This is a genomic window from Thalassospira marina (assembly GCF_002844375.1).
GTDB classification, from domain to species: Bacteria; Pseudomonadota; Alphaproteobacteria; order Rhodospirillales; family Thalassospiraceae; genus Thalassospira; species Thalassospira marina.
Genome location: NZ_CP024199.1, coordinates 2,751,027 through 2,808,697 on the forward strand (window position 1 = coordinate 2,751,027; position 57,671 = coordinate 2,808,697).

51 protein-coding genes (2 of these 51 cut by a window edge) are annotated in these 57,671 nt (G+C 54.1%); 20 read left to right on the top strand and 31 right to left on the bottom strand.

What is annotated here, in order from left to right:
• Positions 1-639, bottom strand: the start of a protein-coding gene (locus CSC3H3_RS12540) for an OpgD/OpgG family glucan biosynthesis protein (protein ID WP_101285029.1). Its footprint begins 990 nt before the window's first position; 639 of the gene's 1,629 nt are visible here — the first part of the coding sequence; it begins with the start codon at positions 637-639; its stop codon lies beyond the left edge, outside the window.
• 355 nt (positions 640-994) lie between these two features.
• Here CSC3H3_RS12540 and CSC3H3_RS12545 point away from each other — a divergent pair, with 355 nt between their 5' ends.
• Positions 995-1,822: an HAD-IIB family hydrolase gene (locus CSC3H3_RS12545; RefSeq protein ID WP_245881107.1), complete on the top strand. Its 828-nt coding sequence runs from the start codon at positions 995-997 to the stop codon at positions 1,820-1,822.
• A gap of 2 nt (positions 1,823-1,824) precedes the next feature.
• Entirely contained in the window at positions 1,825-3,060 is a 1,236-nt protein-coding gene (locus CSC3H3_RS12550) for a glycosyltransferase family protein (protein WP_101264694.1), read from the top strand.
• A gap of 104 nt (positions 3,061-3,164) precedes the next feature.
• Here CSC3H3_RS12550 and CSC3H3_RS12555 read toward each other — a convergent pair whose 3' ends face one another.
• The gene (locus tag CSC3H3_RS12555; protein WP_101285030.1) at positions 3,165-4,001 is read right to left on the bottom strand and encodes an SDR family oxidoreductase; all 837 of its coding nucleotides are present in this window, start codon (positions 3,999-4,001) and stop codon (positions 3,165-3,167) included.
• 107 nt (positions 4,002-4,108) lie between these two features.
• Between CSC3H3_RS12555 and CSC3H3_RS12560 the strand changes: the two genes are divergently transcribed.
• Entirely contained in the window at positions 4,109-5,053 is a 945-nt protein-coding gene (locus CSC3H3_RS12560) for a LysR family transcriptional regulator (protein WP_101285031.1), read from the top strand.
• On the opposite strand, the gene CSC3H3_RS12565 is transcribed toward CSC3H3_RS12560, so the two are convergent.
• Both CSC3H3_RS12565 and CSC3H3_RS12570 read right to left on the bottom strand, forming a co-directional pair.
• The gene (locus tag CSC3H3_RS12565) at positions 5,029-6,843 is read right to left on the bottom strand and encodes an alpha-amylase family glycosyl hydrolase (protein WP_101285032.1); all 1,815 of its coding nucleotides are present in this window, start codon (positions 6,841-6,843) and stop codon (positions 5,029-5,031) included. The genes CSC3H3_RS12560 and CSC3H3_RS12565 overlap by 25 nt on opposite strands.
• Before the next feature lie 279 nt (positions 6,844-7,122).
• Positions 7,123-8,838: a thiamine pyrophosphate-requiring protein gene (locus CSC3H3_RS12570; RefSeq protein WP_101285033.1), complete on the bottom strand. Its 1,716-nt coding sequence runs from the start codon at positions 8,836-8,838 to the stop codon at positions 7,123-7,125.
• Positions 8,839-9,122: 284 nt separating this feature from the next.
• On the opposite strand from CSC3H3_RS12570, the gene CSC3H3_RS12575 reads away from it, so the two are divergent.
• The 4 genes from CSC3H3_RS12575 (at position 9,123) to CSC3H3_RS12590 (ending at position 12,730) form a co-directional block, all read left to right on the top strand.
• Positions 9,123-9,896: an IclR family transcriptional regulator gene (locus CSC3H3_RS12575; protein ID WP_101285034.1), complete on the top strand. Its 774-nt coding sequence runs from the start codon at positions 9,123-9,125 to the stop codon at positions 9,894-9,896.
• Positions 9,897-10,285: 389 nt separating this feature from the next.
• Positions 10,286-11,242, top strand: a complete 957-nt coding sequence (gene coaA / locus CSC3H3_RS12580) for a type I pantothenate kinase (protein ID WP_101285035.1) — start codon at positions 10,286-10,288, stop codon at positions 11,240-11,242.
• A 214-nt stretch (positions 11,243-11,456) separates the two neighbouring features.
• Complete coding sequence (locus tag CSC3H3_RS12585) at positions 11,457-11,918, top strand: MarR family winged helix-turn-helix transcriptional regulator (protein ID WP_101285036.1); 462 nt, start codon at positions 11,457-11,459, stop codon at positions 11,916-11,918.
• Positions 11,915-12,730: an NAD-dependent epimerase/dehydratase family protein gene (locus tag CSC3H3_RS12590; protein WP_101285037.1), complete on the top strand. Its 816-nt coding sequence runs from the start codon at positions 11,915-11,917 to the stop codon at positions 12,728-12,730. Before CSC3H3_RS12585 ends, CSC3H3_RS12590 begins: the two co-directional genes overlap by 4 nt.
• Positions 12,731-12,813: 83 nt before the next feature.
• On the opposite strand, the gene CSC3H3_RS12595 is transcribed toward CSC3H3_RS12590, so the two are convergent.
• The gene (locus tag CSC3H3_RS12595; RefSeq protein ID WP_101285038.1) at positions 12,814-13,791 is read right to left on the bottom strand and encodes an AraC family transcriptional regulator; all 978 of its coding nucleotides are present in this window, start codon (positions 13,789-13,791) and stop codon (positions 12,814-12,816) included.
• 88 nt (positions 13,792-13,879) lie between these two features.
• On the opposite strand from CSC3H3_RS12595, the gene CSC3H3_RS12600 reads away from it, so the two are divergent.
• Positions 13,880-15,088, top strand: a complete 1,209-nt coding sequence (locus CSC3H3_RS12600) for an MFS transporter (protein ID WP_101285039.1) — start codon at positions 13,880-13,882, stop codon at positions 15,086-15,088.
• Between the two features lie 161 nt (positions 15,089-15,249).
• Here the strand turns inward: CSC3H3_RS12600 and araD1 are convergent, their stop codons facing one another.
• Entirely contained in the window at positions 15,250-16,239 is a 990-nt protein-coding gene (gene araD1, locus CSC3H3_RS12605; protein ID WP_101285040.1) for an AraD1 family protein, read from the bottom strand.
• Positions 16,240-16,354: 115 nt separating this feature from the next.
• Entirely contained in the window at positions 16,355-17,128 is a 774-nt protein-coding gene (locus CSC3H3_RS12610) for an SDR family NAD(P)-dependent oxidoreductase (RefSeq protein ID WP_101264626.1), read from the bottom strand.
• 620 nt (positions 17,129-17,748) lie between these two features.
• On the opposite strand from CSC3H3_RS12610, the gene CSC3H3_RS12615 reads away from it, so the two are divergent.
• The gene (locus tag CSC3H3_RS12615) at positions 17,749-18,495 is read left to right on the top strand and encodes a FadR/GntR family transcriptional regulator (protein WP_101264628.1); all 747 of its coding nucleotides are present in this window, start codon (positions 17,749-17,751) and stop codon (positions 18,493-18,495) included.
• A gap of 102 nt (positions 18,496-18,597) precedes the next feature.
• Here CSC3H3_RS12615 and yjfF read toward each other — a convergent pair whose 3' ends face one another.
• From yjfF to CSC3H3_RS12635, 4 genes are all read right to left on the bottom strand, one after another.
• A complete protein-coding gene (gene yjfF / locus CSC3H3_RS12620) occupies positions 18,598-19,572 on the bottom strand; it encodes a galactofuranose ABC transporter, permease protein YjfF (RefSeq protein WP_101285041.1) in 975 nt (324 codons plus the stop codon).
• Complete coding sequence (locus CSC3H3_RS12625) at positions 19,562-20,638, bottom strand: ABC transporter permease (RefSeq protein WP_101285042.1); 1,077 nt, start codon at positions 20,636-20,638, stop codon at positions 19,562-19,564. Before CSC3H3_RS12625 ends, yjfF begins: the two co-directional genes overlap by 11 nt.
• Positions 20,635-22,140: a sugar ABC transporter ATP-binding protein gene (locus tag CSC3H3_RS12630; RefSeq protein ID WP_101285043.1), complete on the bottom strand. Its 1,506-nt coding sequence runs from the start codon at positions 22,138-22,140 to the stop codon at positions 20,635-20,637. The genes CSC3H3_RS12625 and CSC3H3_RS12630 overlap by 4 nt, the downstream gene beginning before the upstream one ends.
• Before the next feature lie 111 nt (positions 22,141-22,251).
• On the bottom strand, positions 22,252-23,205 hold the full coding sequence (locus CSC3H3_RS12635; RefSeq protein ID WP_101285044.1) for an ABC transporter substrate-binding protein: 954 nt from the start codon (positions 23,203-23,205) through the stop codon (positions 22,252-22,254).
• A 149-nt stretch (positions 23,206-23,354) separates the two neighbouring features.
• Between CSC3H3_RS12635 and CSC3H3_RS12640 the strand changes: the two genes are divergently transcribed.
• The gene (locus CSC3H3_RS12640) at positions 23,355-24,362 is read left to right on the top strand and encodes an aldose epimerase family protein (RefSeq protein ID WP_101285045.1); all 1,008 of its coding nucleotides are present in this window, start codon (positions 23,355-23,357) and stop codon (positions 24,360-24,362) included.
• Here CSC3H3_RS12640 and CSC3H3_RS12645 read toward each other — a convergent pair.
• From CSC3H3_RS12645 to CSC3H3_RS12660, 4 genes are all read right to left on the bottom strand, one after another.
• Positions 24,337-24,909 (bottom strand): DoxX family protein, encoded by a 573-nt coding sequence (locus CSC3H3_RS12645; RefSeq protein ID WP_101285046.1) that lies wholly within the window; start codon positions 24,907-24,909, stop codon positions 24,337-24,339. The two genes, CSC3H3_RS12640 and CSC3H3_RS12645, sit on opposite strands and share 26 nt — an antisense overlap.
• Positions 24,910-24,911: 2 nt before the next feature.
• A complete protein-coding gene (locus tag CSC3H3_RS12650) occupies positions 24,912-25,760 on the bottom strand; it encodes an HvfC/BufC N-terminal domain-containing protein (RefSeq protein ID WP_101285047.1) in 849 nt (282 codons plus the stop codon).
• Positions 25,757-26,704: an MNIO family bufferin maturase gene (bufB, locus tag CSC3H3_RS12655; protein ID WP_101285048.1), complete on the bottom strand. Its 948-nt coding sequence runs from the start codon at positions 26,702-26,704 to the stop codon at positions 25,757-25,759. Before bufB ends, CSC3H3_RS12650 begins: the two co-directional genes overlap by 4 nt.
• Positions 26,705-26,775: 71 nt before the next feature.
• Entirely contained in the window at positions 26,776-27,072 is a 297-nt protein-coding gene (locus tag CSC3H3_RS12660; RefSeq protein ID WP_101264637.1) for a BufA1 family periplasmic bufferin-type metallophore, read from the bottom strand.
• 555 nt (positions 27,073-27,627) lie between these two features.
• Between CSC3H3_RS12660 and CSC3H3_RS12665 the strand changes: the two genes are divergently transcribed.
• The 5 genes from CSC3H3_RS12665 to CSC3H3_RS12685 all read left to right on the top strand — a co-directional run bounded on the left by CSC3H3_RS12665 (position 27,628) and on the right by CSC3H3_RS12685 (position 33,571).
• Positions 27,628-28,674: an aldo/keto reductase gene (locus tag CSC3H3_RS12665; RefSeq protein ID WP_101285049.1), complete on the top strand. Its 1,047-nt coding sequence runs from the start codon at positions 27,628-27,630 to the stop codon at positions 28,672-28,674.
• A 59-nt stretch (positions 28,675-28,733) separates the two neighbouring features.
• The gene (locus CSC3H3_RS12670; RefSeq protein ID WP_101285050.1) at positions 28,734-30,041 is read left to right on the top strand and encodes an MFS transporter; all 1,308 of its coding nucleotides are present in this window, start codon (positions 28,734-28,736) and stop codon (positions 30,039-30,041) included.
• 235 nt (positions 30,042-30,276) lie between these two features.
• Positions 30,277-30,882, top strand: coding sequence for a hypothetical protein (locus CSC3H3_RS12675; protein ID WP_215907498.1), 606 nt, complete (start codon positions 30,277-30,279; stop codon positions 30,880-30,882).
• Between the two features lie 44 nt (positions 30,883-30,926).
• The gene (locus CSC3H3_RS12680; RefSeq protein ID WP_172963423.1) at positions 30,927-31,412 is read left to right on the top strand and encodes a (2Fe-2S)-binding protein; all 486 of its coding nucleotides are present in this window, start codon (positions 30,927-30,929) and stop codon (positions 31,410-31,412) included.
• Positions 31,409-33,571 (top strand): xanthine dehydrogenase family protein molybdopterin-binding subunit, encoded by a 2,163-nt coding sequence (locus CSC3H3_RS12685; protein ID WP_101285051.1) that lies wholly within the window; start codon positions 31,409-31,411, stop codon positions 33,569-33,571. The genes CSC3H3_RS12680 and CSC3H3_RS12685 overlap by 4 nt, the downstream gene beginning before the upstream one ends.
• Before the next feature lie 23 nt (positions 33,572-33,594).
• Here the strand turns inward: CSC3H3_RS12685 and CSC3H3_RS12690 are convergent, their stop codons facing one another.
• From CSC3H3_RS12690 to CSC3H3_RS12720, 7 genes are all read right to left on the bottom strand, one after another.
• The gene (locus tag CSC3H3_RS12690) at positions 33,595-34,497 is read right to left on the bottom strand and encodes a LysR family transcriptional regulator (RefSeq protein WP_101285052.1); all 903 of its coding nucleotides are present in this window, start codon (positions 34,495-34,497) and stop codon (positions 33,595-33,597) included.
• A gap of 47 nt (positions 34,498-34,544) precedes the next feature.
• Positions 34,545-35,216: a class I SAM-dependent methyltransferase gene (locus CSC3H3_RS12695; protein WP_101285053.1), complete on the bottom strand. Its 672-nt coding sequence runs from the start codon at positions 35,214-35,216 to the stop codon at positions 34,545-34,547.
• Positions 35,217-35,302: 86 nt separating this feature from the next.
• Positions 35,303-36,142, bottom strand: coding sequence for an ABC transporter permease (locus tag CSC3H3_RS12700; RefSeq protein WP_101285054.1), 840 nt, complete (start codon positions 36,140-36,142; stop codon positions 35,303-35,305).
• 47 nt (positions 36,143-36,189) lie between these two features.
• Positions 36,190-37,260: an extracellular solute-binding protein gene (locus CSC3H3_RS12705; protein ID WP_101285055.1), complete on the bottom strand. Its 1,071-nt coding sequence runs from the start codon at positions 37,258-37,260 to the stop codon at positions 36,190-36,192.
• Between the two features lie 40 nt (positions 37,261-37,300).
• Entirely contained in the window at positions 37,301-38,362 is a 1,062-nt protein-coding gene (locus CSC3H3_RS12710) for an ABC transporter ATP-binding protein (RefSeq protein WP_101285056.1), read from the bottom strand.
• The gene (locus CSC3H3_RS12715; RefSeq protein ID WP_101285057.1) at positions 38,359-39,144 is read right to left on the bottom strand and encodes an ABC transporter permease; all 786 of its coding nucleotides are present in this window, start codon (positions 39,142-39,144) and stop codon (positions 38,359-38,361) included. The genes CSC3H3_RS12710 and CSC3H3_RS12715 overlap by 4 nt, the downstream gene beginning before the upstream one ends.
• A gap of 149 nt (positions 39,145-39,293) precedes the next feature.
• Positions 39,294-39,947, bottom strand: a complete 654-nt coding sequence (locus CSC3H3_RS12720; RefSeq protein WP_101285058.1) for a TIGR00725 family protein — start codon at positions 39,945-39,947, stop codon at positions 39,294-39,296.
• Positions 39,948-40,037: 90 nt separating this feature from the next.
• On the opposite strand from CSC3H3_RS12720, the gene CSC3H3_RS12725 reads away from it, so the two are divergent.
• On the top strand, positions 40,038-40,832 hold the full coding sequence (locus tag CSC3H3_RS12725) for a DeoR/GlpR family DNA-binding transcription regulator (RefSeq protein ID WP_101285059.1): 795 nt from the start codon (positions 40,038-40,040) through the stop codon (positions 40,830-40,832).
• A gap of 113 nt (positions 40,833-40,945) precedes the next feature.
• On the opposite strand, the gene CSC3H3_RS25165 is transcribed toward CSC3H3_RS12725, so the two are convergent.
• Positions 40,946-41,158 (bottom strand): transposase, encoded by a 213-nt coding sequence (locus CSC3H3_RS25165; RefSeq protein WP_425444963.1) that lies wholly within the window; start codon positions 41,156-41,158, stop codon positions 40,946-40,948.
• On the bottom strand, positions 41,095-41,514 hold the full coding sequence (locus tag CSC3H3_RS24840; RefSeq protein WP_215907500.1) for a hypothetical protein: 420 nt from the start codon (positions 41,512-41,514) through the stop codon (positions 41,095-41,097). The genes CSC3H3_RS25165 and CSC3H3_RS24840 overlap by 64 nt, the downstream gene beginning before the upstream one ends.
• Positions 41,515-42,047: 533 nt before the next feature.
• Here CSC3H3_RS24840 and CSC3H3_RS12740 point away from each other — a divergent pair.
• From CSC3H3_RS12740 to CSC3H3_RS12755, 4 genes are all read left to right on the top strand, one after another.
• Positions 42,048-44,723 (top strand): zincin-like metallopeptidase domain-containing protein, encoded by a 2,676-nt coding sequence (locus CSC3H3_RS12740; protein WP_101285061.1) that lies wholly within the window; start codon positions 42,048-42,050, stop codon positions 44,721-44,723.
• A gap of 79 nt (positions 44,724-44,802) precedes the next feature.
• Complete coding sequence (locus CSC3H3_RS12745; protein ID WP_101285062.1) at positions 44,803-45,162, top strand: plasmid mobilization protein; 360 nt, start codon at positions 44,803-44,805, stop codon at positions 45,160-45,162.
• A complete protein-coding gene (traI, locus tag CSC3H3_RS12750) occupies positions 45,159-47,258 on the top strand; it encodes a TraI/MobA(P) family conjugative relaxase (protein ID WP_101285063.1) in 2,100 nt (699 codons plus the stop codon). Before CSC3H3_RS12745 ends, traI begins: the two co-directional genes overlap by 4 nt.
• Positions 47,144-48,178, top strand: a complete 1,035-nt coding sequence (locus tag CSC3H3_RS12755) for a primase/helicase family protein (protein ID WP_157831889.1) — start codon at positions 47,144-47,146, stop codon at positions 48,176-48,178. The genes traI and CSC3H3_RS12755 overlap by 115 nt, the downstream gene beginning before the upstream one ends.
• Before the next feature lie 24 nt (positions 48,179-48,202).
• Here CSC3H3_RS12755 and CSC3H3_RS12760 read toward each other — a convergent pair whose 3' ends face one another.
• The 7 genes from CSC3H3_RS12760 to CSC3H3_RS12790 form a co-directional block, all read right to left on the bottom strand.
• Positions 48,203-49,810: a hypothetical protein gene (locus tag CSC3H3_RS12760; RefSeq protein WP_101285065.1), complete on the bottom strand. Its 1,608-nt coding sequence runs from the start codon at positions 49,808-49,810 to the stop codon at positions 48,203-48,205.
• A complete protein-coding gene (locus tag CSC3H3_RS12765) occupies positions 49,807-50,160 on the bottom strand; it encodes a hypothetical protein (protein ID WP_101285066.1) in 354 nt (117 codons plus the stop codon). The genes CSC3H3_RS12760 and CSC3H3_RS12765 overlap by 4 nt, the downstream gene beginning before the upstream one ends.
• Positions 50,161-50,318: 158 nt before the next feature.
• Complete coding sequence (locus CSC3H3_RS12770; protein ID WP_101285067.1) at positions 50,319-50,939, bottom strand: hypothetical protein; 621 nt, start codon at positions 50,937-50,939, stop codon at positions 50,319-50,321.
• 8 nt (positions 50,940-50,947) lie between these two features.
• Complete coding sequence (locus CSC3H3_RS12775) at positions 50,948-51,664, bottom strand: PDDEXK-like family protein (protein ID WP_101285068.1); 717 nt, start codon at positions 51,662-51,664, stop codon at positions 50,948-50,950.
• 40 nt (positions 51,665-51,704) lie between these two features.
• Complete coding sequence (locus tag CSC3H3_RS12780) at positions 51,705-54,680, bottom strand: type I restriction endonuclease subunit R (RefSeq protein ID WP_101285069.1); 2,976 nt, start codon at positions 54,678-54,680, stop codon at positions 51,705-51,707.
• On the bottom strand, positions 54,667-56,085 hold the full coding sequence (locus CSC3H3_RS12785) for a restriction endonuclease subunit S (RefSeq protein ID WP_101285070.1): 1,419 nt from the start codon (positions 56,083-56,085) through the stop codon (positions 54,667-54,669). Before CSC3H3_RS12785 ends, CSC3H3_RS12780 begins: the two co-directional genes overlap by 14 nt.
• Position 56,086: 1 nt before the next feature.
• Positions 56,087-57,671, bottom strand: partial view of a tetratricopeptide repeat protein gene (locus CSC3H3_RS12790; protein WP_101285071.1) — the 3' portion only. The gene runs 1,217 nt beyond the window's last position; only the last 1,585 of its 2,802 coding nucleotides appear in the window; its start codon lies off the right edge, out of view — the gene reads right to left on this strand; its stop codon occupies positions 56,087-56,089.

Sequence of the window (57,671 nt, forward strand, 5' to 3'; positions counted from 1 at the left end):
AAGGGCGGTATTAACCGCTACCGCGCGCGCCGAAAGGCCATACTGGTCCAGCGGCCCGGCCGACCGGAAATAGGACGCCCCCATAAAAGCCAGCCAGTCGCGCGAATGATCCTTGTCATAAAGGGCGCGAAAACCGCCCCAACCGGCATCGCCCGGAATATCCCCTGCCTGGATATCTCCCTTATAGGTAAAGGCGGATGGGTCATATTCCACTTCCTGCGCCTGCCCGTCTTCGACGGTATAAATGCGCACCTTTTCCTGTGTGCCCCGGTTCTGGTGGAAAGGTGCTATGGGCGGCACACCATCCTGGTTCCACCATAGGGACTTTTCCGTATCAAAACGGATCTGCTGATAGGCATCATAATCAACGCGCGACAGCACATTTTTCAGGGCATCGGAAACAACAGGCGGCTGATAGGGCTGTTTGGCCTGTTCGCGTGCCCAGCCAATAACGCCTTCAAATGAAAACGGCTTTTTTTCACCGCGCGGCAGGCTTTTGTCCCCGGCAGCAAAGGCGCGCGGCACCCCACCGGGGATCAAACCGGCAACCACCGCCGCACTGACATAACCCATAAATTTGCGCCGTCCCATATTCACGCCCATCAAGCGACCTTCACCTGCAAAATTCCGTTTCGTCATTCACTTATCATCAGGCAGGGCCAAATAACCCGGCCCGACCCGCCATTAATGCCCGCCCAATCCGGCAGCGCACCGGCATATGCCCCTAAAAAATGGCAATGACAGGGCCGGTTTTGGCACCGCAGCCCTGTTTTGCAAACGCGGTCCTGCGGCATCTGGTTCCGTAGCGTATCGTCTGGCTGTTAACCGGTTCACGCTGCGCCATGCACATATGCCAATTTAACAACCAGTTTTAACCTTAAACAAAAATGTGCATAAAATTTAATCTTTGCCCTGTCGCCCAATTGCGCCCGGTGTGTTAAGCTTTGCTTCTGGCGTCAACAACATACTGTTTTCACAACCTTTTGCGAGATATATGCAACATCTGACCGGACTTGTCGTTTTTACCGACCTGGATGGCACCCTTCTGGATCATGACGATTATTCCTGGGAGGCCGCCCGCCCCGCACTTGTGCGGCTGCATGAAAACGACATTCCCGTATTGGCAATATCCTCCAAAACCCTGGCCGAATTGCGCGCCATAAATAACCGGCACCATCTGTTTGCTGGGTTAATTGGTGAAAATGGCGGCGCCATTGAAATTGGCAGCGACCTGCGCCAGCCCGGCCCCGCCACCCAAACCATCGATGATGCGCGCGCAGCCATTGCCAGGGCTGTTTCCATCCCGGTTGCCAGTTTTCGCACCAGCAACGCCGATGCCATTGCAACCGCCACCGGCCTGGCAAAAACCGACGCAGCCCTTGCCGGTGATCGTAATTGTTCGGACCCGTTAATATGGCAGCCAAGCAGCGATGACATTGCCATTGCCGAAAAAATCGCCCGTGATTTTGGCTTGAAACTGGTGAAAGGCGGCCGGTTTTACACACTGTGCGGCGAAACCGACAAAGGCCGCGCCATGCAAACCGCCATTTCCATGTTGCAGGAACAGCAAAAACTGCCTGCCAAGCGTTCAGAAATTACCAGCATCGCCCTTGGCGATTCCCCCAACGATGCCGGAATGCTGGCCCATGCCGACATTGCGGTTCAAATCCCGGTCAAACACGGACCAGTTCCCCAACTTGACCTGGGCGGAAAAACAGCCCGCCTGGCCCCGGCACCGGGACCACAAGGCTGGAACCAGTCACTTCACGCGATACTCGACGAATTGTCGCAAACGCCAACAGCAATAACAAAAGCGAGGTAAAAATGGCCGATTTTCATCAGGGTGGCCCGATTACAACCCTTCATTCCATCATTGATCGTGACCCGGAAGAACTCGCTTATGAAATGACGGCATTTGCCCGATCCCGCCGTCAGACCCTTATTTTGCCGTGCCTGTATTCCGAACTGGAAACACCGGCCATGACCACCATTCTCGAAGGGTTGAAAAAGGCCACATATCTTGACCAGATCGTGGTGGGCCTGGACCGGGCCAATGAAACCCAATACGCCTATGCCCGTGAATTTTTCAAAGACCTGCCGCAACGCACCCGCATCCTCTGGAATGATGGCCCGCGCCTGCGCGCCGTTCATGACCGGCTGGCAAATTACGACCTTGCCCGTTACGAACCCGGCAAGGGCCGCAATGTATGGTATTGCATGGGTTATACACTGGCAACCGGGCGCAGTTCGGTTATTGGTATTCATGATTGCGATATTGCCACCTATACGCCCGACCTGCCGGCACGCCTGATGTACCCTATCGCCAACCCGGCCTTTAATTTCGCCTTTGCCAAGGGTTATTATGCCCGTGTGGCGGGCGGCACGCTGAAGGGCCGTGTTTGCCGCCTGTTTGTCACCCCGCTTATTCGCGCGTTAAAGCAGGTGGTCGGCAAAACCGACTTTTTGAATTATCTGGATTGTTTCCGCTATTCGTTATCGGGCGAAATTGCCATTCGCACCGATGTTGCCTATGGCCTGCGTGTGGCGTCCGACTGGGGGCTGGAAGTTTCGATGCTCTCGGAAATGTATCGTAACCACACCGTCCACCGGCTGGCCCAGGTCGATATCGCCGATATTTACGACCATAAACACCGCGAATTTGACCCTGCCGAAAAGGATGATGGCCTGTCACGCATGGCAAGCGACATTGCCAAATCGCTGTTTCGCAAGCTTGCCACCCAGGGCACGGTTTTCTCGCACGAAACTTTCCGCACGCTAAAAGCCACCTATTACCGCACCGCACTTGACCTGATCGAACAATACCGCGCCGATGCCCTGTTTAACGGCCTTAAAATCAACCGCGACGAAGAAGAAAAATGTGTCGAGGTTCTGGCCGAGGTCATCATCAGTGCCGGACAGCATTACCTGGATAACCCGCTTGAAAGCCCGTTCATCCCAAGCTGGCAGCGCGTCGAAAGTGCGATGGATGACATTTTCGAGCAGCTTTCCGCCGCCGTCGAAGATGACCTGAATGACAGCGACATTGGCAAATCTGCCTGATTGCCAACGACACCAAACTGCCAAAACAACAAGGCCGGGCAAATCACTGCCCGGCCTTTATCATTCGCAACAAGCAGCATAAAACCACGCGATCTTGATGCCGGTTAGCTTTGCGGCACAAAGAAGCTGCGCATATGCGCCATATAGGCCGCTTCGCCCTTATGAAGGCGGGCATCAACAAAACCGCGCGCATCATCGCCAACGTAATATCGCAGCTGGCTGGAACCATCTGTTGCGGCCTGCGCGATAAAACCAGCAACATAATCCGCATCCATCAGACGGCCACCGCCCATTTTGCCAAACAGGGCGGTCATTTGCTGCTGAAAATCGTGATAATCATCCAAGCCTGCACCTTGCGCAAATTCCTGGGCGGACCGGTCATGGAACGATGTTTCCGCAACCCCACCATGGGGAATAACCAGTTTCACGCCAATGCCCTGCGATGCCAGCTCATAGGAAACGGCTTCGCTAAATCCTTCCAGGGCAAATTTGCTGGCGCAATAGGCCGAAATCATCGGCAGGCCAAAAACACCCGCCCCCGAACTGACATTGATCACCAAGCCGCTTTTACGCGCACGAAAATTCGGCAACGCTGCGCGCATCACATCCATCACACCAAACAGATTTACCTGAAACTGTGTTTCGATCTGGTCCGTGCTTAATCCTTCAAACAGGCCATATTGGCCAAAACCTGCATTATTCACCAGCACGTCAAGCTGGCCGAATTTGGCGATACCGGCCTCAATGGCGGCGTCAATACTGGCCTTATCCTGCACATCCAGCCTTGTTACCAGCACATTGGCAAGGTTGCCCAGTTCGCTTTCCTTTTCGGGGTTGCGCATGGTGGCAACCACATTCCAGCCCAGTGCGGCAAAACGTTTCACACTGGCCCGGCCAATGCCCGACGACGTTCCGGTAATCAGAATGGTTTTCTGGCTCATTTTCAGGCTCCAACCCGTTATGCATTTAACAGGCCCTGAAAATAGGAAGGTTTTATTATCCCAATAAGCGCGATATTCTTGCACAAAGTAATGCAGGAAATCGAACAATGAACAAAGGTGGCCTACTGGAACTGCACGGGGTTGTTGCCGTTGCCGCGCACCGCAATTTTCGCGCGGCGGCGGCCGAACTTGGCCTGTCGCCATCAGCACTTAGCCACGCGATTTCCAGCCTGGAACAACGCCTTGGCGTGCGCCTGTTTAACCGCACCACGCGCAGTGTTTCCCTTACCGAAGCAGGCAGCGAATTTGTCGAACGTATCAGCCCTGCACTGGGCGATATTTCCGATGCGATGGAAATTGCCAATAAATTTCGCCAAAAACCACGCGGCACCTTACGCCTGAATACATCCGAAGGCTCCGCCCGCCTGTTTTTAATGCCGGTGGTTGCGCGCTACATTACCCAATATCCCGATATGCATGTTGATATCGTTACCGACGGCAAACTGGTTGATATTGTTGCCGGTGGTTTTGATGCCGGTATTCGCCTGCTTGAAACCGTCCCGCAGGATATGATTGCCATTCCCTGTGGCCCACCCGAACAGTTCGTGATTGTGGCTTCACCCGGCTATTTGCAAAATTGCGGCAAACCGGTCCCGCAAAACCCGGCGGATCTTGCTGCCCATGCCTGCCTGCGGCTGCGCCTGCCCAGCGGTAAAATCTATCGCTGGGAATTTGAAAAACGCGATCAGCAAATTGAAATCGATGTTTCCGGCCCCATCACGCTTGATAGTTCAAACATGATCGTCGAGGCGGCCATTGCGGGTTGCGGCATTGCCTATGTCACCCGCCATCAGGCCAGCCCGCATCTTAAAACCGGCGAACTGGTTCAACTTATGCCGGACTGGACACCACCCTTTCCCGGCCTGCACCTGTATTATCCCGGCCATCGCCACGTTCCGGCAGGTTTACGGGCCTTTATTGATGTTTTAAAAGCCAGCATCACCACCAAACCCGACAGCCCAGCACCTTATACCGGCATTGCGTCACGGTAACGCTGCAACAACCGGCTTTCCGTACGGTGACGACCATCTAGGTTGGAAATCCAGACAATCTGATAGGGTGCCAGCGTCATGATGCCATCATAATCAGGTATCACTTTACCCGAAATCAGGTCCTGCCAGCCTTCATTCATGATCAGGTTGATGCGCGACAGGTCAAGGTCCTGCGCTTCGCCCGTCAGGTTGAACACGCAAAAAATGCTTTGATCGTTCAAATGGCTTTGCCGCCAAACACCCAGCAGTTCCGACCCCAAATTAAGGGTATATTGGGTGGCATTGGGGTGAAAGGCCGGCTGCCCCTGACGAATGGACATCAGCGCGCGCAACTGCCCGAATGCCTGCTGCGGTAGGCCGGGCGTTTCAAGCACGGCCTCGGCCTCGTCCAATTGCCAGATTTTGCGGTTCAGGCGGCGCGGAATGCCGGTTTGCTGATAACCGTTCTGGTCATTTTCCGAGGCAAAAATGGACTGCACATAAATCGCCGGAATCCCTTCGAGCGACATGGCAATGGCCTGCGACATGACAAAACGTTCCAGCCCGAACATGCGTTCACCGGCAAAACTTTCGGCCAGCATGCTAAACAGCGTCACATTCAGCTCGTAAGGGCGCTGGCCACCGCCTGCCACCGAACGATAGCTGACTTCGCCACCCATTTTGCGGGCATGTTCGGTCATTTGCAGGATATCATCATCAGGCACAATATTTTCGGCCGGGCGCAACCCAATGCCGTCATGGCTGGCGGTAAAGTTGAAAAAGGTGCACCCGGCCGGGGCTGGCGGCATCGCCATAATGCATTTGCGGATATAATCCGACCGACCGCTTAGCAACGCATGCAAAATCACCGGTGGCAGCGAGAAATTATAAATCAGGTGGCCTTCATCCTGCTGGCCGAAATAGGACAGGTTTTCAACCATCGGCAGGTTGGTTTCGGTGATAAATACCAGATCAGGCGCCACCGCATTGGCCGCTAGGCGCAACGCCTTGATAATCTTGTGTGTCTGATCAGCATTGATCGACGGGGTTCCGGCCTCTTTCCAGATAAAGCCAATCGCATCAAGGCGAATAACGGTGACGCCGTGGCTGACATAATCCAGCACGATTTTCAGAATTTCGAAAAACACATCCGGGTTGCCATAATCCAGATCGACCTGGTCATAACTGAATGTGCACCAGACATTTTTGGGGCCAAGGGCCGTTTCAACCTTATTTAACAACGGATGGCTGCGCGGCCGCACCACCTGCGAAATATCGTCGCCGTCATTGGCGGTTTTAATATAGCCAACACCGGGTTCCTGCCCGGCCAAAAACTGCGCAAACCATTCATGCGATGCCGAAATATGGTTTGCCACCAGATCGGCCATCACCTTGGCATGTTTGGAAAGGTCTTCGACATCGTCCCAGGTGCCCAGTTCCGGGCGCAGCGTGGTGAAATCGGAAACGGAAAAACCATCATCGGACGTAAACGGGTGAAACGGCAAAATATGAATGCCCGGCAGCCAGTCCTTCAGCCATTTCTGGTGAAAATCGCGCAGGGATTTCAAACCCTGATAGCCATTGCGCGAAATGCTGTCGCCATAGGTGATCAAAAAGGCATCGCGCTGGTCCCATTTGCGCAAGGTTTCCTCGGCTGGTTCGGGGCCGTCGCCTTCAAGTGGCAGGTCCAGTTCCTCGAACACACGGCGCACCAGCAATGCCGGATCATGCTGTGGATACACATCGGCCAGCAAATTTCGCATTGCACTTGCAAAAGCGATCCGTCCAGACGTGCCAACAACCCGGTCCATTCGACCTCCTCAAAACAGGCGATACAATCAATTGAAACCAATCAAATAATTTTTCTGCCTATGATGCAAGCAGGGATTTGGCGCTGCCCGGCAAACAGGCACGGCAAGCCTTCTCCTTTGCCTGCATCATAGCGCCGGCAGGATCATCAACCGCAAACCGCATCCAATGCGACCTGCCATTTCATTCCTGCCGGAACGCTATTTATAACGCACAATCAGGCACATCGGGTTCATGAAGCCGACTTTTTTGTGGCGCGTGCCCCGGCCCCGACAAGGCCGTTACGGGGCAATTGTAATTTCCACCAGGGCATGGGTGCCGGTTTGCGTGATATGGGCAATGGCGCGGGTTAATGTTGCGGCCAGATCACCGGGTGCCTCAACCTTTGCTACCCAGGCCCGGCTGGCTTGCGCAACACAGGTGAAATCCGGGCTGGGCGTTAACGATGTCAACGGCATGCGATTGGCCTTTGCCGCATAGCCATCGGGATACATCCCCGTGACCGATTGGCGCACGGCCCCCCATTCATTGTTGTTCAACACCAAAATCAACACTGGCAGCGCCATGGCCTCGGCAATCTGGTGGCAGGCCGTGGGATTGGCAAACATATAGGACCCATCCCCCATGGTGGCGATCACCAGCTTTTTGCGGTCCGCCAGCGCAAAGCCCATCGCCGCAGGGAATGACCACCCCAAACCGCCTGAATGCGGTTCCTGATACCATGCCTGGTAATGATCCAGTTCCATGGGTTCCAGCGGGCAGCCCAGTTCGGAAAATACCGTTGCGCCCTTGCCCGCAATCACCGACGACAGACACTTTGCCACAAAGGCCTTGGTCATTGGTGTTTTCGCCCCATCATCGGCCAGTTTTTGGGCGGCCTTGCGGATGGGTCTGTTTTGCGCCACCACCCTTTTGCGCCGTTCTTCGCAGGCATCACGATGGTCGGTAAACCGGGGCGCCATCGCATCAGCCAATGCCAAAATAACATCGGCCGTTTCGCCCGCCAGCGAGATATCGGCGGGAAAATGCCGTGCAGGAAACCGTGAATAAAGCGGGTTCTGCCCTATCTGGATCACCTTGCAATCGGCGGGCAGCGCATGGATATCGGGCCACCAGGGGGCCAGACAATCCAGCACCAGCACAAGGTCGGCATCCTTCATGTAAACGGCGGGGTCCATACCGCCAAACATCGGGTCATTCGTCGCCATGGCTAGCTGAATGGCCCAATATTGCACCACAGGAATGCCCCACTGATTTGCCATTTGCGACAGGGTGCTAAAGCCTTCCGCACTGCCTGCCCCGCGCTGGGCAATAATCAGCGGGCGTTTTGCCTGTGCCAGCATGTCGGCGGCCTGTTCCAGCTGGTCGCGTGGCGGGGCAATGCGCACGGGCTGCACCCGTGATGGCGCATCAATGCCCGTATCATCACAGGTTTCACACAGCACTTCGCGCGGCAGGCTCATATAAACCGGGCCTTTGGGCACCGAACAGGCAATGGCATAGGCACGATCGACCATTTCGGGCACCTGTTCGGGAAATTTCAGTTCGTAATCCCATTTCACCGCTTCACGCACCAGCGCGGTTTGATCGCGCATTTCCTGGCCCCAGCCAATGGGAACGGTGCGCGCACCCAGCCTGCCCTGCTCCATGACCGGAGTCCGACCGGAAAATAGCAGCATCGGCACATGTTCGGTCGCGGCATTAATCGCACCAATCGCACAATTGGCCAGCCCGACATTGGTATGCGCCATCACCGCCTGCGCCCGGCCCGTTGCCAGATAATACCCGTATGCCATGCCCATGGCCGCATTTTCGTGCGGCATGATCAGGGCTTCAGGCAGGGGAATATCCTTTGCCGCGGCTTCGGCCAGCCCCTCAATGATCGGCGGGAAATCGGTGCCGGAATTGGCAAAAATGTAATCCACCCCCACCGCTTTTATCCGCGCCAACACAGCCCCGCCCGCCGTTAAACCTGCGCCTGCCTTCTGATCCGACATTTCACCGCCCCTTTTCATATTTCTATATTTGAAATTTAATTTACAATATAGTATATTACGTGAAATTTTCGGCCGTCAAGCAGCGGCACGGCCCCTATCTGCGTGCGCATTTTGCAAATCGGTGAAAATGGAGACGCATTCGGCGGTGGTGCAGACCAACTATTGTGGCCTTTAATGATTTGCGAGGATGGCGCTGGCACGATTGGCAGCTTGGGCCACACATACCAAAACCGCATTTTTCCAATGCATCCGCGCAGGCAACGACCCCAAAAGAAAGGCACGTCATGACTTCCCAATTGAATGGTTCGGTCCTTAAGGCCTTTCGTATTCTGGAGCTTTTTGCCGCCGGGCGCAGCGAAATGACGGCAGGAGAAGTCGCCAGGGAACTGAAAATCAACCTGATCACCGCGCACCGGTTTCTACACACCCTTGAACAGGCAGGTGCGTTGCGCATGACGGCTCGGGGTGTTTTCAGACTGGGTTATATCTTTGCCGATCTGGGAGAACGCGTTAGCCGCGAAGGCGGGCCTGCCCCGGCATTACAGCCCGTTCTGGATGACCTTGCACGCAAAACGCACGAAGCCTGCATGGCAACCCGATTTGACCATGACAAGGCCGTTTGCATAGCCAAGGCCCTGCCGGAACGCGCCCTTTATGTTGATATCCGCATTGGCAGCCAGCTTGATGCCTATTGCACCGCGCATGGCAAATTATGGCTGGCCTTTATGGAGGATGAAAAGCGCCAGGCCTATCTGGATGCCGCACGCCTTTCATCGCTGACCGCCACGACAATTACCGGTAAATCGGCCTTGATGCAGGAACTGGCGCGCATCCGCGAGGATGGCTTTGCCCTGAATGACGGCGAACGCGAAAGCGACATTTTCGCCCTCGCCGTGCCGGTCTTTAACCGCAACGGCACCATGGTCAGCGCCCTTTCAACATTTGGCAGCAACAATGCCATCGTTACACAGCGCCGGTCCGGCCTGCTGGACCAATTACGCAATGCCGCCAATGACGCGCAAACCGCCCTTTATGGCACTGGCGCCAACGCCGTTTAACCGACGCGGGCAACAAGCCGCGCACCTGCGAATTGACGAACCAGGCAGGCAGCATAAATAGGCAATCCAGTATCGCCGGGCAGGATATGGCAGCCAACCCGGCGAAAACCCAGCAATAAAACCACGTCGTTACCAGGCAGCGACACCCACAACACACACCATATCGCTGTTGCCTGGCAACACCCGTAACATCATCAACCGCTCCCAATTACCCCCCCAGCCCCATACCCGACCTTCCCGGCAAGCCGCCCTTTGACGCCGATTTTGTAAAATTCCGCCTGCCTGCCGTAACTTATTCGCCAAATCATCGCCGTTAACATTGCATCGCCTTGATCTTGGCGGCATAAAGCGAGACGAACATTTTCTGACCTGCAACACAGAAGGCCGCAATGACCCTTTCCCCGGCAGCCCTTTATCCTGATCGCTACGCCCTGTTTGACCGGGATAAATGGCAGACATTGGGGGAAGACACCGCCTTTCACCTCAGCACCGAGGATCTTGACGGCCTGCGTGGTCTGAACGACACCACCGATACCACCGACCTTGCCGAGATTTTCGCCCCCCTTGTGCATTTGATCCGCACCCATCGCGACCATTTGACCAGCCTTAAAACCGGTATGGGCAACCTTTTGGGCACGGCCCCGCGCAAGGCCCCCTATATTATCGGCGTGGCAGGCAGTGTGGCCGTAGGCAAAAGCACCTTTTGCCGTGTGTTGCGCCAGATGCTGGCACAGTCATTTGGCACGGATGGCCGGGTGGACCTGATGTGTACGGACGGGTTTTTATGGCCGCTGGCCGACCTTGAAGAACGCGGCCTTTTATCGCGCAAGGGATTTCCCGAAAGTTACGACCGCCGCACCCTGCTTGAAACGCTTGAGCGCATCAAGGACGGGGCGGAACGTGTCGAAATCCCCGTTTATTCACACGTCACCTATGATATCGACCCGGACCGCAAACAGATCATCAACAGTCCCGATATCCTGATTGTCGAAGGCTTGAACGTGCTTGAAATCAGCACTACGGGCAACCCGGCCGCATCGACCCATGCTGGCGATTATTTTGATTTCACGCTGTATCTTGATGCCGATGAAACCGATATTCGCACCTGGTATATCCACCGTTTTCTGACGCTTAAAAACAGCGTATTCCAAACGCCGGAATCCTATTTCCACCGCTATGCGCATTTAAATGATGACGAAGCCCGCACCCTGGCAGGTGAAATCTGGGCCAACATCAATGCCAAAGTGCTGGAAGAACACGTGGCCCCATCGCGTTTCCGCGCCGATGCCATCTTGCGCAAAGGAAAAGGCCACCGCGTGGAAACCGTTGCCGTGCGCAAACCCTGATCATTACAACGGGCTTAACTGGCAGCCTGCCAAGCGCCCTTAATCAGTAACATGCTACAATGTTAACGCGGGCTTTGGGGGAACCGTGGGTACATTTGCGCGAGCATTTTGCAAAGCCAAAGTAAGCCACGCACAGGAACCCGCAGGCAGGCTGGCCGTTGCGGGTTGGGATATCACGCTTGACAATTTGCTAGGCGCCTAACATATTAGCTAAATGACTAGCAAAAATGATTCACCCCCGCATGATACGCTTGGCGCATGGACCAAGCGCTGTTATTTCGCAGGCCGCGCCGCGATGGAGGCCATGCTGCGCCCCTTCGATCTGGGCTCGACCCAGTGGTATATCCTGCACCAGCTTGCCCATCACGGCCCCACCATCCAGCGCGACCTTGGGCAGCTTCTTCAGATTGAACGTTCAACACTGACCGTTATTGTCGGGGCACTTGTGCGCAAAGGACTGGTAGAGCAAGTACCAGACGAGGCCGACCAGCGGCGCAAGCTGCTGCGCCTTACACCAAGCGGTAACGCATTGTGGGACGAACTGCCTGACCTTTCCATCATCGCCACAACGGCCTTCGGCAACATCAATGACGCTGAAAAAGATGCCGCCGTACGGGTGCTTCGGCATGCGACAGAGCAGCTTAACGCCTTCATTGCCAAAGGATGCAAACCATGACGATACTTCTGACAGGGGTGACAGGCCTTGTCGGCGCACGATTGCTGCCTCGCCTGCTGGCAGCGGGCCACAATTGCCGTGCACTTGTTCGTCGCGGCAAGACCATCACGCCAGGGGCAGATACGGCGGAAGGTGACCTGTTCGATCCCGCGTCACTCGCCCCGGCGCTGGCGTCGGTTACGGCGGTTATTCACCTTGCGGCAGTGTTTCGCACACAGGACGAAGCTCTGATCTGGAAAAGCAACCTGGATGGCACCCAAAATCTGATCAAGGCCGTCGAGGCCCATGCACCCCAGGCACGTTTCATCTTTGCCAGTACCAGCAATATCTATGACAAGGACCAACCGCAGCCTGCCCGCGAGACAGACGCCGTCGCGCCAAATGCAGCGTACCCTGCCAGCAAAATTGCCGCCGAACAGGTGCTAAGGGAAAGCAGGCTGAATTGGTCGATACTGCGTTTCCCCTTCGTTTATGGTGACGGTGACGGGCATTTGGAAATGATACCGGTTCATGCCCCTACGGCCAAATGGCATCCGGCAATGCGGATGAGCACCATTCATCACCGCGACATTGCAACAGCGATGGCAATGGCGCTTGACGGGACGTTCGATGGCCAAATCATCAATATCGCCGATGACCTGCCAGCATCGATGCTTGAGCTCGCCCTGCTTGGTGGCGGACATCTTGATGGATTGGCAGAACCCTTAACCTGCCCATGGCAGTTACAGGTCGACACCACCCTCGCCCGCAGCCTTGGCTTCCGCCCCACGGTGCGAACGGTTTATCAGGCAGAACAGGAAGGGCTTCTTTGACACAGCAGGTTGCAGCGGGCTTCATGAATGGGGTGCCACGCCAATGAACGTCGATGAAAATGGCAGCGCCTGACAATCACGACCTAGGCGCGGCGCACCACACCGGGCGATGTGCCAGTGACACGCTTGAATGCCCGGCTGAATGCAGCAGCAGAGCCATAGCCCAACCGCGATGCCACCATATCAACCGACATGCGATCCCTGCTGATCCATTGGGTTGCCAGGCGCATGCGCAGATCGGTAACATAACGCAGCGGCGTTACGCCGGTAACAGCCAGAAAACGTTCCGCAAATACCGACCGCGACGCCCCCATTTCAGCCGCCATGGATGCCACCGTCCATTCACGGCCAGGATCGCGATGCAGGGCACTTAAAACCCGGCCAAGTCGCGGGTCGCGCAATGCCTCAACCCAGCCACTGGCATCGCCACAGCCACATTCCACCCAGCCCCGGACGATAGATGCCGAAACAACATCGGCCAGGCGGGTAACAATTGCGCCATAGCCTGCCCGCGCGGTGCAAACTTCGCGTTCCATGGCTTCCAGAATGGGCAGGATTTCCGGGCTGCGATCCAAAAGTGTGCCCACCTGCATGACCTGCGGCATCATGCCGATCAACGGGCTCATGCAGCCAAGGTCAAATTCCATACAGCCACTAAAAAACAGAACACCTTCGCCCTGTTTTTCGGGGTCGCAGGCGGTAATTGCATCAACCCGGCTACAGATCGGATCGGCAACAAAGCTTTCGATATCGTTGGCAGTAATATCGGGCGATGATAACAATTCGTGCGAAATACCATGGGGTAGCAAAACCGCATCGCCCGTTTGCAAGACATGCATTTGCCCGGCACTGCATCGCAGATAAACCGGCCCGCGCGCGACAAAGTGAAATTGCGCACGGGCAACATCATCGCCAAAGCGCACACCAAAGGGCGGCGACAGGCGCACGCGGCTGTAATGCAGGCCATTCAGGCGCATTCCCAGCAACAGTTCGCTTATCACGTCGGTTGTGACGCGCCCGGAATCCGCGGGGCGATTTTTTTCGGACGAATGATCAATCATTCAAGATTATCTGGCATAGATCGTCTGGATTTACCAGCCTATTTTAGGATCAATCAAAATATATCCTAAAGACAGGACCTAGATAGTAATGAACATACCAGACGCAACCACCCCCACCAACGGCGGGGCGAGCACGCCCGCCTGGGGCGCCGTGATTGCCATGACGCTTGGTGTATTCGGACTGGTCACGGCAGAATTTCTGCCAGCCAGCCTTCTGACCCCCATGGCAAGTGACCTTGCGATCAGCGAAGGTGTTGCCGGCCAGGCCGTGTCGGCCACCGCCGTCATCGCGCTGATCACCTGCCTTCTGATTGCAACCATCATCCGCAAACTTGACCGCCGTTATGTTTTGCTGGGCTTTTCGGTATTGCTGATTGCCTCGAACGTGATTGTTGCAATCGCGCCAAGCATTTCGTTTCTGATTTTGGGCCGTGTTCTGCTTGGCGTTGCGCTGGGTGGTTTCTGGACCATGTCGGCGGCCGTTGTTATGCGGCTGGTGCCCGAACATCTGGTGCCACGCGCCCTTTCCATCATGCTAAGCGGGGTTTCGGCCGCCACGGTTTTTGCCGCCCCCGTTGGCAGCTACCTTGGCGATATCGTTGGCTGGCGCAATATCTTCCTGATTGCCAGCGGCCTTGGCGTGATAGCCCTGCTGGTACAGTTTGCGACCCTGCCCAAATTGCCGCCGCGCGGCCATGGCAGCCTGCGCACCCTGTTTGAAGTGATGCTGCGTCCGCGCATGCGTTTTGGCATGGTCGCGGCAATGCTGATCTTTACCGGGCATTTTGCCATGTTTACCTATGTGCGCCCGTTCCTTGAAAACGTTACCGGCGTCGCCGTTTCCGGTGTTTCGGGCATTTTGCTGGGTTTCGGCATTGCCAATTTCTTTGGCACCTATCTTGGCGGCATGCTGCTTGAACGGTCCATGCGCCTCACCCTGGCTGTGATGCCTGTGGTTATGGGCATTGCCGGGCTTGGCCTTGCGACCATGCAGGGCGGCGCACCGCTGGCCGATGCGGCACTGGTTGCCGTTTGGGGCGTGGCATTTGGCGCAGTTCCTGTTGGCTGGTCCACCTGGATTACCCGTACCGTCCCCGACGAAGCCGAAAGCGGCGGGGGCCTGCTGGTGGCTGCCATCCAGTTTGCCATTGCACTGGGTGCGGCCCTTGGCGGGGTGGTTTACAATGCCAGCGGCGCGCTGGGCGTTTTTAGCATCAGCGGCTTTTTGCTGGTGATGGCCGGTGTTGTGGTGGCCATGGGCCTTCGCACATCCGCCGTAACCGCCGAACAGAACTGACAACCGTAAAACCGGCCTGCACTGATTAAACCGGACACGCGCAACAAGGCGCAGAAAAAAAGAAGCCCGGCCCTGTTACGGGCCGGGCCAGTCCCGGAGGGAGGTGGGTGCGAACCGCCTCGCACCGCACAACAGGTTTGCACCTGCTTGGGAAACAAAGGTCAGATCACACGGACCCGAACCGGCTGTTCATCCTGCACTTTCAGCCGGTTGCGAATGGGCCGGCCAAAAGTTTCTGACGAAATTTCAAATTCATCGCCATCCTGCACCGTAATGCCATCGGCAAAGCTAAGCGTGGCGGTACCAAAATAATGGGCATGCACATCGCCCGGGCGGCGGAACAGATCATATTTGAAATGGTGATATTCCAGATTTGCCAGTGAATGCGACATATTGTCTTCGCCGCTGACAAACTGCTTTTCCCAGATCACCTTGCCATCACGATAAATACGCGATGTACCCTCGACATGGCTGGGCAGGTCGCCCAGCAGCAATTCCGGGCCAAGCGCACAGGCACGCAATTTGGAATGCGCCAGATAAAGGTAATTTTGCCGTTCCATTACATGGTCGGAAAATTCATTGCCAATGGCATAGCCAAGGCGGACCGGCACACCTTCATCATCGATCAGGTAAATGGCGGCAATTTCGGGTTCTTCGCTGCCATCCAGGGCAAATGACGGGCTGGGAATATCCGCCCCCGGTGCCACAACAACCGATCCATCGCCCTTATAGAACCATTCGGGCTGCACACCTTTTTCGCCAGCCTTTGGTTTGCCGCCTTCGATGCCCATACGGAACATTTTCATGGAATCGGTTTCATCAGCCTGCTTGTTATCGGCCTTGTGCATATTTGCCCGCGCCGATGCCGACCCCAGATGCGTAAGCCCCGTGCCGGTTACCAGAAAATGCGCCGGGTCGCTATGCGTGATGGGCGGCAATAAACGGTTGGTATTGGCAACCGCATCATAATCAATGCGGACATCGCCCATATGGTCACGCGCCGCGGCAACCAGTGTGGTGCCATCGGCCAATGCGGCCTTGGCAAGCCCGGCAATGGAGGCAACGCCGCGCAACGGCACCAGCGTTTTGGCATCCTCGACAATTGCAACGCTTGCATTGCCGTCTTCATCACGAAATTGAACCAGTCTCATGGAATTATCCTGAACATAAACCGGCAGGGGAAAATGCCGGGCAAATCAAACAGCCGCGATTGGCAGCGGGCACAAACAGCAAGGAACGGGCGGCATTAACCGCCCGCAACCATCCCTAAACCCAGCCACCATCAACAATGAAGTTTTGCGAAGTGATCATGCGGCTTTCATCGGATGCCAAAAACAGGGCCATCCGGGCGATGTCATCGGGCATGACCTTGCTTTTCAAGCACTGGCGTTCGGCAATTTCCTTTTCGGCGGCTTCATCCACCCACAAGTCAAGCTGGCGCTGGGTCATGACCCAGCCGGGAACCAGCGTGTTCACACGAATGCCATCCTTGCCAAGGTCGCGCGCCATACCGCGCGTAAGGCCCTGCACGGCAGACTTGGCCGTGGTGTAGCCCGGCATGCCCCCCTGCCCCATCATCCAGCTGACCGAGCCAAAATTGACAATCGAACCACCGCCGGCTTCGATCATCATCGGGGCGATGGCCTGAATGGCAAAAAAGGCCGGGCGAATGTTAATAGCCTGGCGCTGGTCCCAATATTCGGGGGTAACATCCTGCCATTTGTGGCGGGTATCGTTGGCGACATTGTTTAACAGGACCGAAATGGCGCCATTCTGGGCGCTGGCATCTTTTACCGCGCGGCGCAGGGCATCGATATTGGTCAGGTCACATTCGATAAATAACGGCGCATGCGCCGATTTCGGGGCCAGTTCCTGCACCAGTTTCTGGCCTTCGTCACGCAGGATATCCACAAAGGCGACCTTGGCACCCTGTTCACAAAAGGCTTCAACCAGTGCCATGCCAATGCCGGTTGCACCTCCGGTAATAAAAACCGAGGCATCCTGAAGGCTGGTATAATGGGTTGGTTTACGGTCGGCCATGGTGGCGGTTTCTCCCTTATGCGGATCAATATGGTTTTATCGATTTCAGGAAAAACACGAAAATACGTCATCAAACCGGCCGGGGGCATATTACCGGCCATTCCGCCTATTTCCCCAACCGGCCCGTAAATTCAGCCAACCACGTTATCGAAAACGGGTTACCGGGCATGCGCAGCTGGCAGCAACACCGGGGACGGCCATAATTGATGGGCATTGAGGATTTTTCAGCGCAGGATCAACAATTACCAAAAACAGCAATATATCAATGCCTTGCACCAAAAGGGGTGACGTTTTCGCTTCCTCCTGATCGCTGGGTGCGTTTGGCACCCTTATTCTTCATACTATAACAGTAATGATCAATCCGGCGGAACCTGTCAAGACAACAGACAGGCATGTCGTAAAAACATCACGGCTTTTACCCGTGCGGGCAATGGGCTATAAACCAAAGGGGGAAACATCGTACATTCGGGTAGTGCATTGCCTGCCGGTACGCAAAGCCGGTTGACCCGACATGTTATTGCTGGTCAAATATATTCATATGATATGAATAATGTGCCCTATGGGCAAAACCAGTTGGCAAACCCGACCGCTTTGCGCGTGGCACCAAGGAAAATAACAACATGTCATCCATGTCCAGAACATATGCCAGGCGCAGCCTGCACAGCATTGTCGCCCATGATCTGGGCCGGCGCATTGTCACCGGCCAGTTGACACCGGGTGATAATTTGCCAACCGAAGCCCAGCTTAGCGAAACGCTGGATGTATCGCGCACGGCACTGCGCGAGGCGATCAAAATTCTATCGGCCAAGGGCCTGATTGAAAGCCGCCCCAAAACCGGAACCCGGGTGAAGCCCCGGCATTTCTGGAACCTTCTGGACCCTGATGTTTTATCCTGGCATTTCCCGGAGCCCGACCCGGCCTTTTTATATGGCCTGTTTGAAACCCGGCTGATCATTGAACCCAACACCGCCGCCATGGCAGCAGAACGCCGCAGCGACGCCCAGCTTGAAACCATCCGTAAGGCCTATATCGGCATGGAACAGGCCGAACCGGGCACCGAGGCGGTTTATCTGACCGACCTTGAATTTCACCAGGCCATTCTGGATGCCTCGCAAAATGATTTCATGAAATCGCTGGGCATGCTGATTGAAAGCGCGCTGATCGGGTCGTTCCGCATGTCAAGCGGCGGGCCCAAGGCACATGTGCAGTCCCTGCCCAGCCACAAGGCGGTTTATCAGGCAATTGCGGACCGTGACCCCGATGAAGCCCGCAATGTCATGCGCCAGTTGCTGCGCCAGACCATGATGCAGTTGCGCGACGAATTGGGCATGAAAGGCACCACCGACTGGGACCGCATCACCCTGTAATACGCAGTTTTTCAGCCCCGTCATATAGGACCTTTGCAAGCAGATAAATACGGGCCGCCCCACAGGGATGGAGCGGCCCGAACTGTTTTATTGATGCCGGTTTTAACTAGCCCCTGCCCGCATCCCGGAAAAGGACCGGGTGATCAGGCGTTGCAAAACGATAAAACCAAACAAAAGCCCGCCAATAACGATTTTGGTCCACCAGCTATTGAGTGACCCGTCAAAGGCGATCAATGTCTGGATCACACCCATGATGATGCCGCCAAAAAACGTTCCGGCAACAAAACCCATGCCGCCCGTAAGCAATGTGCCCCCAATAACCACGGCAGCAATGGCATCAAGCTCCACCCCGACGGCGGCAAGTGGATAGGCCGATGCGGTGTAAAAGGCAAAGACAACACCGGCCAGCGCACTGAAAACGCCGCTTAGGGTATAGACCTGAATAAGGGTGCGTTCGACGGGAATGCCCAAAAGCTGGGCCGATTGCCGATCCCCGCCAATGGCATAAACATTGCGGCCAAAACGGGTGTAATGAGCAATAACCAGCCCGATCAAAACCGAGGCCAGCATCACCATTGCCGAAGCACTGAGCCAGCCGCGCCCCGGCAGCGGAATGCGAAAACCGGCAAAAGCACTGACGAAATCATGGGTAATGGGTACGGAATCCAGATTGATCAGAAAGCACATACCGCGCAGGAAAAACATGCCGGCCAGGGTAATGATAAAGGGCTGAATATCGAATTTGGCGATAATGAAGCCCATAAAGGCACCAAACAGCCCGCCAAAAACCAGCGATATCAGCACGGCCAGCAACGGATGCATGCCAAAGCCCGTCACCAGTTCGGCCATCAGTACGCCGACAAAGGCAATCATGGAGCCCACCGAAAGGTCGATCCCGCCGGAAAGAATCACAAAGGTCATGCCAATGGCGGTAATGATCAAAAAGGCATTGTCGGTAAGAAGATTGCCCAGCACGTAGGTATCGCTAAAGGCGCGATATTCAAACATGCCGTAACCATAAAGCAGCGCACAGACAGCAAGGGTTGCCAGCAAGGGATAATAGCGTTCATTGACCATTGCGGTTCCTCCTGCGCCAGAAATTGCCCATCATCTGCCGAGCTTTTGGGGCCTGCACCAGCAGCACGATCATGACCACGGCAGCCTTGACGATCAGGGTATATTGCGAAGGCAAACCCGAAAGCAGAATGCCGGTTCCCAGCGCCTGAATGATCAGCACACCAATCACCGTCAGCCCTAGATAAAACCGCCCGCCCATCAGCGATGCGCCCCCAACCACAACAGCCAGGATCGCATCAAGCTCCAACCACAGACCGGCATTGTTGGCATCCGCCCCGCGGATATCGGCAGCAATGATGATACCCGCCACCGCCGAACAGAACCCCGAAATAACATAGGCCAGCACCTTGATGCCGCGTGCATCAATGCCCGCCAGTCGGCTGGCGCGGGCATTGCCACCCACCGCCTCGACAAACAGGCCAAGGGCCGTTTTGCGCATCACCGCCCATAAACCGGCAATCACGATGGCGGCGATAATCACCCGCCAGGGAACACCCACCAGATAGCCGCTGCCAATGGCTTCAAAAAACGCACCATGAAAGGTTACGATTTGCCCATCGGTAATCATTTGCGCGATACCACGGCCCGCAACCATCAGGATCAGGGTGGCGATAATCGGCTGGATATCAAGGAAGGCGACCAAAATGCCATTCCACAAACCGCACAATATGCCCGCCCCCAAAGCAGCAAGGATAATGATGGCCGGTGACAGGCTGGTATCGCGGATCAGAACCGCCATTACCGCACCGGAAATGGCAATAACCGACCCCACCGACAGGTCAATACCGCGTGTGCCAATAACAATGGCCATACCCACCGCGACCAGCGCGGTTGACGCCCCGCGATGCACGATATCGACCAGCGAGCCATATAAATGCCCGTCCACGACCTTCACATTAAAAAAGGCCGGTGAAATGATGCCATTAACGATAATGACCAGCACCAGCGCAATAACCGGCCCCAGCCATTGCCGGGAAGAAAGGGAAATGGCACGCCCGTCCTTGCCGCCATTACCGGCACTGCCCCCATTACCGGAGGATTTTTTGGTGTCTTGTAATGTGGTCATCGTGCAATTGCCTCGATGATATTGTTTTGGGTAATTTCCGCACCGGAAAGCTCGGTTGCCAGTTCACGGTCACGCAAAACGGCGACCCGGTCGGCAAAGGCGACGATTTCTTCAAGTTCGGAGGATGCCACCAGCAAAGCCAGCCCCTCGTCACACAGATCCCGGATCAACTTGATGATATCGGCATGGGCGCCGACATCGATGCCACGTGTCGGTTCATCCAAAATCAGAAAAACCGGTTTTGAAACCAGCCAGCGGGCCAGAATAACCTTTTGCTGGTTACCACCCGAAAGCTGGCCAACGGGTTTTTCCCGGTCCGGGGTGGCGATACCAAGGGCCGCGATCATGTCATCGGCGAATTTATCCTGATCGGCGCGGGGAATGGGGCGTAGCCAGCCACGCCGCCCCTGCAGGGCCAGGGCGATATTTTCGCGAACACCAAGTTCGGGCACGATGCCATCCTGTTTGCGGTCTTCCGGGCACAGGCCGAACCCTGCACGAATGGCCTGGCGCGGGGACCTTAACAAAACCGGTTTGTCATCAAGAAATACCAGCCCGCTATCGGCGCGATGCGCACCAAATACCAGTTCGGCAAGTTCCGTCCGCCCTGATCCCAGCAAACCGGCAAGGCCGACAATTTCGCCACCAGAAAGTTCCAGTGAAACAGGTTTCAACACCCGCTTCTTGCCCAGATTTTTAATTTGAATGCGATTGCCGCGATCCTTGGGCGTGTCCGACGCATGATGGCGGTGCGAACTGATTTCCGCCAGTTCCCGGCCCAGCATATGATTGATCAGATCGATTTGGGGGAGTTGCGCGGTTTCAAAGGTGCCAACAAGGCGGCCATTGCGCAAAACCGTGATGCGGTCTGTGACCTCATAGACCTGATCGAGAAAATGGGTGACAAAAACAATGCCCAGGCCCTTGGCCTTAAGCGCGCGCATAATGCCAAACAGCGTCCTGATCTCGTCCGCATCCAGCGACGCGGTGGGTTCATCCAGGATCAGAACCCGCGCATCAAGGGCAACGGCACGCGCAATTGCCACCAATTGCTGGATCGCCACCGAATAGGAACCAAGTGCGCGGTTGATATCAATATCCAGCCCCAGTGTTTTTAGCGCCTGGCGCGCATCTTCAGCAGTTTTTTTCCATGAAATCAGGCCAAACTTGCGGGTCTGGCGTTCCAGCATCAGGTTTTCGGCGACCGAAAGGGTCGGCACCAGATTGACTTCCTGAAAAACCGTGGAAATGCCCAGTTGCTGCGCCTCGCCGGGATGGCCCGGATGAATTTCGCGCCCATCAAGGGTAACGGTGCCAGCATCGCGCGGATGCACCCCGGTTATCACCTTGATCAGGGTCGACTTGCCCGCGCCATTTTCCCCGAGAAGAGCGTGAATTTCGCCGGAATTTAGCGAAAAATCAACGTCCTGCAGGGCTTTGACGCCGGGAAAGAACTTCCCCACACCGCGCGCAGACAGCACGGTTTGTGCCCGATCTGCCATATGATCCTCCCTGATCTGTCAGGCTGTTGCGCAAAAGGCGTGCCCCCGTTTTTCAAAGGACACGCCATTACGCCAGCCATCAGGCCGGGTGTTTTTCACCCGGCACGATTGTCAGCTACCGCTGCGTTTTTTGTATTCTTCGGCCGCCGTATCAGGCAGGTAAAGCGGACCATTCGCCTTGATCCATTTCGGCACATCCTTGCCATCCATCGAAGCCTTGATGGCATCAAATGCCGGTGCACCCAGATGCGGGTTCAGTTCGATCGAGGCATTGGTGTCGCCATCGGCCATGGCTTTGAAAATGTCGGGAACACCATCGATCGATACGATCAGGATATCCTTGCCCGGTTCCAGCCCGGCTTCCTTGATCGCCTGGACAGCACCCAGCGCCATATCGTCATTATGGGCGTAAACGGCACAAATGTTTTTGCCGCCATTTTCCGCCTTCAGGAAGCTTTCCATCACTTCCTTGCCACCCGAACGGGTGAAGTCACCCGATTGCGAGCGCAGGATTTTCATGTTGGGGAAATTATCGACAATCGACTGAAAACCCGCCTTGCGGTCATTGGCAGCCGATGACCCGACCGTACCCTGCAATTCAACCAGGTCACAAACGCCATTGGTTTTCGCTGCCAGCCAGGATGCGGCCAGCGCACCTTCCTGCACGAAATCAGATGCCACCTTGGTCAGATACAGCGATTTATCGGCAGCAACCCCACGGTCAACCAGCACCACGGGGATACCGGCATCCTTGGCTTCTTTCAAAACCTGGTCCCAACCGGTTTCAACAACCGGTGCCAGCAAAATGCCATCCACGCCCTGCGCAATAAAGGAACGCACCGCCTTGATCTGGTTTTCCTGTTTTTGCTGCGCATCGGAAAATTTCAGATCAATCCCACGCTTTTCGGCCTCGGCCTTGATCGATGCGGTTTCCGATGTCCGCCAGCCGCTTTCCGACCCGATCTGGGAAAACCCGATAATCATTTCTGCCTGTGCGGCAAGCGACAATCCCATACCGATGCACATGGTTGCACCGGCAATAGCCAGCTTTTTAAGCCCTTTCATTATTTCCTCCCTGAATTGGCCTTCTCGACAAAAGCCATATAGTATTACAATATGATTGTTACCAAGACAACGACATCAGCAACCACCAATTGAAAAGCGCAGTTTTCTGCGAATTTTTCAGGAAAAAGAAACGTCAGGGAACAGCCGGAATGACAGCGCAACACGCGGCCCAAACCATCACAACCCTAGAAAACCAAAAGATTCGCGCACGGTTTTGCAATCAGGGCGCGCGAATCATGTATTTAGGCCTGAAAAATGAAGGTAATGATCCCGTCAATATTGCATTGGGATTTTCCTATATCGGCGACTATGCCCGACAGGACAGCTATATCGGCGCAACCTGCGGGCGATATGCCAACCGCATTGCCAAGGCGCGCTATGACAACCATCATCAAAACACTGTGCAGCTGGCTGCCAATGAAGGCGAAAACCTGCTGCATGGCGGGCCGGAAGGGTTTGATCGCCGGATATGGATGGTGATGGAAGAAACCGCCAGCAGCGTGGTTTATGCCCTGTCATCGCCTGATGGCGACCAGGGTTTTCCCGGTAACCTGCATTGCACGGTACGATATGAACTTGCTGGCAACAGCCTGCGATGTGAAATTTCGGCCACCTGCGATGCGCCGACCATCGTGAATATGACCAATCACAGTTACTGGAATCTTTCGGGTCGGTTTGATGGCAGTGCCGCCGATCACGAATTGCAAATCCATGCCGACCAATACCTGCCCGTCGATAATGGCCTTATTCCCCTGCCCGGCCGGGCAGAGGTAACCGGCACAACATTTGATTTTCGCACCCCGCGCGCCATTGCCTCGCCCGAGGAATTACAGGCGGGTAAAATCATCGAATATGACCATAATTTCTGCCTGAGCGGGCGGCGCGGTACTTTGCGCAAAATTGCCAGCCTGTTTCATGCCCCCACCAACCGTCGGCTGACCCTTTCAAGCACCGAGGCAGGGTTACAGTTTTACCCGGCGCGCCATTTTACGCCCGATATGACATCGCAGGATGGCAAATCGCTGCATCCGCAATGCGCCATCGCGCTGGAGCCACAAACATTTCCGGACAGCCCCAATCGCGATGATTTTCCATCACCGTTTTTAAATCCCGGCGATACCTATTCGCATGTCATGGTTTGGCAGATCGAAGGTTAGAAACAAACTGCTTTAACAGGCGGTCAATGGCAAAACGCCCCCCGCCTGTTGCCAGCAACACCACCAGCGGGAAAATCCACAATAACCGCTGGTCCAGCACACTGGTCGGGTCGCCATCAAAAAGCGCGCCCGACATCGCCCCATGGGCATAAATATCGACCAGCGACTGAACAATAATAAACCCGATCATGCCCAGTGCCGAAAGGCGGGTAAACACACCCAGCACAATCAGGATTGGCAGGGTAAATTCGGCCAATGTTCCTGCAATCACAATCAAATGCCAGGGGAAAAAGGCAATCGCCGCCGGGTTATAGGCGTGTGCTTCGGCCACCGCCGGAATGATCTGGGCAAAGGCCCCCGGCCCTGGCATGAAGATGCCCAATGGCCCCATGCCAGGTTTGGTCATGGCGCTGTTCAGATAATAGGGCCACAAGACCGCAGCAAAAACCAGACGCGCGCCCAACCCGCCCAACCATACATCCCAATGGCTGCGAAATATATCGCCCCATCGGGTGATTTGGGTGCTCAGCCTTGCCGTTATCTGCATGTTCAAAGCCCGTCTTCCCCCAGGGTAAATGCACCAAACATCCCCGATGCCAGCAATTGGGCAAAAACCGGGGTGACATCAAAATTGGCATCCTGTGCCAGTGCGGTTTCATAGGCTGCACCAACGCTTTGCCCTGCCAGCAATTGGCGGGCAAATTCGACCCCGGCGCCTCCAAGGCAGGCCTGTTTTAGGGTGTAGTGCGGGCGGGAGATCAAAACCGCTTCGGCCCGGTTGGCAATTTGCACCGGCCCGCTGTTATGTACCGCCCCGCCCTGCTGGCGTTCCGGCTGGTTGGCCTGCCAGATGGCATGAATGGGAAACTGCGATACCACCAATTTCACTGCCGGGTGAACGGCAAAGCACAACATTGCCAGCCTGTCTTCATACCCGACAAGGGACGCGGCATTTATCGCCGGGGCATCCGCCGCATGAAGCACTTCCAGCCGGGCGCGTTCAAGACGGGCGATATCGGGCAGATAGGGCAATTTTGCCGCCACCGCATGTTCCGCCAGGAAACCGGGAAAGCCCGCACCATAAAGCGCAAGCGATGGCAGGCGGTGATTTTCGGTGCGCATATATTCGCCCGCCAGCCCGTAAAAAAACCCATCGCCCACCAGTGATTTTATTACCGGATAGGCTGCTGCCAAGGCTTCCTGCAGGCCACGATGAACATTGTTGCGATAAATGGCAAACCGGCGCGCAGCCCTGTCATTCAACCCGGCGGGATGCGCCGTTGGGTCGTGATCCATCAGGGCAAGGCTAAACGCATGATGAAAGTCGCCTTCAGCATCAGGCATGGTGGTGGTGGCATGCGATAAAACACCGGCGCGTGCCGCGTTCTGATTGCTCATGACGCCACCTTTTGCGCCAAAATATCGGCCCTGTCACCAAGGCCATCCAGAATGGCGTTGGCCTGCTTCGCCTCGCGGGCAAGGGTTTGCCAATCGGGCACGTCATTGTCCCATTCGATCAGGGTTGGGGTGGCACCAATACGTTCCACCAGCCGCCGATACAGCGCCCAAACCGGGTCTGCCACCGGGCGGGAATGGGTATCAATCAGCACGTTATCACTGGTATCGGCATCCTGTTCATGCCCGGCCAGGTGGATTTCGCCGATCAAATCGGCAGGCAGCACATCGACATAATCCCGGCCATCAAAACCCAGATTATGGGCACTGATGAAAATGTTGTTCACATCAATCAGCAACCCGCAGCCCGACTGGCGTGCCGCCTGAATGATAAAGTCGGTTTCGGGCATCGAATTTTGCGGCAGTGCCAGATACGAAGTAGGATTTTCGATCAGGATGCGCTGGCCAATGGCGTTTTGCACCTGGTCAATCGCATCGACAAGATGGCGCAACGACGCTGTTGTTAATGGTGTCGGCAGCAGATCGGCCAGGTATTTACCATCATGGCCCGACCAGGCGATATGTTCGGAAACCTGTGCCGGTTCAAACCGGTCAACAAGTCCGCGCAAGGCGGCAAGGTGGGCTTTGTCCAACGGTTCCCACCCGCCAAGCGACAGGCCAACCCCATGCAGGGAAATGTCGAATTTCTCGCGCAATTGCGACAGCATTTTAAGGCGCGGGCCACCCGCCACCATGTAGTTTTCCGGGTGAACTTCAAACCACGATACCGGATCGGCATTTTCAAAAACGTCGCTGGCATGTTCGGCCTTAAAGCCAACACCGGCGCGCCGTGGCAAACCGGCCGATGGCGGGACATTTTTGAAAATACGGTTCTGCGGATGGTTTGGCGAAAGCTGGTGGTTCGGGTTTGTCTGTGGTGCCGTCATGATATGACTCCCCTGCCCATGATAAAAGAAAAGCCCGGTGCGCCAGATCGCTGGCACACCGGGAAAATGGCTTACATTTCCGGCAGATCGCGGTCGAGCTTGGTCAGGCTGCCATGAACCATGCGGCCATCGGCAGTGGTGAAGGTCATTTCTTCACAGGTGCCAGCCGGAACCAGCTTCCAGGAATTACCCTGATAATCGACCTTGGAAGTACCGGCACAGGTCGTGCCCGGACCAGCGGCGCATTCGTTCTGGCCAGCCATGGAAACACCAAAGCATTTTTCCTGGTCACCCGCTGCCGATGCGTCAGCGGCGGCCATCGTCAATCCGGCAGAAAGTGCGGCTGCCAATACAAGTGCGTTTTTCATTTGCTTTTCCCTTTTTAAAAATTCCCGACGTTACATGTCACAAGCGGTCTTTCCAATTCGCTGTGACAACCCGGTGATAGCAACCGCAAGGCACCCCGTCATCGCAACAACTGCACACAGCGCATCAACACGGTGTGAGGATAAATCCGTTTAAATTCACACCATTGTGAGAGAAACCAGCACCAAACAAGCCAGCCTGTTTTCCAGTCACGATAAAAACCCAGCCCGATTCACGAAACGCAACATCAACCCAAGGTTACGAATGGTGCATTACCAGCACGCATGGCTGCATCGCCTTTTTGCCGGGCATGTCGTGGTTCGGCAGTTTTGGAAAAGCGCGGAAAATATTGGAATAACCGTTTTAAAACCATCACTTCCGGCCGGCTGCATGGTCGGTTTTGGGCATGCTTTTTTCCGGTTCATTTCCCTTTCTTAATTCGCGTCAAACGCGCCAGCGCAAATTCCGCTTGACCGTTAAATTACAATCATCATTTAATCACGTTAAATTATGAACATCATTTATTGGCATTTAAACGCCATCTGAAAGGATCACGAATGCGTTATCACCTGTTAGGCAAACATACCGGTTTGCGGATTTCGGAACTGGCATTGGGCACTGGTGCATTTGGCAAAGGCTGGGGATATGGCACCGATCTGGAAGAATCAGGCCGGATTTTGGGCCGATATCTGGATGCCGGGGGCAATTTTATCGATACGGCCGACTCTTATCAGTTTGGTGATTCGGAAGAATGGCTGGGGAAACTGATCACATCGAACCGCAATGACATCGTGCTGGCCAGCAAATACACGATGGGCGCAAGTGCCCAGGGCACATTGGCCGGTAGCGGCAATAGCCGCAAAAACATGGTGATGTCGCTGGAAGCCAGCCTGAAGCGCCTTAATACCGACCATCTTGATATTTTCTGGGTTCATTTCAGCGATAATATGACACCGGGCGAAGAAATTCTGCGCGGGTTCGAGGACCTCGCCCGGGCCGGTAAAATTCTTTATGCCGGGCTTTCGGATTTTCCGGCATGGCGGGTATCGCGCATGGCGACCCTTGCCGAACTGCGCAACACATTACCCATTGCCGCCATTCAGGTTGAACACAGCCTGGTTCAACGTAGCACCGAACATGAATTGCTGCCCATGGCCGATGCCCTTGGTTTGGCAACGCTGGCATGGTCCCCGCTGGGCGGTGGCATGTTAACGGGCAAATATCGCAATGGTGAAAAAGGCCGGGCCGAAGGCCTTGGCGGGCGTGTATTTCAGCCTGAAAACAGTGCGCAGCGCACCGCAATCCTTGATACGGTATTGGCAATTGCCAGTGAAAAAGGTGCAACACCGGGCCAGGTTGCCATTGCCTGGGTTGCCGCCAAAGGCTCCCTTCCCATTATCGGTCCGCGCACGCTGGCCCAGCTTGACGATAATCTGGGGGCGGCTGAACTGGTGCTAAGCATCGATGAAATTGCCCGCCTGGATGACGCAAGCGCGATTGCCCCGATTTTCCCGCACAGCATGATCAATAGTGAACCGCTGCGTAATCTTGCGACCGGCGGAAAACTGTCACAGGTGCACATGCCGACCCAAACCGTTGCCTGACCACCCCTTTCCCTTTACCGGGCCGGGCCACCTTGATACCCGGCCAGCAGGAATTTGACATGCTTGCACATTTTTTATCGCACCGTCTGGACCGGCGGAACATCCATTATGGCTGGGTCATGGCCGCCGTAACGTTTTTGACCATGCTGGGCACCGCCGGGGCCGTGGGCGCGCCGGGGGTGTTTATCGTCCCGCTTGAAAAACAGTTTGGCTGGGATGCTGCCGAAATTTCATCGGCACTTGCCATTCGTTTTGCCCTGTTTGGCATGATCGGCCCCTTTGCAGCTGCCTTCATGAACCGCTTTGGTGTGCGCAAGGTAGTGATGGCATCGCTGCTGATTGTGCTGTGTGGCCTGTTATCGTCACTCGCGATGACGCAACTTTGGCAATTGGTGCTGTTATGGGGTGTTGTTGTGGGCCTTGGCACCGGGCTTACGGCCATTGTTTTGGGGGCAACGGTTGCCACGCGCTGGTTCCATGCCCGGCGCGGGCTGGTGATTGGGTTGCTTACGGCCAGTTCAGCCACTGGCCAATTGGTGTTTCTGCCCATTCTTGCCCGTGTGACAGACCAGTATGGCTGGCAGGCGGCATTGGCGCTGATCTGTTCATTCCTGGCATTTGTTGCCTTTTGTGTCTGGCTTTTGATGCATAATCACCCGGCAGATGTGAACCTGCCTGCTTACGGGGCGGATGACGTAACACCACTGCCCAGCCGAAACAGCAGTCTGGGCCAATTGATGCTTTCGCCCATCACCATCCTGCGCGAGGCAGCACGAACACGTGCCTTCTGGATTTTGTTCATCAGCTTTTTTATCTGTGGTGCCAGCACCAACGGCCTGATCCAGACCCATTTTATCGCACTTTGCGGCGATTACAGCATTGCCGCCGTGGCCGCTGCCAGCATGCTCGCCATGATGGGGATTTTCGATTTTTTCGGCACCATCGGGTCGGGCTGGCTATCAGACCGGTTTGACAGCCGGAAACTTCTGTTCACCTATTATGGCCTGCGTGGGCTGTCGCTGGTTTACCTGCCGTTTTCGGACTTCACGCTTTATAGCCTGTCGATCTTTGCAATTTTTTATGGCCTTGACTGGATTGCCACCGTGCCACCCACGGTAAAGCTGGTGGCGCAAAATTTTGGCGGCATCAAAACCAATGTGGTTTTCGGCTGGATCTTTGCCGGCCACCAGTTAGGTGCGGCCAGTGCGGCCTTTGGCGGTGGTTTGGCCCGCACAACATATAACAGCTACCTGCCCGCCTTTTTCACCGCCGGAATCCTGTGCATTGCAGCGGCCCTTATGATCCTGCTGATGAAAGAAGCCGCCAGCGAAACCACGCCCCCAAAACAGGCAACCGCAAACAGCTAAAACCCGGCACCTGACGAAAACCGGCACAACCTGACAAAGGCCCGATCATCACTGATCGGGCCTTTGTGCGTTTCAGGGTACGCCCATGCACCCTGCCTGTTCAGCAAAATTGAACACTGTCTTTAATTATCACCACCTTCTGCCAACCGATCTTTTTTCAAATACTGATCAAAACGCGCAACGCCCCTGTTGAGGCTTTCTGCAGCGCAACACTGCCAGAACCGAGATCAGATTTATGAAAAAGATTGTCCTGCCTGCGGTCCTGCTTTTGACAACGCCATGTTCTATTCACCCGCTTTGGGCGGCAGAAGATTTAACGCCAGCATCTGCCTTTCAAAACATCCCGGATGACCATCAACGAAGCCTGAAATTGTTCGAAGAAATGGCAAAGGTGCTGACCAGCCCGCGCTGCCTGAATTGCCATCCCGTAAAAGGCGGGCCAACGCAGGGCGACGATATGCATCCGCATAATCCACCCATGGTGCGCGGTGATGGCGATTTTGGCCCACCTGGCATGCATTGTTCAACATGCCATGGCAGCCAGAATGTCGATTTCGCCGGAATATCAGGCTCCATCCCCGGGCATGAACCCTGGCAGCTCGCCCCGGTATCAATGGGCTGGCAGGGATTATCCATCGGCGAAATCTGCCGATCTATCAAAGACCCCAACCATAATGGTGATCGCACCCTGGAAGAATTGATCACCCATCATTCGGAAGACGGACTGGTTGGATGGGCTTGGCATCCGGGGGCCGGGCGCACACCGGCACCCGGCACGCAGGTGCAATTTGGCGAACTGACACGTGCGTGGGTCGAAACTGGTGCTGCATGCCCGGACTGATCGCCACCTCTCCCCACTTGCATCCACACGGGAATACGAACGCCATGATTTACGAGCTTAACATTAATAAGCAGACCTATCAGATAGAGGCCGACGCAGACACGCCGCTTTTATGGGTGTTACGCGATATCCTTGGCCTGACAGATACAAAATTTGGCTGCGGCGCAGGTTTGTGCGGTGCCTGCACCGTTCATATTGATGGCATGGCGCAGCGGGCCTGCCTTACCCCGATATCAGAGGTAACAGATGCCGAAATTTTGACCCTTGCGGGTATTTTGGAAACCGAAACAGGCAAGAAGCTCCAGCAAGCATGGAACGACCTTGATGTCGTCCAATGCGGGTATTGCCAGCCAGGTCAAATCATGTCGGCGGCCGCACTTCTAGAAGAAACGGGCAAACCCTCTGATCAGGATATCAGCAATTCGATGGCAGGAAATATATGCAGATGCGGCACTTATGACCGTATTCGCCAGGCCATTCATCATGCCGCAAGCATAGAGCTGCCACACACGATGGAACCCGCAAAATGACAAAGCCCCAAACATCACCTGTTCGTATTTCACGACGCTTGTTTCTGTTTGGCGGCGCCGCTGTGGGGGCAGGAATTGCGATTGGCATGAATATCCCGCTTGCGATGGCACAGGCTGAGACCTCCAAAACCGGGTCGTTTGAGCCCAATGCGTTTCTTCGTATAGAGGCAGACGGCGATATCATCATTGTGATGCCCTATGTTGAAATGGGCCAGGGCATTTATACGACCGTTGCGATGCTGATCGCCGAGGAACTTGATATCGGCCTGGAACACATCAGGGTTGAACATGCCCCTGCCGACGCCAAACGATATGCCAACCCGATTATGGGCGATCAGGAAACCGATGGTTCAACCTCGCTCAGGGCAGCGTGGCTTCCCATGCGCGAAGCTGGCGCGACAGCACGATTTATGCTGATACAGGCCGCAGCATCGCAATGGGCAGTGAACCCGCAAGATTGCCACACAGATAACGGGCATGTTTTTGCGCCTGATGGTTCATCGCTTTCATACGCGGCCCTTGCCCCGGCAGCCGCAACACGGGGCACCATCCCCAAGGATGTTCCGTTGCGCAGGGATACCAAACATCGCCTTATCGGCAAGAAAATCCATCGTGTGGATTCAGCGGACAAGGTCGCCGGAACTACCCGGTTTGGAATTGATGTTCAATTACCGGGCCTAAAGGTTGCGGCAGTTGCCATGCCGCCAGCAAGGGGGGATCGCATTGCCCATGTTACGGAAAACCATGCGCGTTCCATCCTTGGGGTGCGGGATATCGTTATTCTTGACGAGGTTGTTGGTGTTATCGCCGATCATTGGGCGGCGGCCAATAAGGGGTTGGATGCCCTTTCGATTGAATGGCAAGGCGGACCAAACAGACATTTCAGCACGGAAAACCATTTTGCCAATATGGCAAAGACAGCGGAAGAAACCGGGGTAATCGCCCATCGGGATGGAGATGAAAACGCTGTTTTCACCACCGCCACGATACGCCACACCGCAGAATACCGCATTCCGACGCTTGCACATGCGGCAATGGAACCCCTTAATTGCACGGTTCACTTGCATGGTGGGAAATGCGAAATATGGGTTGGGTCGCAGGCCCCAGCCCGCGCGCAACGCGAAGTCGCCGCCATGCTGGCATTGCCCATCGAACACGTTTTCATTCACAACCAGTATCTGGGCGGGTCATTTGGCCGACGGGCGGAAACGGATAATATTTTACAAGCCGTCAGAATTGCCCAAAAATTTGATCATCCGATTAAAGTGATCTGGAGCCGCGAGCAGGACACCCGCAATGACTGGTATCGCCCGGCTTATCTGGACCGATTGCGGGCATCCCTGAATGAGGCCGGGGAAATTGAAAGCTGGTTTCACCGGGTTGTTGGGGCATCCCCGCTTAGCCGGTGGTTGCCTGCGGCGGTTATTGACGGCAATGACCCCGATGCAACAACCAGCGCAAAGGGGCCTTATGCACTGAAAAATACCTATATCGATTTTGTCCGGCATGAAACGGATGCATTTCGGACTGGTTTCTGGCGCGGTGTTGGCACCACACACAATGTATTCACGGTCGAAAGCTTTATCGATGAACTGGCTACGCTTGCCAGGCGCGACCCGCTGGAATTCCGGCTTGCACATCTGGGTGACCCGCGGCTGATACGCGCACTTGATATGGCAAAAAATGTTTCCAACTGGGGGAAAGACTTGCCTGCCCGCCATGGCCGGGGCGTTAGCATTCTGCAGGATTTTGGCGGCACCATTCTGGTTCAAATTGCCGAAGTATATGTTGATGACAAAAACAGGATCAGCGTCCCACAGGTTTATGCCGTTGTTGATTGCGGAAAAACGGTTAACCCTGATGCCGTGATCGCCCAGATACAGGGGGGTATCAATTTCGGCCTTTCCGCCGCGCTTTATAACGAGGTCACCTTTAAAAACGGGCAGGTTCAACAAGGAAATTTTGACGATTACCCTGTTGTTAGAATGAACGATGCCCCCAAAATCGAGGTTCACGTTATTGACGAAGGTGAGCAACCTTATGGTGTTGGGGAATCTGGAACCTCGGGCATTGCACCTGCTGTGGCAAATGCCATTTTCGCCGTTACCGGCAAACGTATTCGCACTTTGCCTTTAACGCCGGAAAAACTCGCTGATTAATCCACAAAAGGCTGGTTTCAACATCAGCCTTTTGCTTTTTCCAAAAACAGACCCGCGACCCAGTCCAAGAATATCCGCACCAATGGCGAGTTTTTTCGGGAACTGGAAAATACGCCGTAAACCGGGGTGCTTATCTGTCCATGCCCTGGAAAAAGCTGCACCAATTCGCCCGATTGCAGGTAGGGGCGCACCAGGAAATCGGCCAGCCGGACAATCCCGTGCCCCTGTAATGCCAACGAAAGATACTCCCGTGTATCATTCACCGCGAAATGCGCATTCACAGGGATATCACGCCACTCACTATCGATCAGAAATGGCCATTTTTCGCCTGAATACATCGCCCGGTAAAAGTACCCGATCACGTCATGATCAGAAATATCCGCCGGATCGGTGATTTCACCGGCGCGCGCAAGATAGGACGGAGATGCACAAACCAGCCAGTCAAAGGTCGCAAGCCGGCGTGAAATCAGGGATGAATCAACAAGTTCACCGGTGCGAATGACGCAATCTATCCCATCAGCAATGATATCGTGTTGACGGTCGCTAATGCCCATCACCAGTTCTATTGCTGGATATGCTTCACGAAAGGCAGAAAGGGCTGGTGTGATAACAGAATTCGCGATTGATGTTGGCATATCCACACGAAGAACACCGTGCAGGTTATCCACCGCCTGTCGGGTTTCCGTTTCTGCCGCTTCAACATCTTCAAGAATGCTTCGGCAACGATGGAAATAGGCAAGGCCTTCTGGCGTTACCGTAATGCCGCGGGTGGAACGCAGCAACAATGCCGTTCGCAAATGGTCCTCCAATTGCGAAACGGTCATTGAAACAGTCGCACTTGATACGTCAAGGGTTTCTGCTGCTTTGCGCAGACTGCCTGTTTCCACCACCCTGGCATAGACCCGCATCGCCCTAAACAGATCCATGATTTTCCACTCGTTTCTTTGATACGTCGCGTATCACGCCGTTGCCATCATGCCCCGGCATACGCGACCCAGCCCTTGAAGCTTAACCCGGCATAAAACAGGCTGACATTTTCAAAGCCGGCTTCGCGCAGCATGGCTTCTTCCTCTTGCGGGGAAAGAATTGTCAGTCTGGTGGCGATGGCTTCGCAGGCCGCCTCGACTTTGTCAGGGCTCGTGCCGGCAAAGGCAACGTGGCGCGCAATCCAAAGCGACCGTTCGGGTTCTTCCTGGGGAAAGCTGATATGGGCCAATACCAGTGGCGCACCCTTGCGCATACGGGAATGTATGCTTTTAAGGGTTGGCAAGCGTTGGTCGCGCGCGATGAAATGAAAGGTCAGCAAACATAATGCCCCATCAAACGGGCCATCGGGGGCATCATCGATATAACCATGATGCAGACTAACCCGGCTTTCGTGGGCAACCACGGTTTCACGCGCAAGTGCGAGCATATCTGCCGATGGATCAACACCATCAAACCGCCAGCCCGCATGCTGGTCCGCCAGCATTTCAAGTTCCAGCCCGCCGCCAGCCCCCAATACCAGCAACCGCCCCGTATCGGGCATTCGTTCGGCAAGCAGTTGCGATGACATTTTATGCAAGCCATCAAACCCGGGGACCTGGCGCGGCGGCCCCTGATTGTAATTTTGCGCGGCCGTACCTTTAAAGGGTGTCTGGGTCATCACGTTCCTGTCTGGCTGTAAAACATTTCAAGCCCTAATAGGTAGCCTGATTCGTCCTTACAGCAACGGGAAGGATGGGTCAGATATCAGGAATATCTGATGGCACCCTGGGATTTTCGGGCCGAAACTGTTTCGGCAACAGAAATCACCAAAACACAGATAGACATCAAAACCACGGAAATGGCCGATGCAGCAGGTAGGTCACTCCCCGTTTCGGCAATTTTAGAATATAGCACGAGAGGTAAAATATTGACCTGCGTCCCCACCAGCGCCAGCGCCGTTCCATATGCACCAAATGCAACAGCCGATGTCAGGCAAAATGCGGAAACGAAACCGGGAACCAGTTGAGGCAAAAGAATATCAAAATGTGCTCGAAAGCCTGACGCCCCCATGGTTTTCGCAGCCTGAATCTGACTTCTGTCAAAATTGATCAGGGGCGGCAGCAGGATCATGACCACACGCGGGATCAGATAATAGGAATAGGCAAAACCCAATCCAATTGGTGAAAATATCAACCCGCCAACAACAGCAGGGTCCGCCCCCAGCTCAGCCAGCAACATCGTTACAAACCCTGCCCGACCGAAGGTTAGAATGAAACCATAGGCAATAATCAATCCTGAAAATGTCAGCGGCAAAGAAATCAGAAACATCAAAACCGTACGAAAACGTTCCGATTTTTGTGAGATATGCAGTGATACAAAATAGCCGACAAACAGGGAAAAAAGCGGCGCCGCCAGGCCGATAACAAAACTGCCCCGTAACCCTGCCCAGAACACCGGATCGGAGACGACCCTGCCATAGGCAGAGCCACCATCCGAAAACGAGTCAATCACAACAAATATCAAAGGCAGAACGAAAAACGCCCCAAGAAACACCGTCGCGGGTAATGCCAGCCAGAGCAACGTGCCCTTTTGACGTCCAACCATGATTTTCGTTCTCCGCGTCGATGTTTCTGTGGTGTGTGAGGATTTTTTTATTTGCCAAGAACAGCTTTGGACCAGCCTGTATCGATTTCCGCCTTCAGCGCTGTGGCCTTGACGATATCGATCGGGCGGATCTGCGGTGCATCGGGCATTTTTTCCGCCACATCAGCCGAAAGCTTCACCCCCGGTACAGACGGACGAACGTAACCTTCAGCAAAAGTCGCCTGCCCTTCATCTGTCATGATGTAATTCAGCCATAACTGCGCCGCTGAGGGGTTCGGTCCATTTTTAACCATGCTGATGGCATAAGGGGCTGCTGCCGATGCCTCTTTCGGGATGACAACATCAATATCGTCGCCCATGCCATCCTTGTATTTTGCCTTCAGTCCATCATTTTCATAACCAATCCAGATCGGAATTTCGCCCTTGAGAAACTGTGCATAGGGTGTGGTTCCAACGGTGCGTAAAACGTTGCCGTTTTCATGCAACCGGGCAAGGTAATCAATGCCCGGCTGGATATTGTCCATATTGCCGCCATTGCCAAAAGCCGCACCAAAAACAACAACCTGCCCCTGCCCGGTCGAGCGCGGATCAAGATAAACAACGGCGTTTTTGTATTCGGATTTGAGAAGGTCAGCCCAGCTTTGGGGCGTTTCCTTGACCAGTTTTTTGTTCACAAGAAATGCGATATTGAGCTTGTGAACAGTAAACCATTTGCCATCGGTTTCGCGAAGCTCGGGGGGTAATTTGTCAAAATTGACCGGTTTGAACGGTGCGACAACGCCTTTTGCAACAGCATCCAACGCGGAGCCCGCAAAATAATAGGCCGTATCAGCCTGCGGACGATTGCGTGACTTATCAAGGGCAACCACAGTGGCAGCAGAACCAAGGTCATTATAGACCATTTCAACACCGGGATAGCGCGCTTTGAAATTCTTGAACTGTGATGACCAGTTGGCCCAGGTCGGACCGGTATCAAAAGACACAACCAGCCCTTCGTCCTGGGCTTTTTCGTACAATGCCTGCTCACCTTTATAAAGCTCGGGGCCATCAAAGGCGCTTGCGGTGAAAGGCACCAGGGATAAAGCGGCGACCAGCGCTGCCTTGATCTTGAAACTCATCGAAATTCTCCTGACGGAATATTAAGAAAACAAGGTTGAATTAGGCACGAAGAATTCGGATCGCGTCAGAAGCAATCGAGGCTCCTGAAATAGTGCCGCGATAGGCGGTTTCGCCCGTAATGATCTGGTCGCCAACCGCAATATCATAGCGGCGCACTGCGCCAAGAAACCTGTCGCGCACCAGATCACCGCGAAAATGATTAAAGCTTTCCCGGAGTGGTTCATTTTCAGCCGTCTCGCTAACGACAGCTTCTTTTAGCGGTTGCACTACCTCCGGCCGGATAAGAAGAGTTACCTCTGATCCAATAGGCCAATCGGCTGTATTGCAGGTAATATCGCCAATTCGGGTGGTAACAACACCCGCCGCAACGACCTTGCCCTGCCACAGATTTGCTTTCCCGACGAAGGACGCCACTGTTGTATTGACCGGCTGGTCATAAAGATCGCGCGGCGCGGCCAGTTGCAACAATTGGCCTTCATGTATGACCGCAACCCGGTCTGCCATTGAAAGCGCTTCTTCCTGATCATGTGTAACAAGGATTGTCGCAATATTTGCAGTGCGCTGAATATGCGTGATCAGATCACGCATCTCGCCGCGTAACGACGCATCAAGTGCTGACAACGGCTCATCAAGCAACAGGGCTTTGGGTTCATAGACCAATGCCCGTGCGAGCGCGATACGTTGTTGTTGCCCGCCCGATAGGGTCGATGGCATGCGATCGGCTGCATGGTCCAGACCAACATCATGCAAGGCATCTTTTGCACGCTCAATTCTGTCCGTGCGCGGGATGTTGCGAAGCCGAAGTGGATAAGCGATATTTTCCAGAACGGTCATGTGGGGAAAAAGAGCATAAGACTGAAATACGATCCCCAGGTCGCGGTCGCGTGCAGCAACCCCCTTCATATTCCGTCCGGCAATTTCGATATGGCCGCGCTGCGGGTCCATAAACCCGGCCAGAAGCTTCAAAAGTGTGCTTTTGCCCGAACCTGAAGGCCCGATTACAGCCAGCAGTTCGCCGGTTTTCACGTCAAAGCTGATCTCGGTCAAACCGCCTTTGCCATCCGCGTAACGATAGGAGACATTTTCAAAACGGATGGTCATGGACGTGCCTTTTGCCGAAAATGAGAGAAGCGCGCCCCGACAGCGCTCGCCGACGCAGCAAGCAGGGCAAGAACGATCAAAACCACCGTGGCGGCGCAGGCCAGGCCCGTAGCCCCATAAAATGCCTGCAGCAAAACCACCGGATAGGTCCGTGAGAGAAACCCGGCCACAAGATTGGAAATCTGGAATTCGCCAATTGAAATGGCGGTAACCATCATCAGTCCCGAAAGCAGGCTATAACGCAGCGACGGCAGCACAATGTCGCGAAACCGTTGCCAGAAACTTGCACCAAGCGTTTCAGCGACACGCTCCATTTCCGCAATACCAAGGCGATCCATATCGCCCAGCAAGGCCCCCACCAGATAAGGCAGGGTCAGCACAACATGGGCACAAACCAGAAGCCAGGTTGAGCCCAGCCAGGGCGTATAACTGCTTGAAAAAGCAATAATGAAACCGAAACCCAGAACCAGTTCCGGCACAGCAACAGGCAACAGGGTAAAAATTCGCGCTGCCAATCGCACTCCGCGCCGTGTCGCAGAAAACACCGCATAGGCAAAAGGCACTCCCAGCAGCACATTGATGATACAGGTTACAACCACGACCTGAAGGCTGGTCATAAAAGCGCGTTGAAAGCTGGCATCGCTGGCAACTTCCAGATACCAATCAAAAGTCGCACCACTGGGAAGCAGACTGTTCGTCCAGCTTGTTCCGAACGATCCCACAACGAGCAACAGGATCGGCGTTACCAGATAAAGACAATATAAAAAGGTCACCAGGCCCATAAGAATGTCCAAATGGCGAAAACAACATCGAACACCGCCTGTCAGCCCAAAAAGAATGGCCCGACGAACATCGTTCGCGGGCCAAGCTATGCGAGTCTATTAATTTACACAAATGTAAGTTTAATGACATTTCATAACACAAACCACCTTCAGGATGACATCAGGGACTGAAGCCCTAAAAATGCCGACGCAATCCCGGCTAAAACCTCTTCGACATTATTACACCGCACAACGCCGGGCACATCGGGCGCGCTGGGCAATGCGAAAACTGGGCGGCCATAATGCAGACCATAAGCCATTTCCGTAATCGTCCCGTAGCCACCCGCGACAGCGACAAGCACCCTTGCCGATTGCGCGATAATCGAATTGCGCGCCGGGCCCACGCCCGTTGCCAATGGCACAGTGACATAGGGATTTGCTGTTTCAAATCCTTCACCAGGCAACAACCCCAGAACCAGTCCCCCAGCGTTAAAAGCCCCGCGTGATGCCGCCTCCATTACACCTGTGCGACCACCCGTTAAAAGGGTATAACCCACACGTGCCAAGCCTGCACCCAAGGCTTCCGCTTCACCACATTCAGCCTCACTTGCAACCTTTGCCCCGATTACCGCAATAGGAACGCGGCGCACATTTGCCGTCTGAAACAGCCAGTGCACCGCTTCGTCAGCATTCACCGCGCGCAGCTTGTTCGCTGACACAGGCAACATTCCCGCAGCAGGCTCCTGCCAGCACATTGTCCACGGATCAAACACCACCTCCCCGTAACGCAGCACCGAATTTTTCATATCAATATGCAATTGCATGTTGCAGTATCCTTTTCCTGTCGCAATCGAGCCGTCGATTTTGTAAACTATCTTACAAATCGTTACCAGCTAAGATTACAAGGCAAAAAGATGAAATCGCCGACCACCAACGCCTCCCTTACCGATCCAAGCCCCCGTCAGAACGAAATCTTGCAAATCATCCGGGACCAGGGATTTGCAACGCTCGAGGCTCTGGCCGAGACTTTCAATGTTTCGACACAAACCATTCGCCGCGATGTCATCGACCTTAGCAAACAGGGCTTCTTGCAACGTTTTCATGGGGGTGCTGGCCTTCCCAACAATATGGTCCGTCTGGGACATGAGCAGAAAAACCGTCTCTCTCCCGAAGCCAAACAGCACATCGGTGAATATACGGCACACCTGATCCCCAATGGGGCATCGGTTTTTCTCGATGTCGGCACCACGGTCGAGGCCGTCGCCCGTTCGCTTGGCAATCATCGCAATCTGCGGCTGGTCACCAACAGCATGTTAAGCGCCGCAATCATCTCGGCACAGTCCCATCAGGAAATTCACGTTATTGGCGGCATCATTTACGGCAATGACGGCTCAATGGTTAGCAATGACGCTCCAGCCGCGATCCGTCGTTTTGCCTTTGACTATTGCGTAATAGGCTGCTCGGGCTTCGATAAAGATGGCGCGCCGCTGGACCACGACAGACAAAAAGTTGCAATCAAGAATGCCGCCATACGCTCAAGCCGACACAATATCCTTGTCGCCGACCACTCAAAATTCAACTCCCATCCCTTTATGAGAATTGCAGAAGCCACCGATTTCAAAAGCTTTGTCACGGACTTACCACCCCCAGCCCAGATACAGGATGGTCTGACACGGGCGGGAACAAAGATACTTGTGACCAACGCCTAAAGTATCCGTCTTGATCAAGCGGATATTGGCGACCATTTTCTGTCCTGTTTGATCAGGGCGCTTGCCAATACAATCAGCTTTCTCATCAGGCCGGTTAAAGCAACTTTTGCGGGTTACTGCGCTTCTGTCATGGCCTGATATTTCTGTCGGAAATCGGGATTGTAAAGAGCACAGACGAGTGCTGGCATGTAAAGAGCATCGCGCAGGAATTTCCGTCCGCCCTGAATGAATGCCTTGCCGCGCCATTGACCCGATTGGCGGGTCACGGGGCAAGGCCTGCAAGGGATGCGATCTGTTTGTCGATCATGGTGCCGATTTCTAGGCACTCGACCAGAATGGTCATTGCGGTGATGGCGCCAAGACCGAGGAGCAAGCAAAGAATATCAAATGCCCGCGCCTTCTTTGGGGACTGTATGAGCAAGTCCAGCAAGGCTTCTTCAAGTTGGGTAAGTTGGCGTGTAATTTGGTCAAGGCGGGCTTTAGACTGGGGCTTGAGAAGCGGCAGGTTTTTTGTTTTCTCACGGTTCTTAAGCCGGGTACGCTCCTTGATCAGCGCCGTGCGGGCGACCTGCAACTCTTTGAGGAGATGTTGGTTCCTGCCGACGAGTTCATCCGGGGAGAGGTTGAGCGCCCCCCCATCGTTGCCAACATCTGCGCATCGAGAGTGTCGTTCTTGGCTCACGTTCCGCAAGCTTTTGCGAAATGACGCACCTGTAGCGGATTGACCTTTACCGGAGGTAACTTCTCCGACAGGCTGCCTTCAAGGGCACGATGGAAGACGGCAGTTGCCTCATAGACAACAATATCGGGCATCTGCGACCCGATCCAGTGATGCAAGGCGCACAAACCAGTCGAAGAATTAGCAAATTGTACCGTCTCACCGCTTGTCAGGCGATGAACCTCAAGAGTGGCTGTCGAGATATCTATTCCGATGCAGAGGGCTTCGTGCTGCTCTGTATCCGTTCAGGCCTCATGCGAAGACGATGGCTGATTATACTCCAAAGTAGTCCCTTACGACCCAGCCTGTGTCGATCCAGCCGCTGCCCTGGCAGGCCAAGCTTGGTGTGCTTGGGCTTTATCTTCGCCGATGAAGCTCGGAAATAATAAGACAAACAATCCGTGCTTGATGCGGAGGGCAAACCGGTTCTTGGTGAAAACGGCAGGGTTAAAACCCGGGAAGTGCGCCTGGATCGTCCCTAGGTCTTTCATGCCGTTGTGTTCAATGCCGAACAGATCGACGGCCTCGCCCCTTTCATTGCCCCGGAACCGACTTTCTCACCGGTCGAGCGGGCCGAAGAACTGCTCAAACAGGGCGAGGTTCCCATCCTTCATGACCAGAAGGATCGGGCCTTTTACCGCCCGATGAGTGATGAAATCCATCTGCCGCCGCAAAATGCCTTTCACAGCCAATATGACTATTACGCAACCGCTCTGCACGAGCTGGGCCATTCCACCGGCCACCAAAACCGCATGGCGCGGGAGTTCGGGCCGTTTGGCTCCGAGGCCTATGCCAGGGTAGAACTGCGCGCCGAGATTGCCAGCTACATGCTGACCACCGAACTGGGGCTTGGCCATTATCCGGAACGCCATGCCGCCTATGTCGGAAGCTGGATGCGCACCATCAAGGAAGACCGGAACGTCCTGTTCACTGCCGCCCGGGATGCCGAACAGATCCGAAGCTGGGTGAGCCAACCGGAACTGCGTGAACAGCTCAAGCCTGTTCTGGCACAGGAAAAGCAGCAGGAGGCCACCAAAATGGTCCGCAAGAACAGGATTGTGCCCGAACAGCGCGAAGACCTTCCCGGCTGGAATGAAAAGGACGTCCGGGAGAACTGGATGCTCCATGCAGGCCGGCTTGAAAACATGGTCAATATCGATATCGAAAGGATGGTCGAGGCCAAAAACGCCTTTGATCAGATCGATATCGCTGGACAAGGTTCTGACGATCCGGCCATTCGCGAGGGTGCAAAACGGCACCAGCAGGAAACCTTTGCCCGCATGGACAAACTGGGGAACTTTACCACCAGCTATGCCGAACTGCTCTCGGTGATGTATGACGCCCATCCCGATCAGGATCATTTTAAGCCCCTTCGCCCGGACTGGTTCATTCCGGCAGAGAAGCGCGAAAATGACCTGGCCAAAAGCCTGGGCACGGATCCCGCCCGGGGCGTTGCGGATCGGGTCTTTGAGCGACAGGCAGAAAACACGGCAGTCAAAATCAAAGAAGACTGGATGTTACACGCCGCCCGTCTTGATGGTTTGCCCGACGGCGAGGCCCGGGCCCTGAATGATGCAAAGAACTCTTTCCAACGCATCGATGTCTGGTGGCAATATTCTGATGATCCCGACAAAAAAGACCGCTCTTTTAACCAGGAACGGGAAACCTTCACGACGATGGCCGACCTTGCGGGCCGCTCTGCCAAACATGCCGAACTGCTCTCGGCCATGTATGACGCCCATCCTGATCAGGACTATTTTAAGCCGCTGCGCCCGCAATGGTTTGTGCCGGAAGCACAACGCACCAGTGAACTGGTGAAAAGCCTTGGGGCTGATCCGGGACAGAAAATGGCGGACCGGTTTATCGCCGAGCAAAAACAGGCGCGCCAGGAAAGCCGGGCGACGAACCTTGCTGCAACGACCGGACCAGCCTCCCAGCCCAAAGAAGCTGTGGTAAACAATATCGCCCCGGGGACTGAACCAAATACTCCGAAGAAGCGCCATTACCTCAATGTCCCCTATAGCGAGAAGAACGACGCCAAGGCACTTGGCGCGAAATGGGACCGGCGGGCGAAGTCCTGGTATGTGCAGGACGACACTGATCTCAAACCTTTTGCCCGCTGGAACGAACAAACTCTCGAAAAACCGCAATCCCGGATGCGCCCGGAAGAGGAATTTGCTCTGGCCTGCCGTGAAAATGGTCTGGTGATCGAAGGCCTGCCCACCATGGATGGCAAATGGCACCGTGTTTCGGTGGAAAGCGACCGCAAAGGCCAGAAGAGCGGTTCCTATCGTGGTTTTATCGAAGGCATTCCGGCCGGCAATATCGTCAATTACAAATCCGGGAACGAGCCGGTGAAATGGGTCAGTTCGGCTGCCGAGCGCAACCCGGCCGAGATTGAACGCAGCAAGGCCGAAGCTGCCGCCCGCAAGGCGCAAATGGAAGAAAACCTCAAAGCCCAATACAAACAGGTGGCCAAACGCGCCTATGCCATGGTTCAGGGCGCTGATACCGCCAGCAGTGATCATGTCTATCTGCAACGCAAGCAGGTGGGCGGAGAAACGCTAAAACAGGACATTCACAACAATCTGCTGATGCCGATGACCACTGCCAAAGGCTTTATCGAGAATGTCCAGGTCATCACGCCCGATGGCAGCAAACGCTTCCTCAAGGATGGGCGCAAAACCGGGCTGATGCACATGATCCCGGGCACAAAGAAAGGCCCGATCCTGATTGTCGAAGGATATGCCACCGGCAAAAGCCTCAATATGGCCACCGACTATCAGACCGCCATTGCGATGGATAGCGGCAATCTCGCCCCGGTCGCCGAAGCCCTGCAAAAAGCCTTCCCCGACCGGCCCTTGATCATCGCCGCCGATGATGATCATGGGGTTGAAGCCAGACAGGGCATCAATCCCGGTATCAAAGGGGCCGAACGCGCAGCGGCACTGGTGGATGCTGCTGTTATCCGGCCCAACCTCTCCCCGGCGGAGAAACAGGCGGGCCTCACCGACTTTAACGATCTGCATGTCGCACGCGGCATCGACAGCCTGGCCAAAACCGTCAAGCAGCAGATCGAGGAACTGGGCCTAACGCAAAAACTGCAAAAGGCCCGGACCCTGCCTGCCCCCAAACAGCAACAGCGTTCGCAACGCCAACAAGTGGCGATCTAACGCTCAACCGACATGGCCGGCACCAAATTGATGGTGCCGGTCATGTTGCCGCTTTTCCCAAACGACAAAGAACAACCACATGGCCACCACCCGCAACCTGGTTAAAACCTATCTTGATGACACCGAACTGGCCCGCCTCGACCGACTGGCCGGGCAAATGCGGTTAAGCCGTTCGGAGCTGTTAAGACGGCTGCTCATGAATAGCAAACTGCCCGATCAGCGCACGTTTGAAGCCTCCCAGGCCATACTTGACCTTCTCAGGGTCAATGCCGACCAGGCCCGTCTGGGCAATCTCTTTAAACTGGCCCTTGATGAACCGCTAAGTGCCGATCTGCTGGCCAAGTTTGATCAGCTGATCATCGACATTACGGCGACCCAGAATGCGCTTAAAAGTCTGGTCCGCGAGATTGACCGTTCCCTGCATCGTAAAGTGTCATGATCGCCAAGAAGATCCCCAAAAACGCCCATATCGCCGATAACTATAAAGAACTGGCCCATTATATTGCGGCGGCCAAAGAGGCTGGCGAAAAGCTCGACCGTTTCTGGATTGCCAATTGTGGGGCGGGCGAAAACAAAGACGATCTTGATCTCGCCCTGGTCGAGATTGAAGCCGTGCGCCGCCTCAAGCCCGATGTCAAAGACAAATCCTATCACATGATTGTCTCGTTCCGCCCAGGCGAGAAAGACCGGCTGTCGGATCAGGACTTAAAGGACATTGCCGAAACCTATGCCGGGGCGCTGGGTTTTAGCGGCCATCAATATGTGGCCGGCACCCATATCAATACCGACAATTTTCATATGCACATCGCCTTTAACCGGGTGCATCCAGAGACGCTCCAGCTCGTCACCCCCTATCGCGATTTTAAAATCCTCGACCGGGTCTCGCGCCAGCTTGAAAAGAAATATGGCCTGTTTGTCGATAACGGCATGGCACAACGCAAAGATAACAGCGCCAAACTCTCCCCTTCCGCCCGCGACTATGAATCCCAGACCTGGCAGGAAAGTTTTCAGAACCATGTGCTGGGTCATCGTAAAGAGATTTTAAAACAAACGGCAGAAGCAAAGACCTGGCAGGATCTGCATGACGTTTTGAGTGAATACGACATAAAGATCAAAAAGCGCGGCAATGGTTTTGTGCTGCTCGGGCCGGATGGCCAGGGCATGAAAGCATCAGCCCTGGATCGTTCCATGAGCAAAGCCGCGCTGGAAAAGAAACTGGGGACCTTCAAACCACCCCTTGAAGAGCAGAGAGCAACACCGGAAAAGCAAACACGCCCCAAACGGCGCTATAAACGCCGCCCAACCCTGCGCCATCCGGCCATGCCGCCACTCTGGCGCAAATATCTCGGCACGCAAAAACTGACCCCGGCCCCGCACACCACTCTGTTGAGCCGATCGCTGTCAAACTGGAAGCTGTTTCTGGTCAGTGAGGCCTATCGTGATCCGCTGGCTGCGGTATTCCTGATCGCCCATCAGGAAATGCTGCATCTGGTCTTTGGCGAGGACCGGCCAACACCGGTGACAAAACTCGCCAACCCGGCGCTCACAGCCTGGAAAGAGGCCGGACACTGGGCCAAGGCCAAATCCCTTAAATGGCTGTCAGAGACCCGTTCGACCGGTCGGGGCTGTCGCATGGATGATGAAGGCAACTTGCTCGTGCCGTTCAGGGACCGCAACGGCCATTTGCAGGTCGTGCGGCTTTATTCGCCGGACGGCAAAAGTCTCGACATTGGCAATGAACGGGCACACACGCTGGTGCATCTCATTGATCCCCGAAAACAGATCGACAAAGGCCCGGTGATCTTTACCGCCGATTATGCCGATGCCGTTAAAATCCATGATGCCACACGGCGACCGGTAATTGTTCTGGCCGATCCCAATGACATGCGTCAGGTGCTTAAAGAGCATCAACGGCGATACCCCGACAGCACAGCAATCATTGCTGATCCGGCCATCCCGCGCCAACCCAATGTACCGATTGTGTCCCTGCCCGATCAGGATGACGCGACCGACATTCGCCGCGCTTTTGCCGAGGCTACCGATGACAAAGCCTTCATAGTCTGGGATACCTGCTCCGACTGGGCCAAACCCAAAAATTCAGCCTGGCTGAAAGCCACCGGCCTGCGCGGCTATGGCGTCAAGCTTACAGCCAAAGGCGACATCGCCGTACCACTGCGCGATAAATCCGGCCGGGTTGAAAATGTCATGCTGATCGACAAACAGGGCCGTCAAAGCCTGGTGCTGAAAAGCCCGTCCGATCAGGTGCAGATGCACAGGATTGATCCACAAAAACGCGGGGACAAAGATACACTGATCATCGCCCGGGATTACGCTGACGCGGCGGCACTGCATAAGGCGACGAACTGCCCGGTGATGATCCCCGCCAGACCCCGGAGGACTGGGCGGCTCTGGCCCGCCACATGCGCGAGAGGAACAACAACGCCGAAATCCTGGTCGCGCTCGGCGCAACAGAGCAGCCCGACGACACAGAAAAAGCAACAAGGCTGGGCATGGAGATTGTGCGCCCGAAGATGACCACTTCGTTCAAAGAGTATGCCGCGCCCCATGACGGCAACAAGGCATCGCGCCTGATTGCCAGCGGTACCGCACCTTACAAGTTCGATCCCAAGAAGTCGCAATCCAGTTTTGTCACCCTTCAGGATGCCAACGGCATCGAACGCACGCTGTGGGGCATTGATATTGCGCAGAGCGTTGACCAGGCCGACGCCAAACCCGGCGACTGGATTACGCTAGAGGTCGCTGAAACCAAAGAAGTTGAGGTCGAGGAAGAATATCGCGACAAAACCGGCCAGCTCCAAACCCGGACCATAAAGACACATCGCAATGTCTGGAAAACACAGATCAGGGAAGATCCGGCCCAAACCCCGACCATGACGGCTCTGCGTACTGAACTGGCAGAAAAGGTTGGCGATCATACCTGGTGCGTCTGGCAGGCTGCCAGGCCTGCGGACAAACAGACCATCAAAGCCAGAGCAGAACTGGGCACGGCCAAAGCCTGGGCGCAGTATCGTGTCGATAGAGACGGCAAGGTTTTCATCCCGCTGCGTGACAGCGGCAACCGTCTGGCCGCGCTCTACCGGATTAACACCGATGGATCAGGCGAGATGATCACAGGGCCGGGCAACGACAAGGGACTGCATCATATCGTTGGTGGCAAACTCTCAAAGAACCCCAAAGAACCGATCCTGATTGCCGATGACCTGGTGAGCGCCATCGAGCTTAACCGACAGACGGGAAAACCGGTGGTTTGGGCGGTGACGACCGAGAACCTGAAGGCTGTGGCTGAAAACCTGCGGCAGTTTAATTCCAAGCATGAAATCGTGATTGCGGCGACGGATGCTCATATGACCCGCGAAAACTGGTCGTTGTGTCTACCGCAGCAAGCATTTAAAGCGATCAATGGCACTTTGATTGTCCCGCCACTTGCAACATGACATTGAATTGACCAAGCTCAGAACTTATTGATCTAACACTCCGAATTCCTGCTCCAACTTTCTGATATCAGTCTGCAAACTTCGAATGGCCTCGGTATCATCTGTGATATCGGAAAGATACCAAGTTTCACAGATAGCCCCCAATGCAATTAGCTTTTCATTGTTATCTTCGGCTATCGTGGCAAGGTTCTCTATGCGTTCAACAATTTCTTTCATTTCAAAAGGAAACTGCGTTGCCAATACAGCTACTCTGGTCGAGAAGCACCCTGCACTGTCGAGCCGACGAGCAAGCGTTTTAGCCATATCTTTACCTCCTTCGATTAGAGCACGCGGCTTCCGGATCAAGAGGCCAGTAGAAGATTCAAACTCCGCGATTGCAAGAGCGCAGTCGTTTTTTGAAAAAGCAACAAGGCGCTCTGTATGCCTTGTCCTTACATTTGACGATACCCATAGGTGCCTCATTGTCATCGCAAGAGATGGAATGTTCTGAGAAAAAGCATCTCCTGTCCAAAGGGAACGAACTGCCGGGCCCGCGGCAGCGGTAGCTTGAGCCAGTGTCCGCATATTCAAATACTTAGGCTGATCTCGCCATTCGAGATAGGTGGAAGCCAACAGTTGGCTCCCATTATTCCACGTAACGAATCCAGAAGAGAGTCCTTCGACAAGAGCGAAGACTTCAACCCCAGCTTCCATTGTGGCAGCGATTATTATACGCCGCTTAATACCGCCAACTGCCGCCCCAAGGTCGCTGGTCCAGAACACTCGCTCATTGAGAAGACCTTTTTCATAGAGTTTTAACATCACGTCGCCAATAGAAAGACCCTCCGGCCATTCACCATTAACGAGGAATTTTTTAACTCCCTCTTCGCCGAAAAATGTTTCAATCCATTTTTCCCATTCAATATTCGGTGCGTATTTTTGAAGAAGATCAAAAAGAAAGTTTGGTGCACCAACTACGTTCGGCTGCTTGGCCCGAATACCTTGCTCCCAAAGCCAAGACATTATTTTGAGAGGCAAGCTGCGACTAGTATGTCGATCCGCAGCAATATGTAGTTCGTATATTTCTCGCGCCGCCTCTTCCGACATCTTCGGATAAAGCTCTAGGAGCAGGTCTCCTATTCCTGCTTCTCCGTTCATCAGCATCTTAATGACGGTACTTTTGTCAGTATGATTCAGAATACGATGATTGTTCGGAAATAACGGAGAGTCGAGACCAAGCTTTTCATTTAGCCAACAATAGAAATCCATCGCGGAATCTGGAATCGACCTAGGATCAACCGTGACACCTACTTCTTCTAGCTTTCGACGAATCTCCTCTTTTTGCTCCTTGGTTGGACTAACCCCGAGCTCCTCCATCTTCTGTTTCGCTGCATCTTCAAAGTTTTTTTTTGCCTGAGGGTCATCGGTAAGGTCTCGATGAATTTCAGCCATCTCATCCCGAAAGACCTGATCCATGACCAAATCGATGGATGCTGCCATTGCCCCCAACGCAATTGCATAACCGAGCGCTAACTTATCCAAATAAGCCGTTGGAAGACGTTTTACTGGCGTCTGTTCATGTTCCCGCTGCCATTGCCGCGCCAACCGGTCTCCCCCGATTTCACGAAGAGTTTTTTCAATTTCATATTTCATTTCTGAGACTTAAAGATAGGTGCTGTACGGTTCACGACCAAATCAACTTGACTATCGGTGAGCTTGAAAGCCCGCAAGCACTCATCCAACTCTGGCATGCTCTGAGGAGGCGACTTTATCAATTGCTCGGTCACTTCCTCCAGCCATACAATTTCCTCATCCTTCCTTTCCATTTCCGATTTGAATATTTCAAGCACAGAACGAATTTCCTTGCGGAGGTTTTCATTCTCCTCATTCATTTTCTTCCGATCTTCCTCACCCTCAGCATTCCCCCAAACCTTACCAACAGCAACACCGATAACTGCAACAACAGCTACGCCTACACCAGCTGCAACTTTTCCCCAACTCATGCGTTCCCCCTGTGCATCCGCGAATTTAATAAAACGATTAAAATTCTCGCATCATATTGTTCACCGATCGTGGGATTTAACCTACGATTTTGAAGCGCAGGATCGCATAAACCTCACGCATTCGGGTAATATTCCCTTCGACTAGCCGAAATAAATCTCTAAAGTTTCTCCTCAATGCTATTTAAGAACTGATCAAAGAGGCCGACGTCCTCCGCCAATTGTTCTAAAGATTTGTTTAGCGCTTCAAACGTATATCCCCAGTCATCGTCATTCCATGCATCCGCAATTTTCTCTTCCGAGAGCTGAAAAGATCGGAAATACCAACCTTTTCCTTCATGCACCCAACCGCGTTTCCCTAACTCCAAGCCCGTATTGGCGTCCAATGCACCAACGACCTTGTTCCAACTTCTCTTATCGGAAAAATACGAAGGTTCAGGGCAAAACCTAAATCCATACTGAGTGTCGCCTAGTCCGAAAAGAGAAGCCAAACGATAAGAGCTTGTTTCGTTCGGATCGCGAACGTCTAACTCAAACCAAGCTTTCCAATTTTGGTTTTCATCTCGCCAATGCACTGGCGCACACCAAAATTCGTGTAATTCGGCTCCTGCGCTTACTGCACCAAGCCACAACTTTTCTTCCAACCAGTTTTTGAACAAATTGGATAACTCTGCGTTTAGCGAAGGAACTATCTCTCTCTCAAAATAAACTGCTGCTTGATCAAATAATTGCAAGTTTTGCAGAATTAACTGCCCTGGTCGTTTACTCTGATCGTGCGACATCTATCCCCCTAAAATCTGCTGATATGTCTCGCAAAGGTTTTCGCAAAGAACCTAGAAATCTCATGCCCATTTTTTGGCTTCTTCGCAGAATCCCACAAATGTGAAGCAATCTTTGACCAAGAGTATGGAACGACATCGTCAAAGTAAATTCCTGCGCTCTTTGGCACCGCACCGGTGCATGTAAGATAAATGACTTTCCAAGGTCGACCGTCGCGCGCACAAGCCTCGGCAATCTGGCAGTAACGTTGCAATTGATCAATTTGCTCCCCCGCATCAATTTTCACCTCAATGATAAGAAAAAAATTGCCAGGATCGTCGATCCGAATGTCGACACGACTATCTCTCGATCCATCGGGACAGTTTTCAACGGCCAACCGGCAATGGCTTGAGGGCTTCAAGGGAAAATCTGGAATGTTAGCCAGAAAGCTGTTCAAGAGACCAGCATGTAGCCCGTGCCCACCTCTAGGATCAAGGAACCACTTTAGGACAGCAGCATTTCGAACTTCATCACGTCGCAGACCCGCAATACTCCAAGGGTTGCCATAGTTCACTGGTCCGAGTACCTGGTCCGAAACCAGCCCCCCTAAATCCTCGAAAAGGCCCAACAGCTGGTTCTCGCTCGGCAACTCTACAACGCCGCCTGAAACTTTAGAGCTATGAAAACTACATTCCCCCAAATTCTGAAAAAACTCGGGCAGATTGGAACTCAGCAATTCTACCTTCATATAAAGATCCTTAAGCTAGAACGAGGAATACACTACCTTGCTATCTATTCGTATGAACACTAGCCGCAGCGCCGCTCTGCGCGGCACGATATGTTGCGGAGAATACAGCCTCAGAAAGCCATTTCTTAAACGAAGGATTATCACTGAATTGCTTAAAGAGCTCGGTGTGGTCCGTCAGTAATTCGATGACCGCGCGCTCCAAAGCCTTATCGTGCTCAATGCGGGCATTCTGCTTGTCCGAGTTCTTGATTGCGTTTTGGTAAGCCTTGTCTGCTGCCACCTTTGTCGGCAATTCCTCTGCTATCACCTGCCCTATTTTATCAGCATCTTTCCAATCGATATTGCCGAACATGTCATTGAAGGTCTTAAGGATGTTGCTAAGATTATCCAACTCAGGTTCCGCCTTACGCCCTCCACCAACGCTAGGAACTGGGCCGATCTCAGCATCAGCATCCTGAAGTGCTATCGACATTGTGGCCTGTGCTTCCACCCGATAGCTGTCCATATCGATTGCCTCAAGTATCCCCCGGGAAAGATCCTGCTCCTCTGGTGCGGGAAGCTTTGGAGTCAGGAACGTCAGGAAGATTGAAAGTTTCTCCCAATCGGCATTCGAGTAGGGAAGTATGGCAGACAAAAAACCATAGGTGCGTGTAAACGCTTTGCTCTTGCCCTTGAAGTCGACCTGCCCATCTTCGTCCAGGTCAGTGTTATAGGTTGCCACGCAGGCATCGAGGATCGGGTCCAGTTTGTCCCTGTCAGCACCGCCAAGATACAACGCAACCAGTTCCTCGACTTGTTCCCAGGAATAGGCCTGATAGCGGTCAAGACTAGCTTTCAGGTCGTGCAGTTTGTTGGGGTCGGTTTCCTCGCTGAGGATCGTGGTCCGGTAATAGTCTTCGAACGACGCCTTGATCGCATCCACATCGTTCATGAAATCCAGCACGAAGGTATCGTGCTTCTGCGGATGCGCCCGGTTGAGGCGGGACAATGTCTGAACTGCTTTGATGCTCGACAACGTCTTATCGACATACATCGTGTGCAGCAGAGGTTCGTCGTAGCCGGTCTGGAACTTGTCAGCAACGATCAGGAACCGATACGGGCCAGACTTGACCATCTCTTCTATCTTGTTGCTCGGGAAGCCGTTCAAACTCGCTTCTGTCACCTTCTCGCCGCCATACTCATGCTCCCCGGAGAAGGCGACAATTGCCTTATAAGGGCTCTTGCGCTCTTTCAGATAGTCGCGGAACGCTTGAAAATACTGGATCGCGCGAAGAATCCCGCTGGTGACGACCATGGCCCTAGCGGCACCGCCAATCTTCCGGCGTCCAATGACTTGGTCATGGAAATGATCGACCATGATCTCTGCTTTTTTCCGGATGGCATAATCGTTGGATTCGACATAACGCCTCAGCTTCTTCTGTGCACGCTTGCTATCAAACTGAGGGTCGTCTTCAACCGTCTTCATCAGACGGTAGTAGCTATCGACCGGCGTATAATGTTTCAGCACATCAAGAATGAAACCTTCCTGAATAGCTTGTTTCATTGTGTAGCTGTGGAAGGGCACATGCTTGACTTTGCCACCCTGTGAAACACCGGCACCAAAAATCTCCAGTGTCTTGTTCTTGGGCGTCGCCGTGAACGCAAAATAGCTGGCGTTAGGCAGCACCTTACGGGCTTCCATCAGGCGGTTGATGGTGTCCTCGACCGTTTCATCCTCTTCTTCCGCCCCCTCGGCAGCAAGCGCGATGTTCATCTTCGCCGATGTCCGGCCACCTTGGCTTGAATGGGCCTCGTCGATGATGATGGCGAACGACCGTCCGCGATGTTCATCGCCAATTTCATCTAAGATGAAGGGGAACTTCTGTACCGTCGTGATGACGATCTTTTTACCCGCCTGCAGGAAAGCTCGCAGATCGCCCGCGCGTTCTGCATGGCCTACAATCGAGGCAACCTGCGCAAATTGCTTGATAGTGTCGCGGATCTGTTTGTCCAGCACACGGCGGTCGGTTACGACGATAACCGTGTCAAAGGTGGTTTTTCCGCCGGTTTCCAACCCGATCAGCTGATGGCCGAGCCATGCGATGGAGTTGCTTTTGCCCGAGCCAGCCGAATGCTGAATCAGATAGCGTTTGCCAGCACCATTTACCTCCGCATCAGCCAGCAGCTTGCGCACCACGTCTAGCTGATGGAAGCGCGGGAACACTTGCTTGGGCGGCTTTTTCTTGCCCTTGTCATCGGTCTCTTCAACGACCTGGGCATAATTTTCAAGAATGTCGGTTAGGTTGCGCTTTGTCAGAACCTCTTTCCAAAGGTAATCCGTTTTCAGCCCATGCGGGTTGGGCGGGTTGCCTGCGCCATCGTTCCAGCCCTTGTTGAAGGGCAGAAACCAGGATACCTTGCCCTTCAGATGGGTGCACATTCGCACTTCATGCTCATCGACGGCGAAGTGAACGACGCAACGGCCGAACTGGAATAGCAATTCCTTGGGATCGCGGTCGCGTTTGTACTGTTCGACGGCGTCCTCGACGGTCTGCTTGGTCAGGCTGTTCTTCAGTTCGAAAGTGGCGACGGGCAAGCCGTTGATGAAGATCGCCATGTCGAGCGACAGCTTGGTCTCGTCCTTGGAGTAATGCAGCTGCCGGGTTACGCTGAAGATATTGGCGACGAACAGTTCTTCGGCCTTCTTATTGCCCACCGATGGTGTGCCGTAGAACAGCTCCAGCGAGACCGGGCCGTGTTTGACGCCATTGCGCAGTACGTCGATGATACCGCGCTTAGCGATCTCACCCTGAAGCCGGTGCAGGAATTGCAGCCGCTTCGGCCCATCCTCGCCCAATCCTAATGCTTCAGCGGCCTTTGGCTGTGTGGCGACAATGAAGTCCGACAGTTTAGCCAGGTCAACGGCGTGTTCGCGGTCGAAATCCCTGGACTCGCCTGCAACGTAACCGGCATCGCCGATCAGCGAATTTACGATGAGGGTCTCGAGACCTTTCTCGCTCGTATCAGTCTTCGGCATCGGCCCCCTCCAAACTATCTTCTGTGTCCGTATCCAGCTCTTCTTCAATTTCTTCCAGATCGTCGTCTAATGGCTTGTCAGGAAGTGCGGTGATCTCAATGCCGCGCACATCCAGCTTCCCCGTGACGACATCGGCAATCAGGCGCTCGCGGTACTCGCGGACCAGCGAAATCTCGCTCTGAGCCTTCTCGATAGCCTTATCGAAGACAGCAGTTTCTTCTTTGCAACGAATTTCTATTTCGTTCTGCTCATGAATATCTGGAAGCGGTAAGTACGAGTTTGCAAAAAACTGATATTCTAAACTCTCAACTGTCGCGCCCTGCTTCCTCCAAGCAAGAAGTAAACTACCCTCCAGGCCTGTCACTAAAAGTTGGAGGTAGCTCGGAGAGACCACATTCTCATCTAGCACGATGCCCTTGATGTCTTGGTTAATCGTGACCGGCGCATCGCAAATCGCGACGGGGATTGAGCGCCTCAAAATGCCCGAGCGCACGACCATCATCAGATTACCGGGTTTCAGCAAAGGGGTATGGCCGTCTTCGATAGCCTTCTTACTCACACTCATCTGAGCAGAAGCAATGCGCGCAACCTTCATGTCTTTGGGCGAGACCCAAGGAATGTCATCGGTCCAGTACTTGCCTTCAGCCATTGGTGGCGTGCCGCCGCTCAAGAACCGGGCGAAAAACTTGAACTTCGGCAACCCCCAACGCGCCGGAACCTCGGGCATCCAGTCAATGCCGGTTGGCTTCATCGGGGCATTGGGGTCGAGGCCGCGTGTAACAGCCTGATTGATGACCGCCTGCTTCTGCTCGTTCAACAGCCCAATTAATCGCCTCTTGTTGCGGATGAGGCGAGCTGTAAGGCGGCTATGGGCGTCGAGAAAATCGGCTATCCGGATCTGCTCATCCGTCGGCGGAAAGGCCGAGGGCATCTGTTTGAACTCGTCCCAATAGAGCCGATTACGATCTGAAACGATGCCACGTGAGAACTTGTTTACCTCCCGCATGTAAGCGTCGGTTCTGAATAGGTACGTGTAATAGCGCGTTTCAACTTCGTCAAATGGACGTGCGACGACATATGCGGGGCTGATGAGACCATCGACTGGAGCTACTCCTACGGCACCTTGCCACATGCGCATCATGTTGTAGGAGATGTCACCTTTCGCCGCGTACTTGTACTTGCTTCGGTCCTTCATCTGCTGCTTTCGCGCGCCGTTCTCCATGTCGCGGACACGGACACCCGTGCGCAAGGAAACCTCCAAAATAGGTAGATCCTCGAAGCCGGTCTGATTGCGCTCGGAAAACAGTCTTCCGTTTCGACGCACATCCCAATGCTCGGGCACATGGCCCAGCCAAGGCAGCCCGCTGGCACGGTAGGCCGGATAAGGTTTTAGAATAGAACTCATACTAACTTGAGCCCAACATTGATAAACGTTCAAGAAGCTCATTTTTATATTTATCACTCTGGCAATCCGCTAACGCGTGATTCACCGCCTTAGTTGCCTCAGCATTGTTGCCGAGCTTCTCATGACATAGGCTAAGTAGGAGGTAATAAGAAGGGACGTGAATTTTTGCTCTATCATCCGCAATTACTTGCTTGAGAGCCTCCGAAGCACTTTGCAAGGCGTCGTCTTTTTTCTCTAGTGCTAATTCAGCTTCGGCCTTTCGATAGAGAACCCAATGGTCAATTTCTTCATCAGGAACCTTCCCGATGGTTTCTAGAGCCCTTCTAGGCAAAACGGCAGCATTATAGGCTTTGGCAACTGCCCGCGCATCATAGGGCTTGATTTTATCACTACTAGAAATTTCATCTGCAAACTGGAGGCAAGCTTCTCTTAGGCGTTTAGATAGCCTTTCTTTTCCCTCTCGGTGTGCTGCGTCAGCCGTATTTGTCAGTGCTTCGCATGCACTGACCCATTGATTCGCTCCAACGGCCTGAATTGGCATCGCCAATATTTCTGGCAGCCTTTCCGCAAGCTGCACGCACACAGTGCTAAATTGGTAACCAAATTTGGAAGTGAATGAGACGAAGGCCTCATAGAACTGGCCAAAACCTTCAAGTGCGGAAAGTGCAATTATATCCGCTAGCTTTTGAACCTGATCTGGTTCATTCGAGATGTCTTTGACGACTGCTCCATAAGATCTCAGCCTCGCCAATGCGGCCAGAGAGACGCGTAGCGGAACCGATGAACTATCTTTCGTCATTTCATCAATCAGAATACGGATAGATTGTTCGCCCTGCGTCGTTGTCTCAGCATCCGCACCATATTGCATACCAAGGTGAGCAATTTGCCCGTGCGTTGCATGCCACTCTGGTCTCAGCTTCAAAAGCTCGTTGAAGCTATCCAGTGCCACCTTATGCTCCCCACACCGCCTAAACGCTTTTCCACGGTGATGTAGAAGCTCTGCTGCCACGTCCGGAGAAACCTGATTTTCAAGTGCCTCAGAAAACTGGTTTGCGCAATTTTCGTAATATAGCTTTCTCTTATCTTGATCCTCAATGGTGTAGGCATAAGCTTCCTTTGCATCAATGAGGCACATCACTTCTGATAAAGGAAGTTCAGGAGTAATTTTTTTAAACTCAATGTCTTTGCATAATGACTGCTTTGCATCGCCTTCAATCTGAAGAAGAGCGTAGGAAAGCCAATCCAATCGAATTTCACTGCGTTTTGCTAATATCGCTTGGAGCAAATCTGAGCAAAGATGAATTTCCCGGAGCACGCTAGGCGCCATTTCTCCATTGCGTGCTGCAATGAAATCTTGAATGGCGTTGACAAGTTCTTCTCCATCAATACGGTCCTGTACAGCGGAGCAAACCAAGTCATGGACTCTGACAACGCCTGTAACGCTCGTAGGCAGTAAGATAGATATTTGCCGCAGATTTTGAGAGTTCGCAATCCCTATGAATTGACGCAAAAATTCCAAATCATGTGTCGCAATTCCAGAGTTTGCGATCTTTTTGAGAGCCTGAATTGCATTATCATCCAAGCGG

Bases quoted from the DNA above. Each gene is read 5' to 3' on its own strand.
- CSC3H3_RS12745 (WP_101285062.1), top strand. From the start codon at position 44,803: ATGGCCACCACCCGCAACCTGGTTAAAACCTATCTTGATGACACCGAA.
- CSC3H3_RS12685 (WP_101285051.1), top strand. From the start codon at position 31,409: ATGACAAAGCCCCAAACATCACCTGTTCGTATTTCACGACGCTTGTTT.
- coaA (WP_101285035.1), top strand. From the start codon at position 10,286: ATGACCCTTTCCCCGGCAGCCCTTTATCCTGATCGCTACGCCCTGTTT.
- CSC3H3_RS12725 (WP_101285059.1), top strand. From the start codon at position 40,038: ATGAAATCGCCGACCACCAACGCCTCCCTTACCGATCCAAGCCCCCGT.
- CSC3H3_RS12570 (WP_101285033.1), bottom strand. From the start codon at position 8,838: ATGTCGGATCAGAAGGCAGGCGCAGGTTTAACGGCGGGCGGGGCTGTG.
- CSC3H3_RS12660 (WP_101264637.1), bottom strand. From the start codon at position 27,072: ATGAAAAACGCACTTGTATTGGCAGCCGCACTTTCTGCCGGATTGACG.
- CSC3H3_RS12665 (WP_101285049.1), top strand. From the start codon at position 27,628: ATGCGTTATCACCTGTTAGGCAAACATACCGGTTTGCGGATTTCGGAA.
- CSC3H3_RS12710 (WP_101285056.1), bottom strand. From the start codon at position 38,362: ATGACCATCCGTTTTGAAAATGTCTCCTATCGTTACGCGGATGGCAAA.
- CSC3H3_RS12545 (WP_245881107.1), top strand. From the start codon at position 995: ATGCAACATCTGACCGGACTTGTCGTTTTTACCGACCTGGATGGCACC.
- CSC3H3_RS12695 (WP_101285053.1), bottom strand. From the start codon at position 35,216: ATGACCCAGACACCCTTTAAAGGTACGGCCGCGCAAAATTACAATCAG.
- CSC3H3_RS12720 (WP_101285058.1), bottom strand. From the start codon at position 39,947: ATGCAATTGCATATTGATATGAAAAATTCGGTGCTGCGTTACGGGGAG.
- CSC3H3_RS12565 (WP_101285032.1), bottom strand. From the start codon at position 6,843: ATGGACCGGGTTGTTGGCACGTCTGGACGGATCGCTTTTGCAAGTGCA.
- CSC3H3_RS12715 (WP_101285057.1), bottom strand. From the start codon at position 39,144: ATGGGCCTGGTGACCTTTTTATATTGTCTTTATCTGGTAACGCCGATC.
- CSC3H3_RS12785 (WP_101285070.1), bottom strand. From the start codon at position 56,085: ATGAGTTCTATTCTAAAACCTTATCCGGCCTACCGTGCCAGCGGGCTG.
- CSC3H3_RS12645 (WP_101285046.1), bottom strand. From the start codon at position 24,909: ATGCAGATAACGGCAAGGCTGAGCACCCAAATCACCCGATGGGGCGAT.
- CSC3H3_RS12640 (WP_101285045.1), top strand. From the start codon at position 23,355: ATGACAGCGCAACACGCGGCCCAAACCATCACAACCCTAGAAAACCAA.
- bufB (WP_101285048.1), bottom strand. From the start codon at position 26,704: ATGACGGCACCACAGACAAACCCGAACCACCAGCTTTCGCCAAACCAT.
- CSC3H3_RS12705 (WP_101285055.1), bottom strand. From the start codon at position 37,260: ATGAGTTTCAAGATCAAGGCAGCGCTGGTCGCCGCTTTATCCCTGGTG.
- CSC3H3_RS12670 (WP_101285050.1), top strand. From the start codon at position 28,734: ATGCTTGCACATTTTTTATCGCACCGTCTGGACCGGCGGAACATCCAT.
- CSC3H3_RS12780 (WP_101285069.1), bottom strand. From the start codon at position 54,680: ATGCCGAAGACTGATACGAGCGAGAAAGGTCTCGAGACCCTCATCGTA.
- CSC3H3_RS12560 (WP_101285031.1), top strand. From the start codon at position 4,109: ATGAACAAAGGTGGCCTACTGGAACTGCACGGGGTTGTTGCCGTTGCC.
- CSC3H3_RS12550 (WP_101264694.1), top strand. From the start codon at position 1,825: ATGGCCGATTTTCATCAGGGTGGCCCGATTACAACCCTTCATTCCATC.
- CSC3H3_RS12575 (WP_101285034.1), top strand. From the start codon at position 9,123: ATGACTTCCCAATTGAATGGTTCGGTCCTTAAGGCCTTTCGTATTCTG.
- CSC3H3_RS12775 (WP_101285068.1), bottom strand. From the start codon at position 51,664: ATGAAGGTAGAATTGCTGAGTTCCAATCTGCCCGAGTTTTTTCAGAAT.
- CSC3H3_RS12755 (WP_157831889.1), top strand. From the start codon at position 47,144: ATGCGCGAGAGGAACAACAACGCCGAAATCCTGGTCGCGCTCGGCGCA.
- CSC3H3_RS12690 (WP_101285052.1), bottom strand. From the start codon at position 34,497: ATGGATCTGTTTAGGGCGATGCGGGTCTATGCCAGGGTGGTGGAAACA.
- CSC3H3_RS12625 (WP_101285042.1), bottom strand. From the start codon at position 20,638: ATGACCACATTACAAGACACCAAAAAATCCTCCGGTAATGGGGGCAGT.
- CSC3H3_RS12630 (WP_101285043.1), bottom strand. From the start codon at position 22,140: ATGGCAGATCGGGCACAAACCGTGCTGTCTGCGCGCGGTGTGGGGAAG.
- CSC3H3_RS12680 (WP_172963423.1), top strand. From the start codon at position 30,927: ATGATTTACGAGCTTAACATTAATAAGCAGACCTATCAGATAGAGGCC.
- CSC3H3_RS12760 (WP_101285065.1), bottom strand. From the start codon at position 49,810: ATGAAATATGAAATTGAAAAAACTCTTCGTGAAATCGGGGGAGACCGG.
- CSC3H3_RS12700 (WP_101285054.1), bottom strand. From the start codon at position 36,142: ATGGTTGGACGTCAAAAGGGCACGTTGCTCTGGCTGGCATTACCCGCG.
- CSC3H3_RS12675 (WP_215907498.1), top strand. From the start codon at position 30,277: ATGAAAAAGATTGTCCTGCCTGCGGTCCTGCTTTTGACAACGCCATGT.
- yjfF (WP_101285041.1), bottom strand. From the start codon at position 19,572: ATGGTCAATGAACGCTATTATCCCTTGCTGGCAACCCTTGCTGTCTGT.
- CSC3H3_RS12590 (WP_101285037.1), top strand. From the start codon at position 11,915: ATGACGATACTTCTGACAGGGGTGACAGGCCTTGTCGGCGCACGATTG.
- CSC3H3_RS12595 (WP_101285038.1), bottom strand. From the start codon at position 13,791: ATGATTGATCATTCGTCCGAAAAAAATCGCCCCGCGGATTCCGGGCGC.
- araD1 (WP_101285040.1), bottom strand. From the start codon at position 16,239: ATGAGACTGGTTCAATTTCGTGATGAAGACGGCAATGCAAGCGTTGCA.
- CSC3H3_RS12600 (WP_101285039.1), top strand. From the start codon at position 13,880: ATGAACATACCAGACGCAACCACCCCCACCAACGGCGGGGCGAGCACG.
- CSC3H3_RS12585 (WP_101285036.1), top strand. From the start codon at position 11,457: ATGACTAGCAAAAATGATTCACCCCCGCATGATACGCTTGGCGCATGG.
- CSC3H3_RS12650 (WP_101285047.1), bottom strand. From the start codon at position 25,760: ATGAGCAATCAGAACGCGGCACGCGCCGGTGTTTTATCGCATGCCACC.
- CSC3H3_RS12555 (WP_101285030.1), bottom strand. From the start codon at position 4,001: ATGAGCCAGAAAACCATTCTGATTACCGGAACGTCGTCGGGCATTGGC.
- CSC3H3_RS12765 (WP_101285066.1), bottom strand. From the start codon at position 50,160: ATGAGTTGGGGAAAAGTTGCAGCTGGTGTAGGCGTAGCTGTTGTTGCA.
- CSC3H3_RS12635 (WP_101285044.1), bottom strand. From the start codon at position 23,205: ATGAAAGGGCTTAAAAAGCTGGCTATTGCCGGTGCAACCATGTGCATC.
- traI (WP_101285063.1), top strand. From the start codon at position 45,159: ATGATCGCCAAGAAGATCCCCAAAAACGCCCATATCGCCGATAACTAT.
- CSC3H3_RS12610 (WP_101264626.1), bottom strand. From the start codon at position 17,128: ATGGCCGACCGTAAACCAACCCATTATACCAGCCTTCAGGATGCCTCG.
- CSC3H3_RS12770 (WP_101285067.1), bottom strand. From the start codon at position 50,939: ATGTCGCACGATCAGAGTAAACGACCAGGGCAGTTAATTCTGCAAAAC.
- CSC3H3_RS12615 (WP_101264628.1), top strand. From the start codon at position 17,749: ATGTCATCCATGTCCAGAACATATGCCAGGCGCAGCCTGCACAGCATT.